This is a genomic window from Oceaniradius stylonematis (assembly GCF_965223445.1).
Taxonomy (GTDB): Bacteria; Pseudomonadota; Alphaproteobacteria; order Rhizobiales; family Rhizobiaceae; genus Roseitalea; species Roseitalea stylonematis.
Genome location: NZ_OZ244994.1, coordinates 3,069,443 through 3,126,497, shown reverse-complemented (window position 1 = coordinate 3,126,497; position 57,055 = coordinate 3,069,443). Strand labels below are relative to the sequence as shown.

Genomic DNA, 57,055 nt, shown 5'->3' with positions numbered 1-57,055 from the left:
GATCGAGCGTTGGCGCGGCCATGGTGATCTTCGACGTCGAGATGAAGTCGACGCCGGTCTCGGCAATGGCCGCCACCGTATCCAGATCGACATTGCCAGAGGCTTCCAGCTTGACCTTGCCACCATTGTGGGAGCGGTTGATCGCCACGGCCTGACGCAGCAGATCGGGCGTCATATTGTCGAGCAGCACGATGTCGGGGGCCGCCGGCAGCGCCGCGCGCAACTGGTCGAGCGTGTCGACCTCGATCTCGACCATGACGGTGTGGCCGACATGGGCGCGCGCATTGCGCACGGCCTCGGCCACCCCGCCCGAGACGGCGATATGGTTGTCCTTGATCAGCACCGCGTCATCGAGACCGAACCGGTGGTTGCTGCCGCCACCGCAGCGCACGGCATACTTGGCCAATGTGCGGTGGCCGGGCACGGTCTTGCGCGTGTCGCACACCCTGGCGTGGGTGTGGGCGATGGCGGCGGCAAACCGCGCGGTGTGCGTTGCAATGCCCGACAGCATCATCAGATAGTTGAGCGCGACACGCTCCGCCGACAGGATCACGCGGGCATTGCCGCTGATGGCGGCGACAATGGTGCCCGGCTCGACCGTGTCGCCATCGGCGACATGCGCGACGAGCCGAAGACCGCTTCCGATGGCCGCAAAAGCCGCTTCGGCCAGCGGCAGCCCGGCAATCGTCCCGTGCTCGCGGCTGGCGATGACGGCCCGCGCGGTCATGTCCGGCGCGATCGTCGCATCGGTCGTGATATCGCCGGCCCGGCCGAGGTCTTCGAGGAGCGCCGCGCGCACGGCGTCCTCGACCATCAGGGCGGGCAGGCTGGGGGGATATGATTGTATGTCGGGCATGGCGGTCTCCGGCGGCGGCGCCACGAAGACCCGGCGTCATGGAAATGTCAACGTGCCATGCCAAACAGGCCGCATCCGCTTGCATTCCCCAACCGCCCAAGAGGTTTCCATGGCCGCCCTTTCCGCCACCGTGTCCCGCCGTCTCGTGCTGCGCGCGGGTGCCGCCATCGCCGCCGCTGCCGCCGCACCGCGCGTCGCATTGGCGCAGAACGAGCCTGACGTGACCGCGATCATCCTGTCGGACCTGCACTCGCCCTATAAACGCCTGCCGCAACTGGTGGCGGCCGTGCGCAACCGCGCCGCCGAAGCGGGCGGCAAGGTGATCATCGTCATCAATGGCGACATGTTCGAACGCGGCAATGTGGTGGCGCTGCGCAGCCGCGTCGCGCCGGACCTGCTGGCGCTCGACAAGCTCAGCCAGATCGCGCCGGTCTTCTTCAACATCGGCAATCACGAGACGGCCGTTCTCGAAGACATGGCCATCTTCACGCGCGAGGCAACGGCGCGCGGCGTGCATGTGATGAGCAACATCATCGACGCGCGCACCGGCGAACTGCTGGCGCCGGCGGCCCTTTCGATCGGCGTGCGCGACAAGCGCGTGGCGCTCGCGGGGCTTGCGACCGACAACATCTTCACCTACCGGACGCCGATCCGCCCGACGCTGACCATCCCGCAACCGGTCGCTTGGGCGGAAAGCCTGATGGGCGGGCTGACGCGCGAAACCGATGCGGCGATCGTTCTCAGCCATGCCGGCGTCGCCGCCGACAAGGCGATGCTCGCCTCCCTTCCCGAGCGCACGCTGCTGATCGGCGGGCACGATCATCTGGATTTCACCCATGCGGAGCCGGGCCTTGCCTATGTGCATCCGGGCTCGTGGGGGAACGGGTTCACCATCGGCTCCATGACCTTCAATGCCCAAGGCGGCGCGGACACGACCTTCGAAGGCGTTGCGGTTGCCGCCGATGACGATCCGGACAGCGACATCGGCAATGCGGTGGTCACCGCCATGAACGAACATCTGACCGACGAGGACCGCGCCATCGTGGGCTCTGTCTCCGAAACGCTCGACCTGCCCAATGCCATCCTGTTCGCGACCGAGGCGGTACGCGAGGCGACCGGCGCGGACATTGCCTTTCTCGGCCACACCACGTTCGGCACGGGGCTCGAGGCAGGCGAGATCAGCCGCTACGATTTCAACGCCTATGTCCGGTTCGACGGCGATCTTCGCACCGTGAACATCGGCGGCGAACGGCTGGCGGCGATCATGGAACGGGCCAACCAGCACACGGCGACCGCGCTCGACCAGCGCACGGGCGATTTCGTCCACGCCGCCGAACTCGATATCGACCCGACCGCCACCTACACCGTCGCCGTCAATGGCTGGACCGCGATCAACCAGACCGCCTATCTGGGCACGGACGATCTGGAATTCGCCGAAGTGCCGGACCTGCGGCTCAAACAGGTCGTCGCCGACGCTCTGGCGGCCAATGGTGGGTGACCTTTTCACCTCATCCTGAGGTGTGAGGCAATCATCGCCCTCGCCCTTCGAGGCTCGCTACGCTCGCACCTCAGGATGAGGGCGATGATTGCCGAGCCTCGAAAGGCATGGCGAAAAGGTCAACTCTTTAGAAAATCCTCCACCGCCGACTCGGCCTGATCGAGCGTCAGCAGCGTGCGGCGGGCCCAGTTCGGGTCCTGGTCCGGGAAATCGGTGCGGAAATGCCCGCCCCGGCTCTCGGTCCGGTTGAGCGCCGATATGGCGATCAGTTTGGCGGTCGTCAGCACGTTGGCGAACCGCGTGTCATCTTCGGTCTCGTCTTCCAGCGCAACGATGGCACGCAGCGCCTGGCGCATGCCGGCCGCATCGCGCAAAACGCCCAGATGGGCGCTCATGATGGCGCGCAGCCTTGTCATGCCCGCATGATCGCCTTCGGTGATCGCATCAGGCGCATCGACGGACCTGTCAGCCCAGTCATCTGGTGCCGGATCGCCGCCGTCGGCCTTCAAGGCATCGGCGACGCGCGCGGCGAACACCACCGCCTCCAGAAGCGAATTGGAGGCAAGCCTGTTGGCGCCATGGGCGCCGGTCGAGCTGCACTCGCCGCACGCCCAAAAGCCGGGCAGCGACGTGCGGCCGTCCTCGTCGGTCCAGATGCCGCCCATGAAATAGTGTGCTGCCGGCGTCACCGGGATCAGGTCGGTCGCCGGATCGATGCCCGCGTCGGCGCAATAACCGTGAACGGTCGGGAACTCGCCGGCAAAGTCGTGGATCGCCGTGCGGCAATCGAGAAACGCGCCGCGGCCCGCCTGCACTTCGGCGAAGATGCCGCGCGCCACCTCGTCGCGCGGCGCCAGCTCGGCGTCCGGGTGCAGCGGCACCATGAAACGTTCGCCCGCGCCGTTGACCAGCGTCGCGCCATGGCCGCGCAGCGCCTCGGTCGCCAGCGGTGCGGGGTCCTTGTCGACATCGATTGCGGTGGGGTGGAACTGCACGAACTCCATGTCGGCCATGCGGGCGCCGGCGCGCGCGGCCATGCCGATGCCGCCGCCGCGCGCCTCTGTCGGGTTGGTCGTCACCGCGTAGAGATGGCCAACGCCGCCGGTCGCCATGATGACATCGGATGCGCGGAGGGTTTCGCGTTCGCCCTGCCCCGCCTCGCCGCGCGCGATCACGCCGGTGACGCGGCCAGCATCGGTGACCAGTTCTTCGGCCACATAGCCTTCGAGAACGCGCACATGGGCCGCCTTGCGGATCGCCTCGACCAGCGCCTGCATGATGGCGCGGCCGGCCATGTCGCCCTTGACGCGCACGATGCGCGAATGGCTGTGCGCCGCTTCGCGGCTGACGGCGAGCTGGCCTTCCAGATCGCGGTCGAACGGCACGCCGAATTCCAGAAGATCGTGCACGCGGTCCGACGCTTCCGCCGCCATGCCGGCGATGATCGCCTCGTCAACGATGCCGTCGCCGGCGGCGATGGTATCGTTGACATGGCTTTCGATCGTGTCGCCCGGCGAGACGGCGGCGGCAATGCCCGCCTGCGCCCAGGCCGACGATGCGCCGCGGCCGATCGGCGCGGCGGCAAGGATGGTGACCGGACGCGGCGCCAGTTTCAGCGCGCAGAACAGCCCGGCCAGACCGCCGCCGATGATGAGGATGGGGGCGGTCATGCGCCGGTTGTCCCGAACTCATCGGCCTTTTGGCTCGCTTCCCCCCACCCTGTATCCCTCCCCTCCAGGGGGAGGGAGAGCGTCGGCACGGCGCTCGGCGGCGGTGTTAGAGCTTGGCTCGGGCTGCGGGGAAAGAGACCGTGAGTTGATGTCGTCCTTCCCCCTGGAGGGGAGGGATACAGGGTGGAGGGAAGGCGTATGCCGCGCCGAATGCTTGCAGAAAAAATCAATTCTTCAGGTTCACCATGCGCTCCACCGCCCGCCTCGCCCGAGCGGCGATGGCGGGATCGACCGTCACCTCCTCCTTCATCTCGCACAGAGCATCGAGGATCTTGGGCAGCGTGATGCGCTTCATGTGCGGGCACAGATTGCACGGCTTGACGAATTCGACCTCGGGAACCTCGGACTGGATGTTGGACGCCATCGAGCATTCGGTGACCAGCAGCACCTTGGGCGGACGCTGGTCGCGCACATAGTTGATCATGCCGGCGGTCGAGCCCGTATAGTCGGCCATCTCGACGACATCGACCGGGCATTCGGGATGGGCGATGATCTCGATCTCCGGATCGGCATCCTTATAGGCCTGCAGTTCCTCGGCGGTGAACCGCTCATGGACCTCGCAATGGCCCTTCCAGGTCAGGATCTTCACATCGGTCTGGGCGGCGACATTCTGGGCGAGATATTCGTCGGGAATACACAGAACCGTGTCGGCGCCGAAACTCTCGACCACCTGCACGGCGTTGGACGAGGTGCAGCAAATGTCCGTCTCGGCCTTCACCTCGGCGGACGTGTTCACATAGGTGACGACCGGAACGCCCGGATAGCGTTCGCGCAGAAGGCGCACATCGGCGCCGGTGATCGATTCCGACAGGGAGCAGCCGGCCTTCATGTCCGGGATCAGCACCGTCTTGTCCGGGTTCAGCAGCTTGGACGTCTCGGCCATGAAATGGACGCCGCACTGGACGATGATCTCGGCATCGACCTGGGTGGCTTCCTTGGCGAGTTGCAGGCTGTCCCCGACAATGTCGGCGACGCAATGGAAGATCTCCGGCGTCTGGTAATTGTGCGCCAGGATCGCCGCGTTGCGCTCTTTCTTCAGCCGGTTGATCGCCGCCACATAGGGCGCATAGACCGGCCATTCGATCTTCGGGATGTGATGGGCGACGCGCTCGTAAAGATGCGCCGTCTCGCGCTCGATTTCGGCGTTCCATTCAAGCGGCGGGCGGGCGATGACGCCGAAACGCTCGGCGGCGCCGTTTCCCGAATGTGCCGGCTTGGGGGTTTCGGCCTCCGCTCGCATGGGAGCCTCCCGATAAGAAAAGACATGCCCTTCATGTGGGCGCCGCGCGGTTCTAGGACAACATGCACCGTCAACGCAATTGGACATCCGGAACGGGCGGTTGACATTCATCGAAATATCATGAATTTTCGATATATGGACAAGCATCGATCGATCGAGGCGCTCGCGGCCCTGGCTCATGAAACCCGGCTCGACGTCTTCCGCCTGCTCGTCAAGCAGGGCGCGGACGGTATGGCCGCTGGCGACATCGGCGACCGTCTGGCCGTCAGGCAGAACACGATGAGCGCCAATCTGGCCGTTCTGAGCCGCGCGGGGCTGGTGCGATCGAAGCGCGACGGCCGCTCGGTCACCTATTTTGCCGACTTTGACGGCATGCGCGGCCTTCTGGGGTTCCTGATGGAGGATTGTTGCGGCGGCAACCCGCAGCTGTGCCAACCGCTGCTCGATGAAATCGCTTGTGCCTGCTGAGGACACGCCATGACCGACAAGACCTTCAATGTCCTGTTCCTGTGCACCGGCAACTCCGCCCGGTCGATCATCGCCGAGGCCATCATGAACCGGGTCGGCCAAGGCCGGTTCAAGGGGTTTTCGGCCGGTTCCCAACCCAAGGGCGAGGTTCACCCCTACACGCTCGATCTCCTCAAGACGCTGAATTACAACACCGATTTCGCGCGCTCGAAGAACTGGGAAGAGTTCGCCGAGCCAGGCGCGCCGCAGATGGATTTCGTCTTCACCGTGTGTGATTCGGCGGCCGCGGAGACCTGCCCGGTCTGGCCCGGCCAGCCGATGAGCGCCCATTGGGGCGTGCCGGACCCGGCGGCTGCCGAAGGTACCGACGCCGAAAGGCATTTTGCCTTCTCCGACACTTATCGGATGCTGGAAGGCCGTATCTCGGTCTTCACCAGCCTGCCGATCGCCGGCCTCGACCGGCTGGCGCTGCAGAAGCGATTGGACGATATCGGCAAGGCCTGACGAAAGCCCATCATGACCAAAGACCATGGCGCCCCCTGGCGCGACGATCCTTCCATGCCGAATCTCGACGACGGCGAACTCGGCGAGATCGATTTCCACGCGATCCACAATATGGCGCCATCGCTGCACAGGCCGCGTGTGCTGATGTTGTACGGATCGCTGCGTGAGCGGTCATTTTCGCGCTTTTTGACCTATGAAGCGGCCCGGATTCTGGACCGGTTGGGCGCCGAGGTGCGCGTGTTTGACCCGTCCGGCCTGCCGCTGGTCGACGATGTTTCCGCCGATCACCCCAAGGTCGAGGAGTTGCGGCAACTGTCGCTGTGGTCGGAGGCGCACGTGTGGTGCTCGCCCGAGCGGCACGGCGCGATGAGCGGCGTTATGAAGACGCAGATCGACTGGCTGCCGCTGTCGCCGATCGGCGGCATCAGGCCGACGCAGGGTCGCACACTGGCCGTCATGCAGGTCTGCGGCGGATCGCAGAGCTTCAACGCGGTCAACCAGATGCGGATCCTGGGCCGCTGGATGCGGATGATCACGATCCCCAACCAGTCCTCGGTCGCAAAAGCCTGGCAGGAATTCGACGACGACGGGCGCATGAAGCCGTCAGCCTTCTACAATCGTGTCGTCGACGTGATGGAGGAGTTGGTGAAGTTCACGCTTCTGACGCGCGACCGCTCCGCCTATCTGACCGATCGCTATTCGGAGCGCGTCGAAAGCGTCGAGCAGGTGCACAAGCGCGTCAGCCTGCCGAAGATCTGACGTCTTGGCGGCGCAGCTTCACTGCCGGTCGCCGCGCACCGAGATGACGACCGCGCCGGCGACGATCAGCGTGGCGCCGATCACGGTTGCAGTGGCCAGACCCTGGCCGAACAGGGCGAAGTCATAGGCCGCCGCGAACACCAGCGTGAGGTAGAACAGCGGGACGGCGAAGCTGGCATCGGTCCGGCGGAGCGCCTGGATGAAGAGCGCCTGGGCGCTGACCATCGCGATGCCCAACATGGCGAGGAGCAGCCATTGCTGCGCAGAGACGCCGGTCCAGACCGCCGCCGCAGCCGTGCCGGCGATCATCGTGCCGATCAGATTGTTGATGATCAGGATGCGCAGCGGCGGTTCGGTGTCGCTGAGCCGCTTGATGAAGACGGCTTCGGCGCCCATCAGCAAGGCCGCGCCAAGCGCCAGAAGGGCCGCCAAGTGAAAGGCGTCCGTGCCGGGCCTGAGCAGCACGATCGCGCCGCACACGGAAATCGCCGCCGCCGTCCAGCGCCAGCGGCCGATCCGCTCGCCAAGAAAGGCGATGGCCAGGCCCATTGTGACGAGCGGGCTGAGAAAGCTGATCGCGGTGGCGTCGGCAAGCGGGATGCGCGCGGCGGCAGCGAACATCAGCGTCACGCCTGCCCAGCCGCAAACCGACCTGCCGACATGGAGCGACCATCGCGCGCCGGCGAAATCCGGCCGGAGCCAGAGCGCGAAAAACGACAGCGTGATCAGCGCGAAGGCGAATCGGCCGGCGCTGATCTGCAGCGGGTGCAACGCTTCGCCGCCGGCCCCCAATCCGAGCGCCTTGGCGATCAGCGTGGTGGCGGCAATCAGGGCACTTGCTGCGACCATGGCACCCAGCGCGACCATCCGGCCGCGGCGCGGGTCGGTGTTTGCGCGAGCGGAAGCGGGCGGCGGCTCCGCCCGGTCTGTACTGGCCGGGTTACCCATGTCAGCGTTCGGCGAACGCCAGACGCAGGCCGAGGGCGGCAAAGGCGGCGGCAAACGAGCGCTTCATCCAGCGCATGACGGCCGGACGGTTCACCACCTGATCGCGTGCCAGCGCCGCGAACGCGCCATAGCCGACAAAGACGATAAAGGTCAGCGCCATGAAGACGAGCGCCAGGCCGAGCATCAGAAGCGTCGGATGGGTCGCCGTCGCCGGCACGAATTGCGGCAGGAAGGCGAGAAAGAACAGCGACAGCTTCGGATTGAGCACGTTCAGCGCGATGCCGCTGGTGACGATCTTGCGCGGCGCCAGGCGCCGGCGCTCTTCGCCCACGTCCAGCGCGCCGCCCGAACGCAGGATCGTCCACGCCATGTAGAACAGGTAGATCACGCCGAGATATTTTATCGCCTGAAACGCCAGCGCGCTGGCGTGCAGGATGGCCGCGAGACCGACGATCGACGCCATGATGTGCGGCACGATGCCGAGCGTGCATCCGATGGCGGCGAAGACGGAGGCGCGGGCGCCCTGCCCCAGCCCGATGGCCAGCGTGTAAAGGACACCGGTTCCGGGCAGCAGGACGACGATGATCGAGGTGATGAGAAATTCGGCGGTCATGGCGGCACACTATGTCGGTTCGGCCGGCATCGCCAGCCTTTCGGTTCAGCAGGACTTCACTGACGCGACAGAAAAATTGGTTTGGATTGCAATCTGGCCGAGCGTACTGTTCGAGCCGTTTCGGGAGATCGATCCATGTCAGCACAAGCCACGACGGACACACGCTCGGACTATCCCTGGCTGATCATCGCGAGCGGCTGTCTGATCGCCGCGCTGACGTTCGGCCCGCGTTCGGCGATGGGTTTCTTCCAGATCCCGATGCTCGCCGACACCGGCTGGACGCGCACCGATTTTGGCCTTGCCATGGCGATCCAGAACCTGATGTGGGGGCTCGGCCAGCCCTTCTTCGGCGCCATCGCCGACCGGTTCGGCACATGGCGCGTGCTCGCCCTCTCCGGCCTGATGTATGCGACCGGCCTGTTCCTGATGGCAACGCCCGATTCGCTCTGGTACCTGCATATGGGCGGCGGCGTACTCGTCGGCATGGGCATCGCGGCGGGCTCGTTCGGCATCGTTCTGGCGGCGTTCGCCCGTAACGTCACCGCCGAGCAGCGCTCTTTCGCCTTCGGCATGGGCACGGCCGCGGGCTCGGCGGGCATGTTCCTGTTTGCGCCGATCAGCCAGACGCTGATCGATGCGTTCGGCTGGCAGGATTCGCTGCTGATCATGTCAGCACTGATGCTGCTCGTTCCGGTGCTCGCCATTCCGCTGCGCGGCAATTCCGCTTCGGGCCGGACAAGCCAAGCCGAGATCGACCAGTCGATCGGCGCGGCGCTGCGCGAGGCGTTCGGCCATTCGAGCTATCTGCTTCTGACCGCCGGCTTCTTCGTCTGCGGCTTTCAGGTCGCTTTCATCACCGCGCATTTTCCCGCCTATATCGCCGACATCGGCATCGATGCGCGCTATGCGGTGATCGGCATCGCCGCCATCGGCTTTTTCAACATCATCGGCTCGCTGGCCTCGGGCATCATCGGCCAGAAGTACTCCAAACCGATCTTCCTGGCGCTGATCTATATCGCCCGGTCGATCGCCGTGACCGCATTCCTGCTGTTGCCGCAAACGGGCACGTCGGTGGTCGTCTTCTCGGTGATCATGGGCCTTTTGTGGCTGTCGACCGTGCCGCCGACCAACGCGCTGGTGGCGATCATGTTCGGCACGAAATATCTCGGCATGCTCGGCGGCATCGTCTTCCTGTCGCACCAGGTCGGCTCGTTCCTGGGCGTCTGGATGGGCGGCTACCTGTTCGAGCGGTTCGGCTCCTACGACCCGGTCTGGTGGCTGGGCGTCGCGCTCGGCCTGTTCGCGGCCATCGTCCACTGGCCGATCAAGGAAAGTGCGGTGGATCGCCCGCTGGCCCAACCCGCCGAGTGATCAGGCCGCTTCGGCCAGTGCCTTGCGTGCGGCACGAATGAACCCCGTGCGGCTTTCCGGCGGCGCGATGCCGCGCGCGGCCCAGATGTCGCGGTCCAGAAAATAGCCGGTCATGCGGAACGCATCGTCCAGATCCCCGGGCGGGCATTGGCGCCCTTCCCGCGCGGTCAGGAACGATGGCAGCGGCAGCATCTTCTCCGCCCATGGCGCGCCGGTCTGCCGGTTTACCGCCTGGCCGCTTTTCGGCGAGACATAGGCCAGATCGTGGGTCGCGCCCGATCCGGCGCAACGGTCGAGCGTCAGCCCGAAGCCGAGTTCCTCGAGCAGCCGCAGTTCGAACCGCACCATCAGCGGGCCGGCGAGCGCAGGTTCGGTCAGATGGTCGGCGAGAACGCAGGTCGCCTCATAGAGCCCGCCATGGGGATCGCGTTCGGGCAGCAGCCGCAAATGGGCGCCCAGAAGCTGGATGCCGGCAATCGCGCAGGCGCTTTCCATCAGGCGTGCCGCATGCAGCGCCAAAGGCTCGATCGCATAGGTGCCCAGATGCTCGTCGAGCCGGGCGCGCCAGACCGCCTCCACCCGGTTTCCCGGCTGCAGCACCGGCTGGCTCTTGCGCGAGCGCCCGCCCCGGACAAGGCCGAGATGGCGGCCGTGGTCGCGCGTCATCAGTTCGACGATCAGGCTGGTCTCGCCATGCCTGCGCGTACCGATGATGATGCCCTCGTCGCGCCATTCCATGGGCCGACAATGCGTCGTTAGTCGTGAAAGTCCAGTCCCATCTCGCGATAGCGTTCGGGATCGTCGCCCCAGCGCTCGCGCACCTTGACGAACAGGAACAAATGCACCGGCTGGCCGATCAGCTCGGCGATTTCCTTTCGCGCGGCCATCGAGATCGCCTTGATGGTCTCGCCGCCCTTTCCCAGCACGATCTTCTTCTGGCTGTCGCGCTCGACATAGACGACTTGCTCGATGCGAACCGAGCCGTCCTTGCGGTCTTCCCATTTCTCGGTCTCGACGGTCGATGCGTAGGGCAGTTCCTGATGCAGCCGCTCATAGAGCTTTTCACGGGTGATCTCGGCGGCGAGCATGCGCATCGGCAGGTCCGAAAGCTGGTCCTCGGGGTAGAGCCAGGGTCCTTCCGGCATCGCTTCGGCCAGTGCGGCGAGCAGGTCGGCGCAGCCCGAACCGTTCAGCGCGGAGATCATGAAGGTCTGGTCGAAGCCGGCACGCTCGTTGAGCGTTTCCGTCAGTTCCAGCAGCTTGGGCGGATCGATCGTGTCGACCTTGTTGAGGATCAGCCATTTGGGCGTCTTCACATCGGGCAACGTTGCAAGAATCGCCTCTTCGTCCTCGCGGATGCCCTTGCGCGCATCGATCAGGACGAGCGCCAGATCGGCATCGTGCGCGCCGGACCAGGCCGCGCGGACCATAGCGCGGTCGAGTCGGCGTTTGGGCGCGAAGATGCCGGGCGTATCGACGAAGACGATCTGGCTTGCGCCCTCGATCGCAACGCCGCGTACCGGCGCGCGCGTCGTCTGCACCTTGCGCGACACGATCGACACCTTGGCGCCGACAAGCCGGTTGACGAGCGTCGATTTGCCGGCATTGGGCGCGCCGATCAGGGCGACGAAACCGGCGCTTGTGTCCTTCGGCATGCCGGTGATCTGATCTTGCTCGCTCATGACGCCTGCCCCCCGTTCTCGGCCGGCCAGATCCCCTCGCGGACGAGCATGGCGGTCGCCGCACTTTGTTCGGCCTGGCGCTTGGAAGGGCCACTCGCGCGTTCCGGCGGCAGGGTGGCGACGCGAACCTCGACACTGAACGACGGCGCGTGGTCGGGGCCAGTCCGTTCGAGAACGCGGTATTGCGGGGTTTCGGCAAACGCCTTGTGGGCCCATTCCTGCAGTTCGGTCTTGGCATCGCGCCTGGCCGCCATGACATGGCGCGCGCGCTGCGCCCAGCAGCGCTGCACGAAAGCACGCGCCGCATCGAGCCCGCCATCGAGGTAGATGGTGGCGATCAGCGATTCGACGACGTCGGCGCGGACGCTTTTGAGCCGCGCCGAACCCACATTGCCCATGTCGGCTCCGGTGCGGATCAGCGGTGTCAGGGCCAGTTCGTCGGCGACCGAGGCGAGCGTATCGGCATTGACCAGCGCGTTCAGACGCACCGACAGTTCGCCCTCGTCGGCGTCGTCGAACTCGCCAAACAGCATTTCGGCGACGCAAAGGCCGAGCACGCGGTCGCCAAGGAATTCGAGCCGCTCATAGTCGCGGCCGGTGCGCCCGCGGGCACTCGAATGGGTCAGCGCCCGGTCAAGACGCTCCAGATCGGCAAAATCATGACCGGTCACCGTCCGCAGATGCGCCAGCGCCTCGGCCGAAACCGGCGCTGCAGACGCGCGCATCGCCCCGCTCATCGCGCCGCCGATGCGAAGAAGCGGTCGAGCCGCAATTCCGCCGGCCAGCGCCAGACTTCCAGCGGCGAGGCGCCGCCGGCGATCGAGAAGAAGATGATGTTGGCCCGGCCGACGAGGTTTTCCGCCGGCACGAAACCGACATTGAAACGGCTGTCGGCGGAGTTGTCTCGGTTGTCGCCCAGCACGAAATAGTGTCCCTCGGGAACGACGAATTCGCGCGTATCGTCGCCGACCGTGCCCTCGGTGACGTCAAGCGTGCGGTAGCTGACGCCGTTTGGCAGCGTCTCGCGATAGACCCGCACCGGCCGCTGCTGTTCGGTGATGTCGACATCGTCGATGGTGCCGATCGCCTCGCGCTCGACGGGCTCGCCATTGAGGAACAGTGCGCCGTCGCGCATCTGCACCGTGTCGCCCGGCAGGCCGATCACCCGCTTGATATAGTCGAGGCGCGGATTGGAGGGCAGCTTGAAGACCGCGACATCGCCACGCTCGGGTTCGCCTTCCCAAATGCGGCCCTCGAACAGATCCGGTCCAAACGGCAGCGAATAGCGCGAATAGCCATAGGCGAACTTGGAGACGAACAGATAATCGCCCTCCAACAGGGTCGGGCGCATCGATCCGGAGGGGATGGAAAAGGGCTGGAACAGGATCGTGCGGATGATCAGGGCGAGGATCAGCGCCTGCACGATCACCGAAACCACCTCGCCGATGCCGCCGGATTTCTTCTCGGTCTTTTCTGCCACGGTCATGGTCCTGCTCTTGATGATCGGTGTGCGCCGGACGGCGACAAACGGATTTTGCGGGTCTTAGCGTTTCGCGCGTGGCGCGGCAATCACGATGGCACTCCGCCCGGCAGCCGCACGGCCTCGATGACGACGAATGCCTGCGCCAGCGGATAATCGTCGGTTATCGTCAGATGTATGGCTGCTTCATGGCCTTGCGGCAGCAGCATTCGGAGCTGCGCATGCGCGCCGTTGGTCAGCTGCATCGTCGGCTTGCCGCTGGGCAGGTTCACCACGCCCATGTCCCGCCAGTAGACGCCGCGCGCAATGCCGGTGCCGAGCGCCTTGGCGCAGGCTTCCTTGGCGGCGAAGCGCTTGGCATAGGAGGCGGCCCGCATTCGCCGGCGCTCCGATCGCTGGCGCTCGATATCGGTGAAGACGCGGGCAATGAAGCGCTCGCCATGGCGCTCGAGCGTCCTTTCGACGCGACGAATGTCGATCAGATCGCTGCCAAGCCCGATGATCATGAATGGACTTGCTCGCCGGCGCGGGCATTGGTGGCCTCGCATTGCGATTGCGCGGCGGCCAGCGCTTCCTGCCGGGCGATCGCCTTTTGCGCCTTGCGTGCGGCACGGCGGGTCTGGAACGCCGTCAGGCCGAAGCGGGTCAAGAGATAGAAAACAAGACCGGCGACGAGGCCGAGCGGAATGCCGCCGACCAGCATCGGCTTGATGAAGGGCTGCCAGAGGGCGGCAAAGCCCTCTGCGGCAAAAGCCGCGCCGAACTCCTTGCCGTCGGCGCCGTTGGCGTCGATGCCGAGCATCCAGCGGCCGAGCCCAAGCGTCGATGCCCAGATCATCGGAAAGGTGAGCGGATTGCCGACGGCCGTGCCGAAGGCGGCGGCGATCATCGAGCCGCGCACCAGAAACGCGATGAGGAAGGACAGGATGAAATGAAAGCCCATCAACGGCGTGAAGGAGGCGAAGGCGCCCGCCGCAACACCGGCGGCAATCGCATGGGGCGTGGCGCGAATGCGCAGCACCCGCTTGGCGAAGTAACGGGTCGAGCGGGCATAGTTGCGCCGCGGCAGCACCGAGACGCGCAGGCGCGTCAATCGATCTTCTTGCTGGCGGCGTTTGAACAGCATTGCTGGTTTCCGTCATTCATGTGCGGCGCCATGCGCCTTGCGACATGATAGGCCCGAACCGGTTACGAAACGGGCAATTTAATCAGATACGCCCGCAAGCCGGTCGCTTCAAGCGTGACGGCAAAAGGAGCCGAAGCGGCGGACGATCAAAGCGACCGGCTGCCCGGCTTGACGGTGGGCAGTGCGGCCAGTTCGGGCGGCAGCGCATCGGCCGGGTAGGCAGGCACCTCATATTCGGCCAGCGCGATCAGCGGCACGCCGATGTCGGCCTTGCCCGCCGACCGGTCGATCAGGCAGGCAGCCGCAACCACCTCGGCGCCGAGCGCCCTCATGCAGTCCACCGTCTCGCGGATGGACAGGCCGGTGGTCACAATGTCCTCGATGATCACCACGCGGGCGCCCTTTTCGACTTCGAAACGGCGCAGGCGGAATTTTCCATCCTCGCGCTCGACCCAGATGGCCGGCGCCCCCAGATGGCGCGCGGTCTCATAGGCCGGGATCAGCCCGCCGATTGCCGGCCCGACGCAATAGTCGACCGGCTCGCCGACGGCGTCACGCACGCGTTCGGCCAGCGCCCTGCACAGCATCTCGGTCTTGTCGGGATGCATGAAGACGCGGGCCTTCTGGAGGAAAACCGGGCTATGAAGGCCCGACGTCAGGATGAAATGGCCTTCCAGCACCGCCCCGGCGGACTTGAAGATGGACAGGACTTCGTCGGTGTTCATGTGCTCTTTTGATTCCCGCTTGCCGCCGCTGGCCCTTCTACCCGTTTACCCGGTCGGCGGTCGAGACCGCTTCGGACTCGCGCAACTGGCCCAGAAGGCGGGTCAGGTGGCGGATGTCCCACACCTCCAGATCGAAGATCATCTCGGTGAAATCCGGTGCCGTGCGCACCATGGCAAGCGTGTGGATGTTGGCGTCGTTCCGGGCAATGACCTGGGCGATCTCGGCCAGCGAGCCGGGCGCGTTGATCGCGGTGACGATGATCTGCGCCGGAAACCGGGTCCGGTTGGCTTCGTCAATGTCCCAGCGGACATCGACCCAGCGGTCCGGCTGGTCGTCATAGGCGGCAAGCGCCGGCGACTGGATGGGATAGATGGTGATGCCCTTGCCGGGTGTGGCGATGCCAACGATACGGTCGCCGGGCACCGCGCCCTCGGGCGAAAAGCGCACCGGAAGATCGCCGGCGGCACCACGGATCGGCAGCGTCCGGTCCGGCTCGCGGGGCTCGGCATCGCTTCTGGCGCCGGCGGCGGGCGCTTCGCCGTCGGGGAACCGGAACATCATCCCGGATGCGTCGGTGAGATTGAACCAGCCCTCGCCAAGAAGTTCGGCGCTCGCCGGCGCCGACAGCTTCTCTTCCTGAAAGTCGGGGAACACGGCCTTGATGACGTGGGCGGATGCCAGTTCGCCGCGGCCGACGGCGGCCAGAACATCCTCGACATCGGTGTGGGCCAGCCGGCCCAGGCCATCGTTGAGAATGTCGCGCGAGAACGGCCGGCCGGCGCGCTCGAACGCCCGTTCGAGAATGCGGTGGCCAAGGCCCGAATATTGCTTGCGCACCGCGGCGCGGGTCGCCCGCCGGATCGCCGCGCGCGCCTTGCCTGTCTTGACCATCGCTTCCCAGGCTGCGGGCGGCGAAGCCGAGCCGGAGCGGATGATCTCCACTTCGTCGCCATTTTGCAGTCGCGTGACCAGCGGCATGATGCGGCCGTTGATCTTGGCGCCGACGCAGCTGTCGCCGACATCGGTGTGTACCGCATAGGCAAAGTCGACGGGAATCGCCCCGCGCGGCAGCGCGATCAGGCGGCCTTTCGGCGTGAAGCAGAAGACCTGGTCCTGGAACAGTTCGAGCTTGGTGTGTTCGAGGAACTGCTCGGGGTGGTCACCCTCCGACAGCGATTCGATCGTACGGCGCAGCCAGGCATAGGCGTTTGTGTCCTTGAAGGCCGCCGCACCGCCGCCCTTCCCGTTGGGCTTGCCCTCGCCGCCCGACGCAGCGCCCTGATCCTTGTAGATCGCATGGGCCGCGACGCCATACTCGGCCACCTCGTGCATGTGCCAGGTGCGGATCTGAAGTTCGACGCGCTGGTTGGACGGGCCGACGATGGTGGTGTGGATCGACCGGTAATCGTTCTGCTTGGGGGTGGAGATGTAGTCCTTGAAGCGGCCGGGCACCATTTTCCATTCGCGGTGCACCACCCCGAGCGCCCGGTAGCACTCATCGACCGAGCCGACGATGATGCGGAAGCCGAAAATGTCCGAGAGCTGCTCGAAGGACAGGCCCTTGCTCTCCATCTTCTTGAAGACGGACCAGGCCTTCTTGCGACGGCTTGCGACATCGGCATGGATACCGTTGTCGGCGAGAAGGCCGCGCAGCGTTGCGGTGATCTCGTCGAGCATGCCCGCATGGCGGTTGGCGATCTGCGCCAGCCGGTCGGAGACGGTGCCATAGGCTTCGGGATTTATGTGCTTGAAGGCCAGTTCCTCAAGCTCGTCGCGCATGTCCTGCATGCCCATGCGGCCGGCCAGCGGCGCATAGATATCCATCGTCTCCTCGGCGATGCGCGCCCGCTTGTCTTCGCGCATGAAGTCGAGCGTGCGCATATTGTGCAGCCGGTCGGCGAGCTTGACCAGAAGGACGCGCACATCTTCGGAGATGGCGAGCAGCAGCTTGCGCAGGTTTTCCGCCTGGGCAGCCTTCTTTGAAACCAGATCGAGCCGCTTGAGCTTTGTCAGCCCCTCGACGAGGCGCGCCGTGTCCTCGCCGAACAGTTCCTCGATCTCGACCTTGGTGGCCGAAGTGTCCTCGATCGTGTCGTGCAGGAGAGCGACGGCGATGGTCGATTCGTCCATGTGCATGTCGGTCAGGATCGCGGCGACTTCCAGCGGATGCGAGAAATAGGGGTCGCCCGAGGCGCGCGTCTGCCCGCCATGCTTCTTCATGGCGTAGACATAGGCCTTGTTCAGAAGGGCCTCGTTGACCTGCGGCTTGTAGCGCTGAACGCGCTCGACAAGCTCATATTGCCGCATCATCGGCCGGCGACCTCACGGAAAAAAGCGCGCAGACGACATCGTCCACGCGCTCAATATAGGCATTCAAACGGCTGCCGCGAAAGGCGGCATCGCCGGTAATCAATCGTCGGACTTTTCCGGCGGGACAAGACCCTCGATGCCGGCCAGAAGCTCTTCTTCGCTCATCGCGCCGCCGCCGAAGGTGATCTGTTCGGGCGCATCCGGCGCATCGGCCGTTTCGGCCACATCGGCAATTTCGGCTTCCGGCTCGTCCACCTCGACATGCTTTTGCAGCGAATGGATCAAGTCTTCTTCGAGATCGCCGGGCGACAGCGTCTGGTCGGCGATTTCGCGCAGCGCGACGACGGGGTTCTTGTCATTGTCGCGGTCGACCGTGATCGGCGCGCCCTGAGAGACCTGCCGCGCGCGGTGAGCGGCAAGAAGGACGAGGTCGAAACGGTTGTCTACTTTGTCGATGCAATCTTCGACGGTCACGCGGGCCATGGGCGTTCCTTCGCGGTATTTGCGGGCATGGAGGAGTTGGCTGGGATATACACCGCGTCCCGATGCAAGGCAAGCACGGCAACGGCCACAACAATGCGGCGAAAACCCGGCCTTCCAAACGGCATGCCGACCCGAATTCGGGATTCCCGGCGTTGAATTGACGTAGCGTCATCACAACATCTTGATTTCGCCCCACGCGCGTGAAAAACCGCGGACATACTGTCAGCGATTTGAGAAGGAACGACCATGTTCGACCAACGCGAGAAGATCGCCCTGTTCATCGATGGCGCCAACCTTTACGCGGCCGCCAAGGCACTTGGCTTTGACATCGACTACCGCAAGATGCTCGAACACTTCCAGAAGCGCGGCTACCTGATGCGCGCCTATTACTACACCGCCCTGATCGAGGATCAGGAATATTCATCGATCCGGCCGCTGATCGACTGGCTCGATTATAATGGCTACAAGGTGATCACTAAGCCGGCCAAGGAGTTCACCGATTCCAGCGGACGCCGCAAGATCAAGGGCAACATGGATATCGAACTGACCATCGATGCGATGGAACTGTCGCGCTCGATCGACCATGCGGTGCTGTTTTCGGGCGATGGCGACTTCCGCGTTCTGGTCGACGCGCTGCAGCGCAATGGCTGCAAGGTGTCGGTGGTCTCGACCATGGCCTCGCCGCAGCCGATGATCGCCGACGATTTGCGCCGCAATGCCGACCATTTCATCGATCTGAAGACGCTCGAAGCGGAGATCGGCCGCGCGCCATCCGAGCGGTCCGCCCCCCGCCAGCCGGCCGGCCAGGACGATGATTACGAGCATGAGGACGATTGACCGGGCCTCTGGTGGTGACGGCGCCGCCGGCGGTCGACCCGCCCCATGACTGCGTGCTGTGTCCGCGCCTTTCCGGCCACATCGCCGCCTGGCGGACAAAGGAGCCCGACTGGCACAACGGCCCGGTGCCCACCTGGCTGCCGCCGCAAGGCGAAAACGCCGTCCGCCTCCTCATCGTCGGGCTTGCGCCGGGCGCGCGCGGCGCCAACCGGACCGGCCGGCCCTTCACCGGGGATGCGTCGGGAGAGGCCCTGTTCGCCGGCCTTGATCGGCACGGTCTGGCGCGCGGGCACAGGCCGGGTTCCGCCGGCGAGGGTGTCGATCTGATCGGCACCGCGATCACCAACGCCGTGCGCTGCGTGCCGCCGGAAAACCGGCCGGTGGCCGCCGAGATCAATGCTTGCCGCGCCTATCTGGAGCCGACGCTTGCGCGTTTCGCCAAGCTGCAAGCCGTTCTGACGCTCGGCAAGATCGCCCATGACGCTTGCATCCGCGCCTTGGGCGGCAGGGTTTCGGCGCACCCGTTCGGCCATGGCGCGCAAACCGCACTCAATGGTCTGACCATCGTCTCGAGCTATCATTGCTCGCGCTACAACATGAACACGGGCCGGCTGACCGAGGCGATGTTCGACGCGGTGATCGCCGACGTTGCGGGCATGGTTCAGGGCCGCTGAGCGGACAGCCAGTCGATCACGTCGGCAGCGTTCCGGTCGGGCGGGAAGACGGGATAGAGGACGTTTTCGATCACCCCTTCCCTTGCGATGATCGCCATGCGCTTGAGCAGCACCATGCCTTCGACCTCGAAGACCGGCAGGTCCAGCGCATCGCGCAAGGCGCCCGCCGCGTCGCTCAAAAGGTCGAACGGCAGGTGCAACCGGTCTTTCGCCTCGCGCTGATAATCGGTGTTCTGGGCCGAGATGCCGAACAGATGATCGACGCCGAGCGCCTGAAGGTCCGAAAAGTGATCGCGGAACGCGCACGATTGCGGCGTGCAGCCGCGCGCGCCCGCAATCCCGTCCCAGCCGTCCGGCAGAGCCACGCCAGGCCGTCCCGTCATGGGATAGAGATAGAGCACGGCCGTGCCGTTGAGCGCTGCAAGATCGACGCGATCGCCGGCCGTCGAGGCAAGGCGGATATCGGGCAGCCGCATTCCGGCCAGATGGCCCGCCGCGCCATCGTCCTCGGGAACCGGCAGTCCATCGGGCAGCACATTGGGATCTTTTACCATCGCCTACCCCTTCTCCCGCAGCAATCTTGCCTTTTCGCGGTTCCAGTCGCGCTTCTTTTCGGTCTCGCGCTTGTCGTGTAGCTTCTTGCCGCGCGCGACGGCCAGTTCCAGCTTGGCGCGGCCGCGATCGTTGAAATAGAGCCTGAGCGGCACGATCGTCATGCCCTCGCGGTCGGTGGCATTGACCATCCTGGCGATCTCGCGCTTGTTCAGCAGCAGCTTTCGCCGGCGGCGCGGATCGTGGTTGAAGCGGTTCGCCTCCAGATATTCGGGAATGTGGCTGTTGATCAGCCACATCTCGCCGTCTTCGAAGCTGGCATAGCTTTCGGCAATGTTCGCCTCGCCATTGCGCAGCGACTTGACCTCGGTGCCGCGCAGCATCAGGCCCGCCTCGACCACGTCCTGGATTTCGTAGTTGAAGCGCGCCTTGCGGTTTTCCGCCACGAGCTTGCGGGCGGTGTTTTCTTTCTTGGTTACGGCCATGATTGCGAGTTGGGCGGAAGCCCGGCTCAGTTCAAGAGGCCGGCATGGCGCATGGCGTCGTCGATCAACGCCGCGCTGGCGGCCTCGACCGGCACCATGGGCGAACGCAGCGCATTGTGCATGCGGCCAAGCTTGGACAGCGCGTATTTGGCGCCGGACACGCCGGCCTCGACGAACAGCGCCTTGTGAAGCGGCATCAAACGGTCCTGATAGTCCAGTGCGGCGGCATAGTCGCCCGCCAGCATTGCCTCCTGGAATTCGGCGCACAGGCGCGGCGCCACATTGGCGGTGACCGAGATGCAGCCGACGCCGCCCTGGGCGTTGAAGCCGAGCGCCGTCGCATCCTCGCCGGAAAGCTGGATGAAGTCGGTGCCGCACGCCATGCGCTGCTCCGAAACCCGGTCGAGCTTTGCCGTGGCATCCTTGACGCCCCAGATGTTGGGGAAATCGGCGGCCAGTTGCGCCATGGTCCGCGGCGTCATGTCGATCACCGAGCGCGGCGGGATGTTGTAGATGATGATCGGGACATCGACCGCCTGTGCGATGGCGGCGAAGTGCTGATAAAGGCCGCGCTGGTTGGGCTTGTTGTAGTAGGGGGTCACGCAGAGGACCGCGTCCGCCCCGGCCTGCTCGGCATGCTGGGCGAAATCGACCGCCTCGACCGTGTTGTTGGACCCCGCGCCTGCGATCACGGCGGCCCGGCCGGCAGCCTGCTCGGTGCAGATCTCGACCACGCGCTTGTGCTCATCATGGCTCAGCGTCGGCGATTCGCCGGTCGTGCCGACCGGGACCAAGCCCTTCGTTCCCTCCTCTATCTGCCAGTCGACCAGCGCGCGAAACGCCGCTTCGTCGAGGGCGCCGGTGGCGTCGAAGGGCGTCACAAGCGCGGTCATCGAGCCGCGCAGGCGGCTGCGTTCGATCATGGGCCGGTCGGTCATGGCCACATCTCCAAACATTCATGGTCGCGGGCACAAACAAAAGCCGCGCGACGGCGTGTCGCGCAGCGGGCCCGCTTCAGGTTGGGCCGCACCATAAGGCCCGGGCGAGCGACGGGCAAGCAGTCCTTGCCATGTTACAGGCGATCAACTTTTACGCCCCGTTAACCATCAGTTTACCGCACGGGGCGAGCCTCGTCGCAATGCTGCCACGACCTCCGGCAACAAGGGCGCGATGGAACTGAACCACAAACTGATGGCCGGTTTGGCGAGCCTGGGCATTGTCACGCTTGCCGGTTTCGGCGCGCTGACGCTGGTCGGCACCCAGCCGACCCGATTGGCCGAACAGGCATCGGTGTCGGGCGGCATCGATCCGATCGTCACCGCCAGCGTTCCCGCCGCCGACAATGCCGAGCACAATGCGCAGATCGCGCGTCTCGGAGAAGCGCTGACCGCGATCAGCGAGGGCCGCATTGCGGATGCCAAATCCCTGCGCGACGCGATGCTGGCCGGTTCCGTCGATCGCGATCTGGTCGACTGGACCCTGGCCGCATCGGGCGACCGTGCCGTTGGCGCCGGCCCGATCGCCAAGGCCATGCGCGGGCTCGACGACTGGCCCGGCCAGGAGCTTCTGGCGCGCAACCATGAGCGGGCGCTGGCGCGCGGGTGGCTGGGCAACATCAAGCTGCGCACCGCATTCGATGCCAGGCCGCCCGAGACGTTCGAGGCCGCCTATGCGCTGGCCAAGGGTCATCTGCGGACCGGCGGCGAGACGAAGGCGCGCGATCTGATCGTCCCCTATTGGCGGACCATGGTGCTGTCTTCGTCGATCGAGCGCGAGGTTGTGGACCTGTTCGACGGTGTGCTGACGCAGGCCGATCACCGCGCGCGCTATGTCGCCATGATGGTGCGTGAGCGCATTCGCGCCGGCGCGCGCGTCGCCGACGCCGCCGGCATGGACAGGCTGCACGAGGCCTGGGCGGCGGTGATCCGCGAGGCGCCGGGCGCCGAGGCGCTGATCGCGGATGTGCCCGACGCGTTGCTGGACACGGAAGCCGGCCTTTACATGCGCATCGAGCATCTGCGCCGCACCAACAGGATGGAGGAAGCCGGAGAGCTCTTGGCCGAGGTTCCGTCCGATCCCGATGCGCTGACCAATCCCGATGCCTGGTGGAACGAGCGGCGCATCGTGTCGCGCTCTCTGCGCGAGGCCGGCGCCGTCGAGCAGGCCTATGAAATCGTCTCGGAGCACCGCGGCGGCAGCCCGGCAACGCAGGTCGATGCCGCCTTCCATGCGGGCTGGTATGCGCTGCGCGGGCTGAACGATCCGGCGCGCGCCAGACCGCATTTCGAGCGGATCGAACGGATCGCGCAAGGCGCGGCATCGCGCGCGCGCGGCGCCTACTGGCTCGGCCGGACTGCCGGCGCGGCGGGCGACGAGGATATGGCCCGCGCCCATTTCGAGCGCGCGGCGCTTTATCCGACCAGCTTCTACGGCCAGCTTGCCGCGCAGGCGCTCGGTCATGAAAGGCTCGCCATCGGTCCGATACCGGCCAGCGAAGAGGCACAGCGCGACCTCTCCGCATCGCGGGTGCTGCTGGCGATCGAGCGCCAGACCGAAACCGGCCAGACGCGCTTCCTGCAAACGCTCTATACGGGTCTGGCCGAGCGGTTCGACACGCCGGCGCATTATGCGGCGCTCGCCCGCCATGCCGCCGAGCAGGGCCATCACGCGATCGGTCTGAGGATCGCCAAGCGCGGCCAGTGGAACGGGCACGATCTGGGCCTGGCCACCCATCCCGCCGACGCCATTCCCTCCGACGGTTTTCTGTCCGCTTCCGACCGGGCGCTGGTCTATGCGGTCGCCCGCCAGGAGAGCGAGTTCAACACGAACGCGGTTTCGCGCGCCAATGCGCGCGGCCTTCTGCAGTTGCTGCCCTCGACCGCGCGCGACGTGGCCGGGCGCATGGACCTCGCCTACAACGCCGCGCGGCTGACCGCCGATCCGGCCTTCAACGCGCTTTTAGGCACGCAGTATCTGGACGAGCAGCGCGACCGGTTCAGCGGTTCGCATGTTCTGACCTTCATCGCCTACAATGCAGGCTCGGGCCGCGCGCGCGAATGGATCGGCCGCTTCGGCGATCCGCGCGGGCTGCCGCTGGCAGAAACGATCGACTGGATCGAACAGATCCCCTTCCCGGAAACACGCCTCTACGTGCAGAAGGTCATGGCCAACATGACGGTCTACAAGGCGCGCTTCGACCTGCCGCTGACGATCGCGCATGATCTGACGACGACCGCGGGCTGACCAAGGGCACCCGGAGTTCAGGCGACGGGTTTCGCGGCCGCACAAAACCGGCTACAGACGCGCGAGCAGTTCCGTTGTCCAGACGATCGTTCCGGTGCCTTTCACTCCGCCTCCATTCGACCCCGGCGAGAGCCTTTACTTCTCCGCACGCGACGGATTGCCCATCCATGTGCGCGCCGTCGGGCCGAAGGACAACGGCCTTGCGCCGGTCGTCTGTCTGCCCGGCCTCAGCCGCAACAGCCGCGACTTCCTCGGCCTTGCGCATCATTTCGCCAACCATGCCAAAAACCCGCGCCGAGTCTACGCGTTCGACTTCCGCGGACGCGGCTTGTCGGGCCATGACAAGGACTGGCGCAACTACAATGTGCTGACCGAAGCCGACGACGTGGTTTCCGGCCTGACGGCACTGAACATCGAGCATGCGATCTTCGTCGGCACTTCACGCGGCGGGATCGTGACCATGCTGCTGACCGCCATGCGCCCGGGCGCCATCCGCGCCGCCATTCTTAACGATATCGGGCCGGTGATCGAGGGGGCCGGGCTGACGCAGATCCGGCTCTATCTGAAGAAGATGCCGCGCCCGCGCGATTGGACGGACGCGGTCGCCATCCAGAAGACGGTGATGGACAAATCGTTCACCGCCCTTGAGGACGCAGACTGGGCCTTCGAAGCCTTCGGCCGTTACCGGGAGATCGACGGCCAGATCCGACCCGATCACGATCCGGCGCTCGTGCGCACATTGACCGACATCGATCTGGGAGAACGTCTGCCGACCATGTGGCCGCAGTTTGCAGGGCTCAAACGGGTGCCGGTTCTGGTGCTGCGCGGCGAAAACTCATCGCTTCTGGCCGAAGAGACGGTGCGGACCATGCGGTCCATTCACCCGTCATTGACGGCGGCGGCGGTCAGGGGCCAGGGCCACGCGCCGATGCTGCATACACCCGGGGCGCTGGCGCCTGTCGAGGCCTTCGTCGGCAAGTTGAAATTCTGAGCAGACACCCGATCGCCTGCGTTCTGTGCGCCGGATGACGGCCGATTGCGCCCTGCGGCCGGGTCGATCCCCAAAACGAAAAACCCGGCAGTTGCCTGCCGGGTTTTCCTTCAACTGACGAATGTCAGGTGATCAGAACGAGCGCTGGAAGCGCAGCGTGCCGCCGAAGACGTCGTTGCCGGCGTTGTTGTTGTAGTAAACAACTTCCGGACGGACGATGAAGCCGTCGGTGATCTCGTAGTTGATGTTGGCAGCAACTGCCCACTCATCACCGATGCCGTTGCCTTCGGCCCACTGAACCTGGGTGTTGAAGGTTGCCTGGTCGGTGAAGTCGAACGAAGCACCACCGATGATCGACAGCGTTTCAGCCGTGACCGGGCCGTTGGCCCAAGTGGTGTAAGCCGAGGAGTTTTCACCGTACATGACCATCAAGAAGGCCGAGAACGGATCGAACGACACGTCACCACGGATCTTACCGGACCAACCGCCCTGACGCAGAAGGCCGAGCTGCGGGCTGACAACGTTGTTGCGCGTGTCGTAACCCAGAACACCGCGGATCTGGAAAGCACCGCTGTCGTAACCAGCACCGGCAACGATGTGCGGCACGTAGTCGTCAATGCCCCAACCGATGTGAGCGTCGTACACGCCACCGAACGTGTTGTCGGTGAAGTAGTTGCTGCTGCCCTGTTCGAGCGAGACACCAGCCGAGAACGCGCCACTGTTGAAGGTGTAGCTGATCAGGTTCGTGTCGAACGGACCATAACCGCCAGCGGTCGTATCGTTGATGACCGCGCCGCCGTAGCCGGTGAAGGTGGTGAAGAACGATTCGTCCTTACCGATGCGCAGGCCGGCCAGATCGATGTAGGCGAAGTTGATCGAGAACTCGCCTGCGTTCCGGTAGCCGTTCGGGCCAAGCGTCCAGTCCGGGTTGTTGCCGTTGACGACACGCTGGTTCTGAGCACCGTTGGTGTCATACTGCCAGCGGGTTTCGACGTAGGTCCGCAGCGGGCCGTACTCGGTGTCGGCCCAGGTCGAGACGCGGAACGAAGCGCGAGCGCGCGTGTTCCATGTGCCCTCACCGTCAGCAGCAGTCACCTGGTTCAGCTCACCAAAGCCCAGGTCGTAGCGGACATAGCCGTGGATGCGCAGGCAGGTTTCGGTGCCCGGGATGTAGAAGAAGCCGGTGCCGGCTGCATCGCAGACGCGGACATATTCGACAACTTCGGGCTCGGGGATGATGATGTCGGCTGCCTGTGCAGTCGACACGGCCATCATCGCCGCGGCCGAGCCAAGAAGAAGGCTCTTGATTTTCATAATTGACCTCCAGTCAACCACGAAAACCGCGCCGGTCCGGGAAGCCCGTCTTCACGCGTGGTTAACCAAGGGCCGTCGACCCGAGCGGCCTGCCTTGTTTCCGGCCATGTTTTCTGGTGCTTGGCGATGTTCCGCGCTAGGTACGCGGGGTGAGCGGCGCGGGGGGATACGCCGCCTGTGGCGATGCGGGCTCGATGCGGCGCCGCATGAAGAGCAAAGGGGCCGCGCACGAGGTGTTGCGTAACGGGTCGGGTCGACTGTCTGCGAAAGGAACTGCGCACCGCGCCGGCGCGCTGTCGGTTGCGCTCGCCCTGACGTTGACCGTCCACGTCCCCCAGGCCCGTGCCCTTGAACTGTTCGGCCTTTGTCTGTTCGGCGACTGCCGCAACGCGGTCGAGGCGCCCGACCTGATCGATCCCAAACCCTATGACGTGACGCTCACGGTCGAGGGTGCGGACGCCGACGTGGAAGCCGCCGTCAAGGCCGGCTCGGCGCTGTGGGGCGGCCGAAACGCGCCGGCCGCCGGTTCCGCCGGGCTTTTGTCGCGCGCACGCGCCGACTATCGGCGCATCCAGGCCGCGCTCTACGACGAGGCCCGCTATGGCGGCACGATCTCCATCCGCGCCGACGGACGGGAAGTGGCCGACCTGCCGGCGGGCCACGATTTCGCCGACGGAGCAGTGTTCACCGTCTCGGTCCGCCCAGGTCCGGTCTACACGTTCGCTGCGCTTGCCATCGACAATCTGCCGCCGCGCTCCGACGATCCGCGCGATCGCGTCGATGCGCCGTCGACAGCCGGATTCGCCACTGGCAGCCCGGCGCGCGCCGGTGCGGTGCGCCAGGCCGGACAATTGGCGGTCGAGGGCTGGCGCCAGCAGGGCCATGCCACAGCGCGCATCGCCGAGCGCGAGGCCGTCGCCAACCACCCGAACCGGACGCTACGGGTCCGTCTTGTTGTCGATCCGGGGCCGCGCGCCAGCTATGGCGCGGTCACCGTCGAGGGAACCGACCGGATGATCCCCTCCTTCGTTGCGCGGCAGACCGGCCTTCTGCCCGGCGACGAGTACGATCCCGACGACGTGGAGCGGGCCCGCGAGCGTCTGCGGCGGCTCGGTGTCTTCAACGCGGCCACCGTCAACCCTGCCGAAAAGGTGGAGGAGGACGGCACGCTGCCCGTCGCGGTGACCGTCGAGGAACGCAAGCTGCGCCGCATCGGCGCCGGCGCGACCTATTCGACGCTCGACGGGTTCGGCGCCGAAGCCTTCTGGCTACACCGCAATCTGTGGGGCCGCGCCGAGCGTTTGCGCATCGAGGGCGGCGTCTCCGGCGTCGACGGCAGTTTCAATGCCGGCAATTACGACTATCGGCTCGGCGCGACGCTCGGCCTGCCCGGCCGCTTCACGCCCGATACCGACATCACGCTCAGCGCGCTCGCCGATCGCGAGGTGCTGGACAGCTATACCCGAACCGGCGCCGAAACGTCGGTCGGCGTCGTTCACTACCAGTCCAACCGGCTGACCTGGTCGGGCAGCCTGTTCGTCGATTATGCCGAGTTCGAGGATGCGATGGGCAAACGCCGCCTCGGCCTCGTCGGCGGCAGCGCCGGGCTTGAATATGATGCGCGCAACGATCCGCTCGATTCGACCGCCGGCTTTTTCGCCTCGGCATCGGCGACGCCTTTCTACGAATGGGAGTTCGGCAATCCGGCGGTTCAGTTCGATGGCGAGGTCCGCGCCTATCAGGCGCTGGGTGACGGTGGCCGCACGGTGCTGGCCGGCCGCGTCACGGCCGGATCGATCATCGGTCCCGCGCCGGCCTTCCTGCCGCCCGACAGGCTCTACTTCGCCGGCGGCGGCACATCGGTGCGCGGCTTCGCCTATCGCTCGATCGGCGGCGCGGACAGCACGACCACAGGCGGCAAGTCGCTGATCGAGGCATCGGCGGAAATCCGGCAGGGGGTTACCGACACGATCTCGGTGGTCGGTTTCATCGACGCGGCGATGGTCGGCACCGACTCGCTGCCCGCCTTCGACCGGACGCCGCTCGCCGGCGCCGGTCTCGGCCTGCGCTACAAGACCGGGCTCGGCCCGCTCAGGCTCGATGCCGCAACGCCGCTCAATCCGCGTCCGGGCGATGGCCGGTTCGCCATCTATGCCGGCATCGGGCAGGCATTCTGACATGACGTATCTGTCCCGCATCGCCATTCTTCTCGTCGCGCTGCTCGGCGTGACGCTGACGGGCGCCCTGGCGCAGGACAATGAGGAAGCCGAACGCTCCGGCTTCATCCGCTTCGTCGAAGAGCAGATATCGGCGCCGAACATGCAGATCAGGCTGATCGGCATCGAGGGGTCGCTGTCGTCCGATGTCCGGCTCGAGCGGATCACCATCTCTGACGATGACGGCGTCTGGCTGACCATCGAGGAACCGCGGCTCGTCTGGCAGCGATCGGCGCTGTTGCGCGGGCGGCTGGTGATCGACGAATTGTCGGCGACATCGCTCGATTTCGTCCGGCCGCCGCTGCCCGACGACAGCCTGCCCGAACCCGAAGCCGGCGGCTTCTCGGTGCCCGAATTGCCGGTGGCCGTCCAGATCGCGGAACTCAGCCTGCCGCGCGCATCGTTTGGCGAGACCGTGTTCGGCCTGCAATCGGTGCTCTCGCTCGCCGGCAGCCTTTCGCTCGATGGCGGCAATCTGGCCGCCGATCTCGACATCGACCGGCTCGACGGACCGGGCGGCAGCCTTGATCTCGACGCAACGCTCGAAGGCGAAAACCTCGATCTGCAGGTCTTGCTGAGCGAGCCAGATGACGGTGTCGTCGCCAATCTGCTGAACCTTCAGGGGCGCCCGCCCGTGGCGCTGACGCTTGCAGGCGGCGGTCCGCTCGATGCACTCGGCATCGATCTTGGCTTCGATGTGGATGGCGCGCGCATCCTCGAAGGCCGGCTCGAGACGCGCCGCGGCTTTCTGGCGGGTGCGACCGAACTCACCTTTTCGCTGGGCGGGCCGCTGGCTGACATCTTGCCGGCGCGCGAGCGCGAATTCTTCGGCGACCGCACGGATTTGGCCGGCCGGCTTTTGCTCGATGATGACGACGGCACCCGCATCGAAGAAGTCACGATCGAAAGCGGCGCACTGAACGGTCGCGTCACCGGGCGCCTGCTGCCCGATGCTTTCCCCGCAGAGTTAGGTGCCGATTTCCGCCTTGCCCGCCCCGGCGGCGGCCCCGTGTCGCTGCCCGGCGCGGGCGATGTCACGGTCGGCAGCGCCCGCATCACGCTTGATTATGGCGGCGCCGACTGGACCGCCAGAGCGGACATGGAAGCGCTGGCGACCCCCGGTCTGTCGATCGGATCGGTCGGCATTGGGGGCTCGGGCACGCTTGCCGATTTGCCCGATCCGAACGCCCGCTCGGTCTCGTTTGCGCTGACGGGCGCTGCGCGCGCGCTCGAAGCTGCGGACGCAGCACTGTCCGAGGCGCTTGGCGACACGGTCAATGTCGATGTTCGCGGTGAATGGCAGGCCGGTGAACCGCTCACCCTGTCCGGCCTGACGCTTGCCGGCGACACGGCGCGTGTCGAGGGCACCGGTATCGTCGAAGGCTGGGCGTTCGACGGCACATCGGTGCTGGATGCGCCCGATCTATCGCCCTTTTCGGCGCTTGCCGGGCGCGATCTGGCCGGCGCGGCCTCACTGGCGCTCAATGGAACGGTCGCGCTGATCGGCGGCGGTTTCGACATGATCGTCGATGGCGGTGCGACCGGCCTGCAGGCGGGCGACGACATGGCCGGCCGGCTTCTGGCCGGCGATCTGGCGCTTGGCGGCGGCGTTGCCCGGACGGCCGATGGCCTCTTTTTTTCCGCGTTCGAAGCGGCCAACGACCAGCTGTCGCTGGCAATCAGCGGAACGCTTGCGAGCGAGACGGCCGATCTGCGCGGCGCCCTGTCGCTTGCCGATCTTGGGCTGGTCGATGCGCGCTCGTCCGGCAGCGCCGGCATCCAGATCGCGGTCGATCGCGCCGCGGCGCCGGCATCGGATGCGCCGCCCGAGGACGATGCCGAACGGCCCTATGCCGTCACCGCATCGCTTCTGGTGCCGGCCGGCCGCCTGGCGGGCCAGCCGGTGTCGGGCATGCGGGTCGGTTTCGCCGGCGAGGCGATCGGGGATCGCGTCGCCGGACGGTTGGACGGAAGTGGCGAACTGGCGGGCCAGCCGGTCGAGGTCCAGGCGCAGGTCACGCGTGACGGCGCGATTTATTCCGTACGCGATCTGCTGCTTGAGGCGGGCGCGGGGCGGCTGGCCGGAACCCTCTCTTATGGCGATGGTCTGGCCAATGGCAGCCTGACGGTCGATGCAAGCGACGTATCGGGCCTTGCCGCGCTTGCGCTCATCGAAGCTTCCGGCGGGCTGGACGCCGACATCGGTCTGGCCGCCCGCGAAGGCGAACAGGATGTCACGGCCAGCGCGGCGGTGCGGTCGCTTACGATTGCCGGCGTGTCGGTCATGAGCGGCAAATTCGATGCGGCGCTCTCCGATCTCTTCGGCACCGTCTCGGGCCGGGCCGAAGCGGAGCTGCGATCGGTCGACATTGGCGGCACCGTCATCCGGTCCGCCACGGCCACAGTTCGACCCTTGAACGGTGCCGAGACGCTCGCCTTCGAGGCCAACGTCGCGCTGGCGGACGGGACGGCCCTGGATACGGAAGGCAATGCCGCTTTGGGCGATGTGACACGGATCGGCCTTGCGACGCTGTCCCTCGATACGCGCTATGGCGACGCGCGGCTTGCCGCACCGGCCCGCATCGTCATCGACGGCGGCACGACGCGGATAGAGAGCCTTTCGCTGGACATCGAAGGCGGGCGCGTGACCGCGAGCGGGACGGTCGGCGAAGCGCTGGACCTCGATCTCGTCTTCAACGGTCTGCCGGCCGGTCTGGCCAACACGGTCCAGCCCGGGCTGGGCGCGGCGGGCGCCTTGAGCGGGCGCGTTGAGGTAACGGGCACGCCTGGCGATCCGCGGGCTTCGTTTGCGATCGGTGGCGAGGGCCTGACGGCGACCGTGATACGCCAGGCGGGCGTCACGCCGTTCTCGGTGACGACATCGGGGAGTTTCGGCGGGCAAAGGATTGCCGTTTCAGGCTTTTCGGCGCGCAACGGTCAGGGCGCGGCGATCGACGCTTCCGGGACCGTGCCGCTGGCGGGCGGCGCCCTTGACGTCACCGCGTCGGGAGCGGCGCCGCTGGAACTGGTCAATGCCGTGCTGGCCGGGCGCGGCACGCGCCTTTCCGGCACCGCGCGGTTCGATGCCCGCATCGGCGGTGCGCTGGCACGGCCGGCCGTGTCCGGGCTGGTCTCGATTTCCGGCGGCCGGATCACCGATCCGGGTGCCAACATCGATCTGACCGGCGTCAACCTGCTGGCGGGGCTCGAAGGCGACCGCCTCGTCATCCGCAACGCATCGGCAAGCCTTGCCGGCGGCGGTGGGTTGACGCTGTCGGGCACGGTCGGCCTCGGCGCCGGTTTGCCGGCCGATCTGACGCTGGCGCTCGCCGGTGCGCGCTATTCCGACGGCCAACTCTTTTCCGCCGATCTTGGCGCGGACCTCTCCATCACCGGACCGTTGAGCGGCGGGGCGACGATCGCCGGCACGGTCGATATCGCCCGCGCCGAGATCACCGTGCCGGAGACCTTTGCGGGCGACGCCGACCTGATCGATGTGCGCCATATCGACCCCGATGCCGGCACGCGCGCGACGCTGGAGCGGATCGCTTCGGTGATGCCCCGCACCGATGGCGGCGATCCGTCGGCGCCCTACAGGCTCGATGTGCGCATCAATGCGCCCAGCCAGATGTTCGTGCGCGGCCGCGGCCTTGACGCGGAACTGGGCGGGCAGGTCCGCGTGACCGGCCCGCTCGATGCGCTCGCGCCCGTCGGCGCCTTCAACCTGATCCGCGGACGGCTGTCCCTGCTGGCGCGGCGGCTCGACTTCACCAATGGCGCGGTGACGCTGACCGGCAATCTCGATCCGTTCATCAACATGACCGCGCAGACCTCCAATGGCGATCTGACGGCGTTCGTCACCATCATCGGCCCGGCATCGGACCTCGACGTGCGGCTTTCGTCCTCGCCTTCCCTGCCCGAAGACGAGATTCTGGCCCGCATCCTGTTCGGCGAGGACATTGGCAGCCTGTCGCCGGCGCAACTGGCGCAACTGGCCGCCGCCGCCGCTTCGCTCGCCGGCGGCGGGTCCGATCTGGCCGGCGGGCTGCGCGGCGCGCTCGGCGTCGACGATCTCGACGTCGTCCAGGACGAAGGGGGCGGCGTGGCCGTGCGCGCCGGCCGTTATCTTTCCGACAATGTCTATCTGGAGGTGGAGGCCGGCGCCGACGGGGCCGAGACATCCATCAATCTGGACATCACCGATTCCGTGACCGCCCGCGGCAGCGCCACGACGGGCGGCGATTCGTCGATCGGCCTGTTCTTCGAACGCGACTACTGAAAGCGCGGCGTGTCGCGACCAGATCGCGTCGCAACGCTTGGTGTGCAAGGCTTTTGCGGCTTTTTCCGGTCTTCGCGGCGGCCCGCTGCCCGCTTCCGAATTGTTAACGGCTGTTAAAGTCGATGAACAGTTCCTGACCAAAATCGTGTCATTTGTGCAACATCGCATTCCTATCAGCGGCAACGGGGCCGGCATGACCCCAATTGCGTGTTGCGCGGCCAGATGGGTTGGGTCATGAACGGATCAGGAAACGGGCGGGTCTGCCTGTTTCTGCGTTAGGGGATGGGACAGGCAGTCCTGTAGAACACCCCAGACCCGTTTCGAACTTTGACTGGAGGTCAATTATGAAAATCAAGAGCCTTCTTCTTGGCTCGGCCGCGGCGATGATGGCCGTGTCGACTGCACAGGCAGCCGACATCATCATCCCCGAGCCCGAAGTTGTCGAATATGTCCGCGTCTGCGATGCAGCCGGCACCGGCTTCTTCTACATCCCGGGCACCGAAACCTGCCTGCGCATCCACGGCTATGTCCGTTACGACATCGGCTTTGGCGATGCGCCGCAAACGGGCGTCACTGACGCCACCGGCAACGAGACTTGGCGCAAACGCGCCCGCGCATCGTTCCGCGTTTCGACCTGGGCCGATACCGAACTGGGTCCGCTCCGCACCTATGTGGAAACACGTTGGCAGCGGGACACCAACACAGTTACCGTCGTGGCCCCCGGTGCAGCAGCCACTCCGGTGTTCACCGGCTATGAAAATGCAGGCGAATTCGAAATCAACTTCGCCTACATCGATCTGGCCGGCCTGCGCATCGGTAAGGACGAGTCGTTCTTCTCAACATTTACCGGCTACGGCGCGCCAACCAACTACACATTCGCTTACGGCCCGTTCGACACCAACCTGATCAGCTATACCTTCACTGGCGGCGCGTTCTCGGCAGGTATCTCGCTCGAACAGGGCAACAACAGCGTTACAACGCAGTGGACGCAAGTGGCACTTGATGCGAACGGCGATGGAACACCCGATGCCGTTCAGTTTGCCACCGGGATCGGTGGATGGGGGATCGACGACTATGTACCGCACATCGTTGCCGGTGCCGGTTACGATGGCGGCGCCTTCAATATTCGTGGCGTTATCGGCTACGACACCCGCAACGGTGCAGGACAGGGCGGCTGGGCCGGCAAGATCCGTGGCGACGTGGACTTCGACCCGTTCTCTGCATTCGTCATGCTGATGTATGGCGAAAACTCTTCGGCCTATACCGAATGGCGCCGTGGCGCCGCCGCGGCTGAGACGTTCTCCGTTCTAGGTGGTGCCTCCTACGCGGCGACCGACAACCTGTCCGTCAACGCCGCGGTACAATGGCAGGAAGGCAACGGTGCCGGCGACCTTTGGACCGTTGTCGGCAACGTCGACTACGACATCGTTCCCGGTTTCCAGTTCCGGCCGGAAGTTGTCTACCAAAACGGTCCCGGAGCAGACACAATTGGCGGCTTCGTGCGCTTCGAGCGCTCGTTCTAAGCGTCCCTCCGACGCTTCACAAGCAACTACAAGAAACCCGGCAGGCAACTGCCGGGTTTTTCTTTTCAGAACTTTTATTCCGTCTTTTCTTTCTGATCCGGAATTGACAATAAGACCAACTGCTCATTCCCTCGTTGCAGAGGGGGATTGGCGATCAATATGCATGTATCGGTTTTCGCGTTCTACGAGTCTTTTCACAATGTCTTGTGGGAAGATGGAAATCACAAGAGAAACGTTTTCAGATTTCTTTTGGAAATTGACGATGTCATCCAGAGAAATTCTATCGAAAAACTGGACGACGGACTTGTCGATCAATTGATTTCGTATTACCGTAAAAAGGGAAATTCCAACGCGACCATCAACAGAAAACTGGCCGCGCTTTACAAAATACTTCGGAAAGCGGAGCGTGCAGGTCTGATTACTCGACTTCCATCCTATGTTCGACTGCCGGAGAAAAACGCGCGTGTCCGCTTTTTGACGCGCGAAGAAGAGCGGTTTTTGCTACCTAGACTTGAAGAACGCGACAAATCCTACAAAAACCTGTGCATTTTCCTGATCGATACTGGCGCGCGCGTCGGCGAAGCGCTCGGCCTGAAACATGGCGATGTCCACAATGGCCGTGCCACCTTCTGGATCACCAAATCCGGCCGGAGTCGCACCGTTCCGCTGACCGATCGTGCCGTCTGTGCGCTGGCCGATCAGGGGCGCCAGCCCGGCGGCCCGTTTCACGGCGTCGCCTACCAGAAGTTCCTCTATCACTGGAACGCCGTGAAGCGGGACATGGGGCTGAAGGACGATCCGCAATTCGTGCCCCACATGCTGCGCCACACCTGCGCGTCGCGGCTGGTCCAGGCGGGCATCGACCTGCGCCGGGTGCAGACATTTCTCGGCCACCAGACGATCCAGATGACGCTGCGCTATGCGCATCTGGCCACCGACGATCTGGACCAGTGCGTGATCGCGCTCGACCGGGTCAACGCCAAGAACGAACGGCCCGATTCGCACAAGCATAACGGGAAAACGATGCCCGGCGCGGCTGCCGCCGGCCGTCGCAGAAGCGCCGGCAAGAGGCATCCGGCGCCCGCCGACTGAGGCGGGTCATCGGTCGCGCGGCGCCCAGCCGAGCGTCATCGACAGTGTTATCGCGTCGCCGGGCGCCAGCACGATCATGCCCGGGTGACCGGGCACGTTGACGGCATCGACGGCGTGGCTGACCGGCTCGAAACAGAAAAAGCCCGCGTCCACGCTCGGCGCAAAAACCATCGCATGGTCAATACTTTGCGGAGCCTTGACGGTGACATCGATCCCCAGATCCGGTTGCGCGACCCATGCCCGCCCGTCCCAGCCGGCAAAGCAGTTGTCGATCGGAGCGTCGGGCAGCGCGGACGGTTTGGAAAAATCCCATTGCGGCCTGTCGGCGATTGGCATGCGTTTCGTCGGCAGGTTGGCCGCGTCCGACAGCCAGACATGGCTGGCCCTGAAGCACAGTGTCGTACGATCAAGGCGCGGCAACCATGGGTGGAAACCGCCGCCGAACGGCAGACGCGCTCCGGTGTTGGTCGCGGTCAGCGTGCCGTGCAGGGTTCCGTCTTCGAGGCGCCATTCGATCCGGGCAGAGTAGCGCCACGGGCCGATGGCTCCCTCGTCGAGCGCCAGTTCGATGCGGTCGGCCTGGTGCGCCACGACGGACCAGGCCCTCTGAAGCCCATCGCCGTGCAGGGGGCAGGGATCGTCGTCCGGCAGGTTGGGCGGCACAGGATGAAACGAGCCGTCGAACCCGAACCCCCCGCCGGAGATACGGTTGGCGAACGGCAACATCAGGTTGCAGGCCAGATCGAAGGGGTGATTGCCGCCGGCAGCCGTCGGCCGGAGCACCGGTTTTGGGCCGTCGGCGGTCAGGGCGTCGAACCGGGCAAGGCCGGCGCCCATGTCCGGCCGCACGGCAATCCTTGAACGCGCATCCTCGACGATCAGCATGGCCGGGTCGCCGATACTCAGGCCACCGAACTCCATGGATGCTGATGCGGCGCGGCTTCGGGATGGTTGCGGACGAAATGGTGGAGCACATGCAGCAGCATCCGCACATGGTCGCGGTCGCCGCGTGCCTGCGCCACGCGGATATCGTCGATGATCATCCGCCCGATCGTCTCATAGCCGTGCGCCTCGTGCGCCAGATAGTCGCCATAGGCGGCGGCGACGCCTTCGGGCACGTGCTCATGCTCGGCAATGGCGAGGATTTCCTCCTCGCTGAGATCGCACATGCCGACAATGTCATCGAGCGATATCATGCCGGCAGGAAACCATGACATTGCCCGGCGCGCAACCTTCGGCGAAGCGGACGTTCCGGCCGGTTCATGTCAGGATGATGTCGGCGCCGACGCTCTGTTCGAGCACAAGGCCGGCATTCGGCAGATCGTTGCGCTCGGCCCGGCCGATCGCTGCATTGCGGTCGTGGCCGAGCGCAAGCCACCGTTCGACCAGGCGCTCGGAAAGGGTCGGCATGGCGGGGGCGACGAAGACGGTCAGGTCGTAGTGCGCCTGCGCGCCGCGCCAGGGCTCGTCGCACAGGAGCAGGTAGTTACCCTCGATGACGACGACCTCCACGGATCGGGCGATGATGGCGGCGCCGGCGATTGCAAGATCGGCTTTGCGGTCGAAGACCGGGTGCACCACGTCGCCTTGGGCACCGCGGATCAGCGCGACCATCCGGCAAAAGCCGTCCGCGTCGAAGGTTTCGGGCGCGCCCTTGCGCGCCAGCAGGCCCTTTTGTTCGAGAATGCGGTTGTCGAGATGATAGCCGTCCATGGGCAGCAGCGCGGCGCTGCCCCCTCCCCCTTCGTTCAGCGCGCCGACCAGTTCCGTGGCCAGCGTCGACTTGCCGGATCCGGGCGGGCCGGCAATCGCCACCATCAGCCTGCGGCCTGGGACACGGCGGGCGCGCACGGCGGCAAGAACGCGGGCCAGATTGTCCAGCCGCGTGTCGGCCATCAGGCCGCCAGCGCCGACGCAGGCGGTTCCTTGGCGCCTGTCATGAAGGCGACCGCATCGGACATGGAATGGTCTGTCGGGTCGATCACGCACAGGCGGCGCCCGAGCCGGTGAACATGGATACGGTCGGCCACCTCGAAGACATGCGGCATGTTGTGGGAGATCAGGATGATCGGAATGCCGCGCGCTTTGACGTCCTGGATCAGTTCAAGCACCTTGCGGCTTTCCTTGACGCCAAGCGCGGCCGTCGGCTCGTCGAGGATGATGACCTTGGAGCCGAACGCGGCGGCACGGGCGACCGCAACGCCCTGACGCTGGCCGCCCGACAGGGTTTCGACCGCCTGGTTGATGTTCTGGATGGTCATCAGGCCCAGTTCGTTCAGCTTTTCGCGGGCGAAGGCTTCCATCGCCCGATGGTCGAGCTGGCGGAACCATTTGCCCATGATGCCCGGTTTTCGCAGTTCGCGGCCCATGAACATGTTGTCGGTGATCGACAGGGCAGGCGACATGGCCAGCGTCTGGTAGACGGTCTCAATGCCGGCATCGCGCGCATCGAGCGGCGAGTGGAAGCGCACCGGCTTGCCTTCGAGCCAGACCGTGCCCTCATCTGGCGCGACGGCGCCCGAGACGGCCTTGATCAGCGTCGACTTGCCGGCGCCATTGTCGCCGATCACAGCGAGGATCTCGCCCGGATAGAGTTCGAAGTCGCAATCGTCGAGCGCGGTCACGCGGCCATACCGCTTGGTCAGACCCTTGGCCTTGAGGATGGGGTCGACACGCTGTTCCATCACACCGACACCTTTCTGATCCACTGGTCGACCGTCACGGCGGCGATGATCAGAAGGCCGATCAGGAGATAGGTCCATTGCGCGTCGGCGCCCATCAGGCGCAAACCCAGCGTGAAGACACCGACGATCAGCGCGCCGAACAGCATTCCCAGGATCGATCCCCGCCCTCCGAACAGCGAGATGCCGCCAATGACCACGGCGGTGATGGATTCAATGTTGGTCAGCTGGCCCGATGTCGGCGAAACCGAGCCGATGCGGCCGATCAGCGCCCAGCCGGCGAACGCGCAGATCAATCCGGCCAGCGCGTAGACCGAGATAAGCACGCGATCGACCTCGACGCCCGACAATTCGGCCGCCTCCTTGTCGTCGCCGACCGCATAGACGTGTCGCCCCCAGGCCGTCTGGCGCAGCACATAGGCGAGCAGAAGCGTCAGCAGCACCATGAAGATCACGCCATAGGTGAAGATCGCGCCGCCGATCTCGATCTTGTTTCCGAAGAATTGCAGCAGCGGCGCGTTCGCCTCGATCTCCTGGGAGCGGATCGTCTCGTTGGCCGAATAAAGGAAGTTTGTGGCCAGCACGATCTGCCACATGCCGAGCGTGACGATGAAGGGCGGCAGCTTCATCTTGGCCACGAGAAAGCCGTTGATGAAGCCGCACAGCGTGCCGCACAACAGCCCGCAGGCAACGGCGACCTCAGGCGGCAGGCCGTAGCGGAACGTGAACTGGCCCATCACGACCGAGGACAGGACCATGATCGCGCCGACCGACAAATCGATGCCTGCGGTCATGATGACGAGCGCCTGCGCGCAGCCGACAATGCCGACAATCTGCACCTGCTGCAGGATCAGCGTCAGCGCGAAAGGCGAGAAAAATTTCGAGCCCAGCAGCACGCCGAAGACGGCGACCGACAGCACCAGGACGATCAGCGGAACCAAGGCCGGGTTCTGGTGCAGCAGATGCTGGAAGCGCTGCAACGGCGTCTGCTCGCGGCCGGCAAAGGAGGCGATCTCCGTCGGGCTGGTCGAGGCGGCGGCTTCGTAATCCTGGGGGTTCATGACGGCGCTCGCTGGGCAGGATCGAAACGGACGGGCCGGTGCCCGTCCGTCATGTTAGCGGTTTTGACGGCCGATGTCGCCGGGGCTCAACCCCAGCAGAGGTTCATGCCCTCTTCGACCGAGATGGACTCGACGCCATCGACCGGCGCGCCGGTGACGAGCGCGACGCCCGTGTCGAAGAAGTCCTTGCCCTCGGTCGGCTCGGGCTTGACGCCTTCATCGGCCCATTTCTTGATCGCCTCGATGCCGAGCGATGCCATCAGCAGCGGATATTGCTGCGAGGTGGCGCCGATCACGCCGTCGGCGATGTTCTGGACGCCCGGGCAGCCGCCATCGACGGACACGATCAGCACATCGTTCTCGCGGCCGATCGCGCGCAGCGCTTCATAGGCGCCCGCGGCAGCCGGCTCGTTGATCGTGTAGACGACATTGATCATCGGATCCTTGGCGAGCAGGTTTTCCATGGCGCGGCGGCCACCCTCCTCGTTGCCGGCGGTCACATCGTTGCCGACGATGCGCGGATCGTCCTCGTCGCCCCATCTGCTGGGGTCCTTCACGTCGATGCCGAAGCCGGTCAGGAACCCCTGGTCGCGCAAAACGCCGACGGTCGGCTGGCTGACGGCCAGATCGAGCATGCCGATCTTGGCGTCGGCGGCCGCATCGCCGAGCGTTGCCGCGGCCCATTGGCCGATCAGTTCGCCGGCGAGGAAGTTGTCGGTGGCGAACGTCGCGTCGGCGGCTTCGATCGGATCGAGCGGCGTGTCGAGCGCGATCACAAGTAGGCCCGCGTCACGCGCCTGCTGTACCGAAGAGACGATGGACGATGTGTCCGAAGCGGTGATCAGGATGCCCTTGGCCCCGTCGGCAATGCAGGTCTCGATGGCCTGGACCTGGGTCTCATGATCGCCATCGATCTTGCCAGCGAACGATTTGAGATCGATGCCGAGTTCCTCGGCCTTGGCCGTGGCGCCCTCGCGCATCTTGACGAAGAACGGGTTGGTGTCGGTCTTGGTGATGAGGCAGGCGCCGATCGCGTGATCGTCGGCGCTGGCCGGCACGGTGAAAGCGGCAGTGGCGGCGAGCGCGCCGGCGCATGCGGCAAGAAGCGTCTTTTTCATGTTTCCTCCCATGGCGGCCATGCCGCCGAACATTTTCCTCCCGCCCGGCAAATGGACGAGCGCGGCCAATGGACACCAAGCGAACCAGCCTGTCAATAATTAAATCAACTTGATTTATTAATTCCCATTTGGTCTATTCCCACCTGCCAGGCGCGCTGGGAGGGCGCATTGACCGTCGCTCGATCCACCAATCCAGAACCAGCAACCAGTCCGGCACCGCAGATCAGCGGCGCCAACCAGAGTGGTGTCCGGGCGCATAACGAACGGGTGATCCTGTCGCTTCTGCGCCGTCATGGCGCGCTGTCGAAGGCCGAGATCGCGCGGCTGACCGGCCTGTCCGCGCAAACCATCTCGGTCATCATCCGCCAGCTTGAAAAGGACAGTTTGGTGATGCGCGCGCAGCGCGTACGCGGCAAGGTGGGCCAGCCCTCAACGCCGATGACACTGAACCCCGATGGCGCATTTTCGGTCGGCCTCAGGATCGGCCGGCGCAGCGCCGATCTGTCGCTGATGGATTTCACCGGCATCGTCCGCAAGCAGATCCGCACCACGCATGCCTTTCCGACGCCCGATTCCATCATGGCCTTTCTCGCCGACAGCCTGCCGGCCCTGGTCGAGACCCTCGATCCGGCGATCCGCGACCGGATCATCGGCATCGGCGTGGCGTCTCCGTTCGAGCTTTGGCATTGGCTGGACCGCGTCGGCGCACCATCGACGCAGATGCAGCAATGGCGCGGTTTCGACCTTGTCGCGGCCGCGCGGGCGCAGACCGACCTCGACGTCATGCTGGTCAACGATGCGTCCAGCGCGTGCCTGGCCGAACTGACGGTCGGCGACGGGCGCGAGATTCGTGACTTCGCCTATTTCTTCGTCGGCTTCTTCATTGGCGGCGGCATTGTGCTCAATCATGCGCTGCAGACCGGCGCCACGGGCAATGCGGCGGCATTCGGCCCCCTGCCCTCGCGCGATCCGCGCCGTGGCAATGGCGGCCAGCTGATCGACACGGCCTCCTTGTTCACGCTGGAAAGGTCGCTGATCGAGGCCGGCATCGATCCAGCCGATCTGTGGCGCCAGACCGAGGACTGGAGCGGCTTTGAACCGCAGCTGACCCAATGGCTGGCCGGGACGGCGCAAAGCATGGCCGACGCGATCGTCACCGTCTGCGCCGTTTTCGATTTCCCCGTCATTGTCGTCGATGGCGCTTTTCCGGCCAGGGTCCGGGCCGACCTGACCGCACGGATCAACGCTGCCATCGAAAGCTGCAACACCAACGGCATCCTCGTGCCGGAAATCGTCAGCGGCAGCGTCGGCAGCAATGCACGGGCCATCGGCGCTTCCATGCTGCCGATCTCCGACCGGTTTCTGGTCCAGCGGACCAGCGCCGCCGCCTGACCGGCTCCGCACCGCTTCCCAAAAAAGGTCACGCTGCGGAAGGTTCGAAGCGGTGTGTGCATTTTTTGTGCGGCGCAAAAGAACTGAACATCTTTTAGGCATCCTGACATTTTCTGACGCTGGGAACGCGTGCCCGGCATATGGCGCCTTCCATGCGACTCGCACCGGGAATCAAGGTCCGGCCGGCCTCTTTCGCCACTTGGCACGGCTGTTGCTTCGCTCCTTGCGTCAGAATTCATCGTACGGAGCGTCAAAGATGATCACAGCCGCCAACAACACCCGCCTTCTGCTCGCCTCATGCCTTCTTGCAACCACCGCGCTGATCGGCGCCGCCCAGGCGCAGGAAGAGCCGATCAAGGTCGGCGTCCTGCACTCGCTATCCGGAACGATGGCGATTTCCGAGACGACATTGAAAGACACGATCGAGATGCTCGTCGACGACCAGAACGAAAAGGGCGGCCTGCTCGGCCGGCCACTGGAAGCGGTGGTGGTCGATCCGGCTTCCGACTGGCCGCTGTTTGCCGAAAAGGCGCGCGAACTGCTCACCGTCGAGGAAGTCGACGTGATCTTCGGATCGTGGACCTCGGTCAGCCGCAAGGCGGCCCTGCCGGTTCTCGAAGAGCTCAACGGGCTGATGTTCTACCCGGTCCAGTATGAGGGCGAGGAAAGCTCGAAGAACGTCTTCTACACCGGCGCTGCTCCCAACCAGCAGGCGATCCCGGCGACCGACTATTTCCTCGAGGAGCTTGGCGTCGAGAAGTTCGCGCTTCTGGGCACCGATTATGTCTATCCGCGCACGACCAACCGCATCCTCGAACAGTATTTGAAGGACAATGGCATCGCCGAGGAGGATATCTTCGTCAACTACACGCCGTTCGGCCATTCGGACTGGTCGTCGATCGTCGCCGATGTCGTCGCGCTCGGCGCCGACGGCAAGAAGGTCGGCGTGATCTCGACCATCAATGGCGATGCCAATGTGGGCTTTTACAAGGAACTCGCCGCGGCCGGCATCTCCGCCGACGACATTCCGGTCGTCGCCTTCTCGGTGGGCGAAGAAGAGCTGTCGGGCCTCGATACGTCCGATCTGGTCGGCCATCTGGCCGCGTGGAACTATTTCCAGTCCGCCGACACCGAGGCCAATGAGGCGTTCGTGGCCGCCTGGAAGGCACGGATGGGCGAGGACCGGGTGACCAACGACCCGATGGAGGCGCACTATATCGGCTTCAACATGTGGGTGAACGCGGTTACCGAAGCCGGCACCACCGACGTTGACGCCGTTCGCGAAGCCATGTGGGGCCAGGAGTTCCCGAACCTGACCGGCGGCACGGCGACCATGCTGCCCAACCACCACCTGACCAAGCCCGTCCTGATCGGCGAGATCACCGAGGACGGCCAGTTCGACATCATCAGCCAGACCGAGGAAGTGCCGGGCGATGCCTGGACCGACTTCCTGCCGGAAAGCGCGGTGCTCGTCTCCAACTGGCAGGAGCTGGGTTGCGGCATGTTCAACACCGAAACCGAGACCTGCGTGCAGATCGAATCCAACTACTGATCTGACGTTCCAAAAGCGTTCGGAAGGGCCGCCGGCCCTTCCGGTACATGCATCGGGGTATCGGGCTGATCATGATCAGACTTCTAGTGGTCCTTGCGATTGCGTGCCTTGGCGCGATCGGCCCGGCCCATGCGCAGACAGGCCCGATCCAGGCCGTCCTTCAGGACAATCGCGCCGACATCGAGCGGGCCTCGCGGCGCACCGTGCAACCGGTGCTCGATGCGATCATCGCCACCGGCAGCGAGCGGGCTCCTCTTTTCCTCGAGCGCTGGCGCGACCGGGTCGTTTTTCAGCGGGACGCGGACGGGCTGTTCTTCCTTGTCGAGGATGAAGACGCCGACCCGATGAAACTCATCGACATCGATACGGGCGAATTCTTCGGCGACGTCCCCGAGGACGGTATGAGCCAGCTTCGCCCCAACTCCGGCGTGCGCGGCGTGATTGCGACGGCGCTGGTCCAGTTCCAGCTTTCCGATCCCGATCCCGAACGGCGCGCCGCCGGCCTGACCGCCATCGAGCGCGATCCGGAGGCGTCGCACCTGACGGCCCTGCGCGCGTCGATCAACGGCGAGGCCGACCCGGCGCTGCTGGCGCGCAAGACGCGGCTCGAGCGGCTTCTGACCGCCACGTTCGACGATGACGAGGCGGCCCGCGTCGACGCCATCGAAAGCTTTGCGGGCGACATCGCCGTCGATGTGCGGGCGACGCTCAATCCGCTCTTGTCGACGCGCATGCGTGCCGCCGAGACGCTGCCCGAAAACACCAACATCGCCCGCGTGCTGGAACCGGGCGTAAACATCGCCATCGACGAAGCCTACGCCATGCTGGTCAGCGCCGATCTGGCACCGGCCCTTGTCGATGCGGAGACGCGCGACGCGGCGCTGATCGCCAACATCGACAATGGCACGGTTGCCGGCATCGCCGTTGCGACGCTCGACACCAATGCCGCACGCGATGCCGCCTATGCGGCGCTGGCCCGGTCGGGCACCGTGCCGCCGGCGGTGACCGTCGAAGAGCGGGCTGCGGCGGTAAACGAGCACGTCTTCTTCGAGACCTACAATGAACCGTCGCAGGCCGTCACCGATGCGGCGGCGCAGACGCTCAATGCCATCGAAAGCCGTGTCGGCGCCTACCGCGTCGTCGATCTGGGTCTCGACGGTCTCTCGCTGGCCTCGATCTACTTCCTCGCCGCCATCGGCCTTGCCATCACCTTCGGGGTGATGGGCGTCATCAACATGGCGCATGGCGAATTCATCATGATCGGCGCCTATACGGGCTTCGTCGTTCAGCAGTTCGTGCCCAACTACACCGCGTCGATCGTCATCGCGCTGCCGCTGGCGTTCGCAATCGCCTTCCTTGCCGGCGTCGCGCTCGAACGGCTGGTGATCCGCCATCTGATGCATCGGCCGCTTGAAACGCTTCTGGCGACGTTCGGCATCTCGATTGCGCTGCAGCAGCTTGCCAAGAACATTTTCGGCACGCAGGCCCGGCCGCTGACAGCGCCGGGCTGGCTCGACGGCGCATGGTCGCTCAACGATGTGGTTTCGATCAGCTACATAAGGATCGCGATCTTTGCCCTCGCCGTCATCTTCTTCGTCCTGTTGTGGTTCATCCTCAACCGCACGCGGCTCGGGCTCGAAGTGCGCGCCGTCACGCAGAATTCGCGCATGGCCGCCTCGATGGGCATCAGTCCCGACCGGGTGAACATGCTGACCTTCGGCCTCGGCTCGGGCATTGCCGGCATTGCCGGTGTCGCCATCGGCCTTTACGCGCAGGTCACCTCGGAACTTGGCGCCTCCTACATCGTCCAGAGCTTCATGACCGTGGTTGTCGGCGGGGTCGGCAACATCTGGGGCACGCTGGCCGGCGCCGGCATGATCGGCTCGCTGCAGAAGATCATCGAATGGTTCAACCCGGCCAACACGCTGGCCGCGCAGACCTACATGATCATCTTCATCATCATCTTCATCCAGTTCCGTCCCAAGGGCATCTTCGCCCTCAAGGGCCGCGCGGCGGGAGACTGAGATGATCGAGCGCACCTTCCTTCTGCGCCATCCCTCCGTGATGGTCTTCATCGCGCTTCTGGCCCTGTTCACGGTCGGCGCGACAATCCTGTCGGAAGGCTTCGGCGTGGGCCTGATCTCGACCAGCTTCGTCAAGACGCTCGGCAAGACGCTGTGCCTGTGCCTGATCGCCATCGCCATGGATCTGGTCTGGGGTTACTGCGGCATTCTTTCGCTCGGCCATTTCGCCTTCTTCGGCCTTGGCGGCTACATGATCGGCATGTGGCTCATGTATGAGCGCACCAAGTCCATCGTCGTCGAGCAGCTCGGCGCCGCGCAACTGCCACCGACGCCCGAAGAGGTGCGCGAGGCGATCGGATCGCAGATCTTCGGCGTGGTCGGCGGATCGGAAATCCCGGCGATATGGATGTTTGCCGACAGCCTGATCATCCAGATCGCGCTCGTCGTTCTTGTGCCCGGCCTTCTGGCGCTGGTGTTCGGCTGGCTGGCCTTCCGCAGCCGCGTCACCGGTGTCTATCTCTCCATCCTGACGCAGGCGATGACGCTCGCGCTGTCGCTCTATCTGTTCCAGAACGATTCCGGCCTGCGCGGCAACAATGGCCTGTCGGGCCTGCAGAACATTCCGGGCGCGGAAAACCTCTCGCAGGATGTCATCTCCGTCTGGTTCCTGTGGGCGTCCGCCTTCGCGCTCGGCGCCGGCTATCTGTTCGCCGCCTGGATGGTGTCGGGCAAGTTCGGCAATGTCGTGCGCGGCATCCGCGACGACGAGGCGCGGGTGCGGTTCCTCGGATACAACGTCGAAGCCTACAAGCTGGTCGTCTTCACCGTCACGGCGGTGATCGCGGGCATTGCCGGCGCGCTTTACTATCCGCAGGCGGGCATCATCAATCCGGCGGAGATCGCACCGATCGCCTCGATTTATCTGGCCGTCTGGGTGGCGATCGGCGGGCGCGGTCGGCTCTATGGCGCGGTGATCGGCGCCGCGCTCGTTTCGCTCGTTTCCACCTGGTTCACATCCGGGCAGGTGCCGGACATTCCGCTGGGCTTTTACACAATCGAATGGGTCGACTGGTGGCTGGTGCTGCTCGGCTTCGGCTTCGTTCTGGTGACTTTGTTCGCACCGCAAGGCCTTGGCGGTCTGGTCGATGCGCTGGTGCGCGACCGGCAGGCCATCGCGGCGCCGCCGCCCACCCCGGCCAAATCGGCGGAAAAAGCAAGCGAGGCGGCATGAGCAGTCTTCTCGAAGTTGCCGGCGTCTCGGTCACGTTCGACGGTTTCAGGGCGATCAACGATCTGTCGTTCGAGATCGGGCCGGCCGAGTTGCGCGCCATCATCGGACCGAACGGCGCCGGCAAGACCACCTTCATGGACATCGTCACCGGCAAGACCCGGCCGGACGAGGGCCGCGTCGATTATGGCGAACCGCCCAGGAGCCTGTTGCGCATGAGCGAGAGCGAAATCGCCCGCGCCGGCATCGGTCGAAAGTTCCAGCGGCCCACCGTCTTCGAGCAGCAAAGCGTCCGCGACAATCTGATGATGGCGCTGAAAAACGACCGCAGCCCGTTCGGCGTTATGGCATGGCGCGCGGCGCGAACCGATATCGACAAGGTGGCGGACCTTGCCGAGGAAGTCGGCCTTGCCGATCATCTGGACCGGCCGGCCGGCGAGCTGGCGCACGGCCAGAAACAGTGGCTGGAGATCGGCATGCTGCTGGCGCAGGACCCCAGACTGCTGCTGGTCGACGAGCCCGCCGCCGGCATGACGCTGGGCGAACGCGAGCACACGACCGAACTTCTCAAACGCGCCGCCGAAACCCGTGCCGTGGTCGTCGTCGAGCACGACATGGAGTTCGTGCGGCGGCTCGGCTGCAAGGTGACGGTGCTGCACGAGGGTTCGGTTCTGGCCGAAGGCTCGCTCGACCATGTGACCGCCAACCAAGACGTGATCGACGTCTATCTGGGACGCTGAACCGATGCTTTCCGTTTCCGACCTGACCCTGCATTACGGCCAGTCGCAAATCCTCAATGGCGTCTCGCTCACCGCCGAAACCGGCCGCGTCACCTGCGTGATGGGCACCAATGGCGTCGGCAAGACCAGCCTTCTGAAAGCAATCGCCGGCGTTCACCCGCGCTCGGGCGGCGCGCTGTCGCTGGACGGCGAGACGATCGGCAAGGTGCCGGCGCATGTGCTCGCCGCCAAAGGCGTCGGCTATGTGCCGCAGGGGCGCGACATCTTCCCGCTTCTGACCGTGCGCGAGAATCTCGAGACCGGCTTTGCGACCCTGCCGCGCGGCGAACGGGCGGTGCCCGACGAGATTTACGAACTGTTCCCCGTGCTCAAGGAGATGGACGGACGGCGCGGCGGCGACCTGTCCGGCGGCCAGCAGCAGCAATTGAGCATCGGGCGGGCGCTGGTGACGCGGCCCAAGCTGCTGCTGCTGGACGAGCCGACCGAGGGCATCCAGCCCAACATCATCACGCAGATCGGCAAGGTGATCGACTATCTTCGCCAGCAGGGGCAGATGGCGATCGTGCTGGTCGAGCAGTATTTCGACTTCGCCTACGGGCTGGCGGACGAATTCGTCGTCATGGAACGCGGCGCGGTTTCGCTTGCCGGCAGCCGTGACGCGGTCTCGCGCGACGCGCTGGTCAACGCCGTTTCGGTGTGACGGCCGATACGGAAGGCGACGGCCCGGCTCCGCGTCAAGCCGCGGAGTTCACCAGAGCCAGAACCGATGCCTTCAGGACCGCCAGCCCTTGCTCGAGAACCTGCCTGCTCCCGGCATTCTTCTTGGCGTTGATGGCTGTCGAATAGATGAACCCGGCAATCGCATCGATCCCGCCGGGCGCGGATATTCGCGCAGCATGTCGCCGAACGCCTCGGCGGCGCAACGTCCGGCGTCAGGGAGCGCGGCCTGAAGAGCGGCAGCCGCCATATCGGCCACGGACCGTTGGTGATCAAAGGATCAGCTCTGGCTCATCCAGTCCCGATCCGCCTCCCTGATCCGGCCGCCATGCTTGTCGAGCAACGCGATCGCCTCGTCCCGGCCGGCGCCGCGCGCCATCAAAATGGAACGCTTGACGTCGTAATCGCTGGCTTCGAGCGCGTCCCGCGCCGTCTGTTCGCTGCAGCCGACAATATCGCGCACGATGCCCAGCGCCCGGCTTCGCAGCTTGCGGTTGGTGACGCGCATGTCGATCATCCGCCCGCGATAGACCTTTCCCAGCCGCACCATCAGAGCGGTCGAGAAGATGTTGAGCGCAATCTTCTGGCTAGTGCCGGCCGCCAGCCGGGTCGATCCTGCAAGCGCTTCCGAACCGGTGTCCAGAAACACCGGCACATCGGCCTCAACAAGAACCGGCGTCCGCGCATTGTTGGCGATGCCGATGGTCAGGGCACCGCTCTGGTTGGCCGCCTTCAAGGCCGTGATCACGAACGGTGTCGTGCCGCTGGCGGCCAGACCGATGACGACGTCGTTCTCGTCAAGAGCGAGGTCGTCCACGGCGCGCGCCGCCGCCGCTTCATCGTCTTCGGCGCCCTCCTGCGCCTCGACGATGCTCGCCGAACCACCGGCAACCAGGATATGAAGCCGCCCATCGGGCCAGTTGAATGTCGGGTTAAGTTCGACACCATCGAGCAGCGCAACGCGCCCGGACGTGCCCGCCCCGCAATAGACAAGACGCGCCTTCGGTTTTTCGAGCCGCGCAGCAGCAGACGAAACGGCGTCCATGATCTGCGTCTGCGCCGCTTTGACGGCATCGACCGCCTTGGCCTGGCTGCCCACCAGCGCGTCGAAGAGCGCGCCGTCACCCAAACTGTCCAGAAACGGCGAATCGACATCGTGCGCTTCGGTGTTCGGGCGATGTTCGCTGTTCGGTGACGGGGTCAAGGCCGGAAATCCTTATAATACCAAAACATGACCAATTAGCAGAAGGCCGGCTCCGATTTGTATTGCAAGACCGGCGAAATTCAACCCTCATTCAGCTCGTTTGCGATGCGTTGGCGGGAGCCGGACGGTCGATCCGGATTGAAGTGGACAATAATTGGATTTATCCGGTAATGGAGAGGTATGATCAAATGACGGGGTTGATTTGGACAAGCTGATCATCGCGGGCGGTCGCCCCTTTTCGGGCTCGATGCAGGTTGCCGGAGCCAAGAATGCCGCGCTTCCCATTCTGGCGGCATCGATGCTCGGCGGCCGCCAGGTGCGCCTGTCCAACCTGCCCGATGTCGGCGATGTCCGCTCCATGCTCAAACTGCTTGGCTTGTGCGGCGTCGAGACCGGCGATCCCGTCCATGGACGCATCGAATTCTCCACGGAGGCCCTGCGTGCCGCCGATGCCCCTTACGACATCATGCGCAAGATGCGCGCCTCGTTTCTGGTGCTGGCGCCGCTTCTCGTCCGGTTTGGCCGCGCCCGCATTTCGCGGCCGGGCGGCTGCGCCATCGGGACACGCCCGGTCGATCTGCACCTTGGCGCGTTGGAGGCGCTCGGCGCCCGTATCGATTTCGGCGGCGGCATCTATGACGTGCAGGCGCCCGAGGGATTGCGAGGGGCACGCATCGCGCTGCCTATGGCGTCGGTGGGTGCAACCCACACCGCGCTGATGGCGGCGGCCGGCGCGCGGGGCGAGACCGAGATCGTCAATGCGGCGCGCGAGCCCGAGATCGTCGATCTGGCGGCATTCCTCAACGGCCTGGGCGCGCGGGTCGAAGGCGCCGGAACATACAAGATCACGGTTCAGGGCACCGACAGCTGGAGCGACGTCAGCCACGCCATCGTGCCCGACCGGATCGAGGCGGCCAGCTATCTGATCGCCGCCGCCATGACCGGCGGTGAACTGGAGATCATCGGCGCGCGACTGGAACATCTGGGCGCTGCCTGCCAGATCCTCGAACAGGCCGGCATCGTCATCTACCCGTCCGACCGGGGGCTGATCGCCCGGCGCGGCGGCGCGCTGACGAGCGTTGACGTGGCAACCGAACCGTTTCCGGGTTTTCCGACCGATCTGCAGGCGCAGTTCATGGCCCTGATGTGCCTTGCCGACGGTGTTTCGGTGATCCGCGAGCGCGTCTTTGAATCGCGGTTCATGCATGTGCCGGAATTGCAGCGCATGGGCGCCGACATCCGCCATGACGGATCGACCGCCATCGTGACGGGCGTCGGCGAACTGCACGGCGCCCAGGTGATGGCCACTGATCTGCGCGCCTCCATGTCGCTGGTGCTGGCCGGTCTGGTCGCCAAGGGCGAAACGATCGTGCACCGGGTCTACCATCTCGATCGCGGTTTCGAAGACATTGAAGGCAAGCTGCGCCGGTGCGGCGCGGCCATCGAAAGGGTCGCCGAATGACGACGGCCAAAGTCGATGACGAAGCGCTGTTCATGGCGGTCGATGGCGGCGGCACGGGCTGCCGCGCGCGGCTGGAAACCGCAGACGGCAAGGTGATAGGCGGCGGGCTGGCCGGTCCGGCGGCAACGCGGTTCGGTGTCGAAGCGTCCTGGGCGGCGATTTCGACCGCCTTTTCAAACGCGCTGGACGAAGCAGGCATCGGCCGATCGGACGCGGGACACATTCATGCCGGCATCGGCGTCGCCGGCCTGTCGCGGCAAGGCGCGCGCGAGGCGCTGGAAGCGATGGAGCATCCGTTTGCGTCGGCGCATTTTGCGACAGACGGTGAGATCGCCTGCCTTGGCGCGCATGGCGGGCGCGACGGCGCAATCGTCATCGTCGGCACGGGAAGCTGCGGGCTGGCGCGCCTGTCGGGGCAGTTGATCAAGATCGGCGGCTATGGGTTTCCGATATCGGACGAGGGCAGCGGCGCCTATCTGGGGCTGCGCGTCGTCCGCGCCGCGATGATGGCCCATGACGGCCGGATGGCCATGACCGCGCTGCTCGGCGAGATCATGGGCCGTTTCGGCGACGATCCGGGCAATGCGGTCCAATGGATGGATCAGGCGACTGCAACCGACTACGCAGCCTTTGCGCCGATCGTCGTCCGCCATGCCGACGATGGCGATCCGGCGGCCCGGCGCATCATGCAGGACGCGGCCGCGGCGATCGAGACCATCGGTCGGACGCTTTTCGAACGGGGGGCCGAACGGCTGACGCTGATCGGCGGGCTGGCGAGCGTGATCGAGAGCTGGCTTGCGCCGGATCTGCGCCGCCGATTGAGCCCCCAGCTGGGCGACAGCCTGGACGGGGCCGCGATCCTTGCCGGACGGCCGGCAATCGGCCGGTGACGATGCAGAAAGGACCGGACAATACGCAAAACGGCCATGAAGCGGCCGCGGCGCATACCGGGGAACAGGGGTAGGCTTTGAGCGATTATCCAGTCACGATCGACAAGATATTCCAGGACTACGGTCCGATCGACCAGAACAATCCGACGCCGCGCTACATCCAGCTGGCCAACCGGATTCGCGACCTGATCGAGAGCGGAAGCTGGAAGGCCGGCGACGCGCTGCCCTCGGAACGGACAATCGTCGGCGCGACCGGCCTGTCGCGGGTGACGGTGCGCAAAGGCCTCGAACTGCTCGTCAATGAGGGGCTTTTGTGTCAGCGCCACGGTTCGGGCACCTATGTCAGCAGCGAGGAAGACCGCATCGAGCAGTCGCTCGGGACCCTGACCGGGTTCAGCGAGGACATGCACTCGCTCGGCCATGTGCCGAGCGCCCGCTGGATCGAAAAGACCATCGACAATCCGTCGACCGAAGAGACGATGGTGCTGGGCCTTTCGCCGGGCGAGAAGGTTGCGCGCCTGCATCGTCTGCGGCTGGCGGACGGCGAACCGCTGGCGATCGAAATGGCCGTTGTGCCCGCCAGCATTCTGCCCGATATCGACGACATGCAGGATTCGCTCTATCAGACGCTGGCCGCACAGGGCGCGCTGCCCGAAAAGGCGCTGCAGCGCATGCATGCCTGCCGCCTGCCCGCATTCGAGGCGGAACTCCTCAAGTGCGAGGAAGGCGAGCCAGCGCTCCACATCGAGCGCCTGTCGCGTCTGCAAAGCGGCCGGGTGATCGAGTTCACCCGCTCCTACTATCGGGGTGACCGCTACGATTTCATCGCAGAGCTGACGCTTCCCGGCGCACGGCCAAAGACCATGCAGGGCAAACGCTGATGACAAGCCTGATGCAGCAGGAAACGCGGGCCATTCCCGCCCTCGTCGCTCAACAGATGCACGACCATCTGGCCACCTACGAAGGCTGTGCCGACCGGATCGCGGCGTTCGATCCGGCCCTCGTCGTCACCATGGCGCGCGGCTCGTCGGACAATGCCGCGCTTTATTTCAAATATCTGTTCGAGCTGAAGACCGGCATACCGGTCGCCTCGGTCGGGCCCTCGATCGCCTCGGTCTACGAACGCGAATTGCGTCTTGATCGCGCCGCGTGCCTTTCGATCTCGCAATCCGGCAAAAGCCCCGACCTGGTGGCGTTCCAGAAGATGGCCGGCGATCAGCGGGCCCTGAACCTGGCGCTGGTCAACACGCTTGACAGCCCTTTGGCAGAAGGTGCCGACTGCCTGATGCCGGTTGCCTCGGGACCGGAGAAGTCCGTCGCGGCGACCAAATCCTTCGTCATGTCGCAGACCGCCATCGCCGCGCTGACGGCGCATGTCAGCCGGGACGACGGTCTGCTTGCCGCACTGGCGGATCTGCCGGGCGCACTGGACCGGGCCATCGGTTGCGACTGGCGCGATCTGGTCACACGGTTGAAGCCCGTTCACTCGCTTTACGTCATCGGGCGCGGGCCGGGACTTGCCATCGCCCAGGAAGCCGCGCTCAAGCTGAAGGAGACGTGCGAAAAACACGCGGAGAGCTACAGTTCCGCCGAGGTGCTGCACGGTCCCATCCAGTTGGCGGCCAGCGGCCTGGCAGCGCTCGTCTTCCTCAGCCGCGACGAGGCGCGGCAGGGCCTGATCGACGCGGTCCGACGCATGGCCGAAATGGGCATTGCCGTTTTCGTCGCCGATCCCGCCGGCGACCGGCCGCTGGACCTGCCGGGCGTTTCCTACCTGCCATGCGCCGCGGCTCCGCACCCGATGCTCGACTGCATCAGCCAGATCACGACCTTCTATGTTTTCGCGGAGCGGTTCGCCTTCGATCTCGGTCTCGATCCGGATTCGCCCAAACTGCTCAAAAAGGTCACCGAGACGATATGAGCGGGCCGACCGTTTTCAGGGCAAGCGCGATTTTCGACGGATCGGTCGTCCATCGCGACCGCCAGCTGGTCGTCGAGGACGGCAGGGTCAAGGGTCTGGCCCCGCTGGCCGATACGCCGGCGCGCAGCCGGATCGTCGACACGGAGGCTGAATGGCTGTCGCCGGGATTTGTCGATTGGCAGGTCAATGGCGGCGGCGGCGTCCTGTTCAACGACAATCCCAGTCCCGAAGGTCTTGCACGGATCGCCGACGCCCACCGGCGTTTCGGGACGACCGCCCTGCTGCCGACCGTGATCACCGATGAGCCGGCGGTCACAAAGGCCGCGGCCGCAGCCGCCGCCGAGGCGACGCAACAGGGCGCACCGGGCATTGTCGGCATTCACTTCGAGGGCCCGCATATCTCGGTTGCGCGGAAAGGCGTCCACGATCCGCGCTTCATCCGGCCCATGGAGCGGGACGATTTGGCTTTGCTCCGTCGCCGGGATCTGGGCCGGATCGTTGCGACGGTCGCCCCGGAAAACGCCACGGTCGACGATGTCGCCGCGCTTGCACAGGCAGGAACGATCGTCAGCCTTGGCCATACGGCGACGGATCACGACACGGCCCGGCGCTATTTCTCGGCGGGGGCGCGCGCAGTCACGCATCTTTTCAACGCCATGGAGCCGCTGCACCACCGTCAGCCGGGCCTGATCGGGGCCGCGCTCGAAAACCCGGATATCTATTGCGGGCTGATCGCCGACGGCCACCATGTTCACCCGTCGGTCCTGTCGATGGTTTTCGCGGCGGGCCCGAAGACCCGGCTGACGCTGGTCACCGATGCGATGTCCTCGGTCGGCGACCCCTCCGACACGTTCGAGTTGAACGGCCGTATCGTCCACCGCAAGGGCGGGCGCCTGACCATCGAAGACGGCACGCTCGCCGGCTCCGATCTGGACATGATATCCGCCATCCGCTTTTCCGTGCGCGAGTGCGGCGTCGCCATGGTCGACGCCCTGCGCATGGCCACGTCGGTGCCGGCAAGCATGCTCGGGCTCGAGACGATCGGCTCGCTGCGGCCCGGCGCGCGCGCGGACATCGTTGCCCTGCACGACAGCCTCGATATCGCCCAGGTCCATATGGCCGGCGAACCCGACCCATAGGGCCGGCAAACGGGGTCGGCGCCTTGACGGCGCGTCAGTTCGGCGTCGTCACCGCCGGGTCGTCGGCGAAATGGCAGGCGCATGTGCGCGCCGGGAAATCGTCGCCCTCCAGAACGCGCAGGTCGGGACTCGTGCGATCGCAGTCGGGCTGTTTCCAGTAACAGCGGGGATGAAACAGGCAACCTTCGGGCCGGTGCGCGATGTTGGGCACATCGCCGGTCAGGACGATCCGTTCGGGCACGGCCGATTGCGCCAGTTCGCGTCCGGGAATGCGCGGCACAGCCGACAGCAGCGCCCGCGTGTAAGGATGGCGCGGCGCTTCGAAGATGGACTGCGAGGGCCCGTACTCGACCAGCTTGCCGAAATACATCACGCCGATCCGGTCGCTGACATGGCGGACGACCGACAGGTCGTGGCTGATGAAGATGATGGAAAGCCCGAGTTCGGCACGCAGCTTGGCCAGCAGATTGATGATTTGCGACTGGATCGAGACATCGAGCGCCGAGACGGCCTCGTCGGCGACGATGATCTTGGGGCTGATCGCCAGCGCGCGGGCGATGGCTATGCGTTGCCGCTGGCCTCCGGAAAACTGGTGCGGCAGACGCTCCATCGCGCTTTTGGGAAGGCCGACCAGATCGAGCAATTCGGCAATGCGCTCCCGACGGTTGGCGATCCCATGCACGATCAGCGGCTCGCCGACGATGGTGCCGACTGTGTGGCGCGGATTGAGCGAGCCGAACGGATCCTGGAAGACCATCTGGATGTCGCGCCGCGCCTGTTTGAGATCGCGCTTGCCGATCGTTGCGATGTCGCGGCCGCCATAGATGATCTCGCCGCTGGTCGGATCGTCCAGACGCATGATGGTGCGGCCGAGCGTGCTCTTGCCGCAGCCCGATTCGCCGACGATGCCCAGAATTTCACCTGCATCGAGGTCGAAGGAAATGCCGTCGAGCGCCAGCACCCTGCCGCCGGAGCCGGTTGGATAGTGCTTGACCAGATCGCGCACGGACAGGAGCGGGCTCATGATGCCGGGTTCCAGCAATAGCCGGCGTGGGCGCCGCGGCGCACCTCGGGCGGCGTTTCTGTCGCGCAAACGTCGATCGCAAAATTGCAGCGTCCGGCAAACGCGCAGCCTTTCGGCCGTTCCCCCGGCGGCGGCACCGCGCCCGGTATCGCCGGCAGGCGCGATCCCGGCGGATTGGCTGCGGGAATGGTCCCGATGAGCGCCTCCGTGTAGCGGTGGATCGGATTGCCGAACAGGTCGTCGACCGGCCCCTCCTCTGCAATCCTGCCGGCATACATGACCACCGCCCGGTCGCAGGTTTCCGCGATCACACCGAGGTCGTGCGTGACCATCACGCAGGCCATGCCGAAACGTTTGCGCATCTCGGCGATCAGGTCGAGAATCTGCGCCTGGATGGTCACGTCGAGTGCGGTCGTCGGCTCGTCGGCGATCAGGAGGGCCGGCTCGCAAGCCAGCGCAATCGCGATCATCACGCGCTGTCTCTGGCCGCCGGACAGTTGGAAGGGATAGCGCTGCAACTGCGCGTCTTCGCTGGGCAGGCCCACAAGGCCCAACAGCCGCTTGACCTCCGCCTTGCGCTCTCGGCCGGCCATCTTGCGATGGATTTCCAGCGCTTCGCCGATCTGCGCTCCGATGGTCATGATCGGATTGAGCGAGGTCATCGGCTCCTGGAAGATCATTGCCATGCGGTTCCCGCGAATGCGGTTCAGTTCCGTCTCGTCAAGATCGGCCATGTTGGTCTGCTCGAAGAGGATGCGGCCGCGCGACACCTTGACGGCATGTTTCGGCAGCAGGCCGAGGACCGACAGGGCGGTGATCGTCTTTCCGCATCCCGATTCGCCCAGGAGACCGACCATTTCGCCCCTGTTGACGGTCAGACTGATGCCTTCCACCAGCACCGCCGAGCGGGTCGACAGATGGAGGTCTTCTATCGCCAGAAGCGGCTGGTCCTGGCCGTCGGCGTTTGAACTATGCTGCACGAGAACGTAGGCTCCGGAACGGGTGGGACAGAGCGGCCTCAGCCGCTATCTGATTCCAACTCGTACGTTATTGGTTACATTGACAATGCTGACGAGGTAAGAAATGGTATTGAGGTGGACTATGTCACCAGCTTGGCCAGGGAATGTCAACAAAGGCGCAGCCACCGATACAGCCTTGGGAGCGAAACCGTCTTGGGAGAACGTCATATCATGAAAAGCCTTCGCACCTTCACATTGACATGCGGCGTGGCCGTGGCGGCCGTCGTTTCCGGTCCGGCATTGTCGGCGCCGCTGCAAGTGGCCGTCGAGCAATCGCCGTCCGGTCTCGATCCGCACATCGTCACAGCGTTTTCCTCATTCCAGATCATCGATGGCACCATCTATGAAGGGCTGACGGCGCTGGACAACGATCTGAACATCGTTCCGGGCCTGGCTTCGGAATGGCAGATTTCCGACGACAAGACGACCTATACCTTCACCCTGCGCGAGGGGGTGACCTTCCATGGCGGCGATGCGATGACGTCGGCGGATGTGGTCGCCAGCCTCAATCGCGTGCTTGCCGAAAACACCGGTTCACCGCTCGCCAGCCGTCTTGCCGCGGTCGACAGCATCGAGACACCCGATGACAGCACCGTGGTTCTCAACCTTTCGGCACCTTCTGCACCGCTCCTGTCCTCGCTGACCTCGATCGCCATCGTGCCGGCCAAGTATGAAGACGACACGGACTCGCTGCAAAGGGCGCCCGACGGCACCGGCCCGTTCAAGTTCGTCTCCTGGCAACCCGATGTCGCCATCACGCTGGAGGCCAATGCGGACTATTGGGACGAGGAACGGCCGGCGCTGGAGGGCGTGGTCTTCAACATCGTGCCGGAAGCGGCGACGCGCCAGGTCGGCCTGAATTCGGGCCAGTACCAGATGCTGC

General features: G+C 65.3%; 52 protein-coding genes (2 of these 52 cut by a window edge). 25 read left to right on the top strand and 27 right to left on the bottom strand.

The annotated features are described in order from the left end of the window. A protein-coding gene (gene nadC, locus ACOQOU_RS15385) for a carboxylating nicotinate-nucleotide diphosphorylase (protein ID WP_375567136.1) crosses the window boundary here: on the bottom strand, positions 1-856 show its 5' portion. It extends 32 nt beyond the left edge of the window; only the first 856 of its 888 coding nucleotides appear in the window; the start codon lies at positions 854-856; its stop codon lies off the left edge, out of view. A gap of 109 nt (positions 857-965) precedes the next feature. Between nadC and ACOQOU_RS15380 the strand changes: the two genes are divergently transcribed. Next, entirely contained in the window at positions 966-2,354 is a 1,389-nt protein-coding gene (locus ACOQOU_RS15380; RefSeq protein WP_306024619.1) for a metallophosphoesterase, read from the top strand. A gap of 119 nt (positions 2,355-2,473) precedes the next feature. Here ACOQOU_RS15380 and ACOQOU_RS15375 read toward each other — a convergent pair whose 3' ends face one another. Together ACOQOU_RS15375 and nadA are read right to left on the bottom strand one after the other, a co-directional pair. Then, positions 2,474-4,024 carry an L-aspartate oxidase gene (locus ACOQOU_RS15375; protein ID WP_306024618.1) on the bottom strand — a complete coding sequence of 517 codons (1,551 nt, stop codon included), beginning with the start codon at positions 4,022-4,024 and terminating at the stop codon, positions 2,474-2,476. Between the two features lie 226 nt (positions 4,025-4,250). After that, on the bottom strand, positions 4,251-5,324 hold the full coding sequence (gene nadA / locus ACOQOU_RS15370; RefSeq protein WP_306024617.1) for a quinolinate synthase NadA: 1,074 nt from the start codon (positions 5,322-5,324) through the stop codon (positions 4,251-4,253). A gap of 135 nt (positions 5,325-5,459) precedes the next feature. Between nadA and ACOQOU_RS15365 the strand changes: the two genes are divergently transcribed. From ACOQOU_RS15365 to arsH, 3 genes are read left to right on the top strand one after another with little or no spacing between them, the layout of a single operon-like run. Next, complete coding sequence (locus tag ACOQOU_RS15365; protein ID WP_306024616.1) at positions 5,460-5,792, top strand: ArsR/SmtB family transcription factor; 333 nt, start codon at positions 5,460-5,462, stop codon at positions 5,790-5,792. 9 nt (positions 5,793-5,801) lie between these two features. Then, positions 5,802-6,296, top strand: a complete 495-nt coding sequence (locus tag ACOQOU_RS15360; protein ID WP_306024615.1) for an arsenate reductase ArsC — start codon at positions 5,802-5,804, stop codon at positions 6,294-6,296. Positions 6,297-6,350: 54 nt separating this feature from the next. Continuing rightward, entirely contained in the window at positions 6,351-7,055 is a 705-nt protein-coding gene (gene arsH / locus ACOQOU_RS15355) for an arsenical resistance protein ArsH (protein ID WP_306024868.1), read from the top strand. An 18-nt stretch (positions 7,056-7,073) separates the two neighbouring features. On the opposite strand, the gene ACOQOU_RS15350 is transcribed toward arsH, so the two are convergent. Together ACOQOU_RS15350 and ACOQOU_RS15345 are read right to left on the bottom strand one after the other, a co-directional pair. Next, complete coding sequence (locus ACOQOU_RS15350; RefSeq protein ID WP_375567130.1) at positions 7,074-8,003, bottom strand: DMT family transporter; 930 nt, start codon at positions 8,001-8,003, stop codon at positions 7,074-7,076. Position 8,004: 1 nt separating this feature from the next. After that, positions 8,005-8,616: a LysE family translocator gene (locus tag ACOQOU_RS15345; RefSeq protein WP_306024614.1), complete on the bottom strand. Its 612-nt coding sequence runs from the start codon at positions 8,614-8,616 to the stop codon at positions 8,005-8,007. Between the two features lie 135 nt (positions 8,617-8,751). On the opposite strand from ACOQOU_RS15345, the gene ACOQOU_RS15340 reads away from it, so the two are divergent. After that, entirely contained in the window at positions 8,752-9,987 is a 1,236-nt protein-coding gene (locus tag ACOQOU_RS15340; RefSeq protein ID WP_306024613.1) for an MFS transporter, read from the top strand. Here ACOQOU_RS15340 and recO read toward each other — a convergent pair whose 3' ends face one another. The 9 genes from recO to rpoZ all read right to left on the bottom strand — a co-directional run bounded on the left by recO (position 9,988) and on the right by rpoZ (position 17,794). Then, a complete protein-coding gene (recO, locus tag ACOQOU_RS15335) occupies positions 9,988-10,725 on the bottom strand; it encodes a DNA repair protein RecO (protein ID WP_306024612.1) in 738 nt (245 codons plus the stop codon). 17 nt (positions 10,726-10,742) lie between these two features. Then, complete coding sequence (gene era, locus ACOQOU_RS15330) at positions 10,743-11,669, bottom strand: GTPase Era (RefSeq protein ID WP_109765831.1); 927 nt, start codon at positions 11,667-11,669, stop codon at positions 10,743-10,745. Then, positions 11,666-12,394, bottom strand: a complete 729-nt coding sequence (gene rnc, locus ACOQOU_RS15325) for a ribonuclease III (RefSeq protein WP_109766128.1) — start codon at positions 12,392-12,394, stop codon at positions 11,666-11,668. The genes era and rnc overlap by 4 nt, the downstream gene beginning before the upstream one ends. An 8-nt stretch (positions 12,395-12,402) precedes the next feature. Beyond that, positions 12,403-13,155 carry a signal peptidase I gene (gene lepB / locus ACOQOU_RS15320; RefSeq protein ID WP_109765830.1) on the bottom strand — a complete coding sequence of 251 codons (753 nt, stop codon included), beginning with the start codon at positions 13,153-13,155 and terminating at the stop codon, positions 12,403-12,405. Between the two features lie 83 nt (positions 13,156-13,238). Beyond that, positions 13,239-13,655 carry a holo-ACP synthase gene (gene acpS / locus ACOQOU_RS15315; protein WP_306024611.1) on the bottom strand — a complete coding sequence of 139 codons (417 nt, stop codon included), beginning with the start codon at positions 13,653-13,655 and terminating at the stop codon, positions 13,239-13,241. Then, positions 13,652-14,275: a DUF2062 domain-containing protein gene (locus ACOQOU_RS15310; protein ID WP_306024610.1), complete on the bottom strand. Its 624-nt coding sequence runs from the start codon at positions 14,273-14,275 to the stop codon at positions 13,652-13,654. Before ACOQOU_RS15310 ends, acpS begins: the two co-directional genes overlap by 4 nt. A 146-nt stretch (positions 14,276-14,421) precedes the next feature. Continuing rightward, entirely contained in the window at positions 14,422-15,000 is a 579-nt protein-coding gene (gene pyrE, locus ACOQOU_RS15305) for an orotate phosphoribosyltransferase (protein ID WP_306024609.1), read from the bottom strand. Positions 15,001-15,037: 37 nt separating this feature from the next. Further along, positions 15,038-17,311: a RelA/SpoT family protein gene (locus tag ACOQOU_RS15300; RefSeq protein ID WP_306024608.1), complete on the bottom strand. Its 2,274-nt coding sequence runs from the start codon at positions 17,309-17,311 to the stop codon at positions 15,038-15,040. A gap of 99 nt (positions 17,312-17,410) precedes the next feature. Beyond that, positions 17,411-17,794: a DNA-directed RNA polymerase subunit omega gene (rpoZ, locus tag ACOQOU_RS15295; protein WP_109765825.1), complete on the bottom strand. Its 384-nt coding sequence runs from the start codon at positions 17,792-17,794 to the stop codon at positions 17,411-17,413. 246 nt (positions 17,795-18,040) lie between these two features. On the opposite strand from rpoZ, the gene ACOQOU_RS15290 reads away from it, so the two are divergent. Further along, entirely contained in the window at positions 18,041-18,631 is a 591-nt protein-coding gene (locus ACOQOU_RS15290) for an NYN domain-containing protein (RefSeq protein WP_109765824.1), read from the top strand. Continuing rightward, positions 18,628-19,305, top strand: a complete 678-nt coding sequence (locus tag ACOQOU_RS15285) for a uracil-DNA glycosylase (protein ID WP_306024607.1) — start codon at positions 18,628-18,630, stop codon at positions 19,303-19,305. Before ACOQOU_RS15290 ends, ACOQOU_RS15285 begins: the two co-directional genes overlap by 4 nt. Here ACOQOU_RS15285 and ACOQOU_RS15280 read toward each other — a convergent pair. Genes ACOQOU_RS15280 through dapA form a run of 3 tightly spaced genes read right to left on the bottom strand, consistent with a single transcriptional unit; the run spans position 19,293 to position 21,280 of the window. Continuing rightward, on the bottom strand, positions 19,293-19,859 hold the full coding sequence (locus ACOQOU_RS15280; protein ID WP_306024606.1) for a peroxiredoxin: 567 nt from the start codon (positions 19,857-19,859) through the stop codon (positions 19,293-19,295). The genes ACOQOU_RS15285 and ACOQOU_RS15280 overlap by 13 nt on opposite strands. A gap of 3 nt (positions 19,860-19,862) precedes the next feature. Next, positions 19,863-20,342, bottom strand: a complete 480-nt coding sequence (smpB, locus tag ACOQOU_RS15275; RefSeq protein WP_109765822.1) for an SsrA-binding protein SmpB — start codon at positions 20,340-20,342, stop codon at positions 19,863-19,865. A 26-nt stretch (positions 20,343-20,368) separates the two neighbouring features. Next, a complete protein-coding gene (dapA, locus tag ACOQOU_RS15270; protein WP_306024605.1) occupies positions 20,369-21,280 on the bottom strand; it encodes a 4-hydroxy-tetrahydrodipicolinate synthase in 912 nt (303 codons plus the stop codon). Positions 21,281-21,512: 232 nt separating this feature from the next. On the opposite strand from dapA, the gene ACOQOU_RS15265 reads away from it, so the two are divergent. After that, the gene (locus ACOQOU_RS15265; RefSeq protein ID WP_306024604.1) at positions 21,513-23,585 is read left to right on the top strand and encodes a lytic transglycosylase domain-containing protein; all 2,073 of its coding nucleotides are present in this window, start codon (positions 21,513-21,515) and stop codon (positions 23,583-23,585) included. 94 nt (positions 23,586-23,679) lie between these two features. Continuing rightward, positions 23,680-24,576, top strand: coding sequence for an alpha/beta fold hydrolase (locus ACOQOU_RS15260; RefSeq protein WP_306024603.1), 897 nt, complete (start codon positions 23,680-23,682; stop codon positions 24,574-24,576). A 132-nt stretch (positions 24,577-24,708) separates the two neighbouring features. On the opposite strand, the gene ACOQOU_RS15255 is transcribed toward ACOQOU_RS15260, so the two are convergent. Further along, positions 24,709-25,890, bottom strand: a complete 1,182-nt coding sequence (locus ACOQOU_RS15255) for a porin (RefSeq protein WP_306024602.1) — start codon at positions 25,888-25,890, stop codon at positions 24,709-24,711. Positions 25,891-26,096: 206 nt separating this feature from the next. Between ACOQOU_RS15255 and ACOQOU_RS15250 the strand changes: the two genes are divergently transcribed. From ACOQOU_RS15250 to ACOQOU_RS15235, 4 genes are all read left to right on the top strand, one after another. Then, on the top strand, positions 26,097-28,067 hold the full coding sequence (locus ACOQOU_RS15250) for an autotransporter assembly complex protein TamA (protein ID WP_306024601.1): 1,971 nt from the start codon (positions 26,097-26,099) through the stop codon (positions 28,065-28,067). A 1-nt stretch (position 28,068) separates the two neighbouring features. Further along, a complete protein-coding gene (locus ACOQOU_RS15245; RefSeq protein WP_306024600.1) occupies positions 28,069-32,385 on the top strand; it encodes a translocation/assembly module TamB domain-containing protein in 4,317 nt (1,438 codons plus the stop codon). A 344-nt stretch (positions 32,386-32,729) separates the two neighbouring features. Then, positions 32,730-33,908, top strand: coding sequence for a porin (locus tag ACOQOU_RS15240; RefSeq protein WP_306024599.1), 1,179 nt, complete (start codon positions 32,730-32,732; stop codon positions 33,906-33,908). A 147-nt stretch (positions 33,909-34,055) separates the two neighbouring features. Further along, positions 34,056-35,000, top strand: a complete 945-nt coding sequence (locus tag ACOQOU_RS15235; protein WP_306024598.1) for a tyrosine-type recombinase/integrase — start codon at positions 34,056-34,058, stop codon at positions 34,998-35,000. Between the two features lie 6 nt (positions 35,001-35,006). Here ACOQOU_RS15235 and ACOQOU_RS15230 read toward each other — a convergent pair whose 3' ends face one another. From ACOQOU_RS15230 to ACOQOU_RS15205, 6 genes are all read right to left on the bottom strand, one after another. After that, a complete protein-coding gene (locus tag ACOQOU_RS15230) occupies positions 35,007-35,921 on the bottom strand; it encodes an aldose 1-epimerase (RefSeq protein WP_306024597.1) in 915 nt (304 codons plus the stop codon). Next, positions 35,903-36,217, bottom strand: a complete 315-nt coding sequence (locus tag ACOQOU_RS15225; protein ID WP_306024596.1) for a hypothetical protein — start codon at positions 36,215-36,217, stop codon at positions 35,903-35,905. Before ACOQOU_RS15225 ends, ACOQOU_RS15230 begins: the two co-directional genes overlap by 19 nt. A 43-nt stretch (positions 36,218-36,260) precedes the next feature. Next, positions 36,261-36,896: a nucleoside/nucleotide kinase family protein gene (locus tag ACOQOU_RS15220; protein ID WP_306024595.1), complete on the bottom strand. Its 636-nt coding sequence runs from the start codon at positions 36,894-36,896 to the stop codon at positions 36,261-36,263. Beyond that, complete coding sequence (locus ACOQOU_RS15215) at positions 36,896-37,684, bottom strand: ATP-binding cassette domain-containing protein (RefSeq protein ID WP_109767237.1); 789 nt, start codon at positions 37,682-37,684, stop codon at positions 36,896-36,898. The genes ACOQOU_RS15220 and ACOQOU_RS15215 overlap by 1 nt, the downstream gene beginning before the upstream one ends. Continuing rightward, a complete protein-coding gene (locus ACOQOU_RS15210) occupies positions 37,684-38,742 on the bottom strand; it encodes an ABC transporter permease (protein ID WP_109767238.1) in 1,059 nt (352 codons plus the stop codon). The genes ACOQOU_RS15215 and ACOQOU_RS15210 overlap by 1 nt, the downstream gene beginning before the upstream one ends. A gap of 86 nt (positions 38,743-38,828) precedes the next feature. After that, positions 38,829-39,860 carry a sugar ABC transporter substrate-binding protein gene (locus ACOQOU_RS15205; RefSeq protein ID WP_306024594.1) on the bottom strand — a complete coding sequence of 344 codons (1,032 nt, stop codon included), beginning with the start codon at positions 39,858-39,860 and terminating at the stop codon, positions 38,829-38,831. A 168-nt stretch (positions 39,861-40,028) separates the two neighbouring features. On the opposite strand from ACOQOU_RS15205, the gene ACOQOU_RS15200 reads away from it, so the two are divergent. The 6 genes from ACOQOU_RS15200 (at position 40,029) to urtE (ending at position 47,496) form a co-directional block, all read left to right on the top strand. Beyond that, positions 40,029-41,252: an ROK family transcriptional regulator gene (locus ACOQOU_RS15200; RefSeq protein WP_306024593.1), complete on the top strand. Its 1,224-nt coding sequence runs from the start codon at positions 40,029-40,031 to the stop codon at positions 41,250-41,252. Between the two features lie 256 nt (positions 41,253-41,508). After that, positions 41,509-42,804, top strand: coding sequence for an urea ABC transporter substrate-binding protein (gene urtA / locus ACOQOU_RS15195; protein ID WP_306024592.1), 1,296 nt, complete (start codon positions 41,509-41,511; stop codon positions 42,802-42,804). Positions 42,805-42,875: 71 nt separating this feature from the next. Beyond that, positions 42,876-44,828 carry an urea ABC transporter permease subunit UrtB gene (gene urtB / locus ACOQOU_RS15190; protein WP_109767371.1) on the top strand — a complete coding sequence of 651 codons (1,953 nt, stop codon included), beginning with the start codon at positions 42,876-42,878 and terminating at the stop codon, positions 44,826-44,828. 1 nt (position 44,829) lies between these two features. Next, on the top strand, positions 44,830-46,059 hold the full coding sequence (gene urtC / locus ACOQOU_RS15185; protein WP_306024591.1) for an urea ABC transporter permease subunit UrtC: 1,230 nt from the start codon (positions 44,830-44,832) through the stop codon (positions 46,057-46,059). Then, positions 46,056-46,796, top strand: a complete 741-nt coding sequence (gene urtD / locus ACOQOU_RS15180; RefSeq protein WP_306024590.1) for an urea ABC transporter ATP-binding protein UrtD — start codon at positions 46,056-46,058, stop codon at positions 46,794-46,796. The genes urtC and urtD overlap by 4 nt, the downstream gene beginning before the upstream one ends. 4 nt (positions 46,797-46,800) lie before the next feature. Further along, positions 46,801-47,496, top strand: a complete 696-nt coding sequence (urtE, locus tag ACOQOU_RS15175) for an urea ABC transporter ATP-binding subunit UrtE (protein WP_306024589.1) — start codon at positions 46,801-46,803, stop codon at positions 47,494-47,496. Between the two features lie 297 nt (positions 47,497-47,793). Here urtE and ACOQOU_RS15170 read toward each other — a convergent pair whose 3' ends face one another. Beyond that, the gene (locus ACOQOU_RS15170; protein ID WP_306024588.1) at positions 47,794-48,717 is read right to left on the bottom strand and encodes an N-acetylmuramic acid 6-phosphate etherase; all 924 of its coding nucleotides are present in this window, start codon (positions 48,715-48,717) and stop codon (positions 47,794-47,796) included. A gap of 202 nt (positions 48,718-48,919) precedes the next feature. Here ACOQOU_RS15170 and murA point away from each other — a divergent pair, with 202 nt between their 5' ends. The 5 genes from murA to nagA all read left to right on the top strand — a co-directional run bounded on the left by murA (position 48,920) and on the right by nagA (position 54,129). After that, positions 48,920-50,179, top strand: coding sequence for a UDP-N-acetylglucosamine 1-carboxyvinyltransferase (gene murA, locus ACOQOU_RS15165; RefSeq protein ID WP_306024587.1), 1,260 nt, complete (start codon positions 48,920-48,922; stop codon positions 50,177-50,179). Then, the gene (locus tag ACOQOU_RS15160; protein WP_109767246.1) at positions 50,176-51,069 is read left to right on the top strand and encodes a BadF/BadG/BcrA/BcrD ATPase family protein; all 894 of its coding nucleotides are present in this window, start codon (positions 50,176-50,178) and stop codon (positions 51,067-51,069) included. Before murA ends, ACOQOU_RS15160 begins: the two co-directional genes overlap by 4 nt. A 77-nt stretch (positions 51,070-51,146) precedes the next feature. After that, positions 51,147-51,950, top strand: a complete 804-nt coding sequence (locus ACOQOU_RS15155; protein WP_306024586.1) for a GntR family transcriptional regulator — start codon at positions 51,147-51,149, stop codon at positions 51,948-51,950. Further along, complete coding sequence (locus tag ACOQOU_RS15150; RefSeq protein ID WP_306024585.1) at positions 51,950-52,990, top strand: SIS domain-containing protein; 1,041 nt, start codon at positions 51,950-51,952, stop codon at positions 52,988-52,990. The genes ACOQOU_RS15155 and ACOQOU_RS15150 overlap by 1 nt, the downstream gene beginning before the upstream one ends. Then, complete coding sequence (nagA, locus tag ACOQOU_RS15145; RefSeq protein WP_306024584.1) at positions 52,987-54,129, top strand: N-acetylglucosamine-6-phosphate deacetylase; 1,143 nt, start codon at positions 52,987-52,989, stop codon at positions 54,127-54,129. The genes ACOQOU_RS15150 and nagA overlap by 4 nt, the downstream gene beginning before the upstream one ends. Before the next feature lie 34 nt (positions 54,130-54,163). Here nagA and ACOQOU_RS15140 read toward each other — a convergent pair whose 3' ends face one another. Continuing rightward, the gene (locus ACOQOU_RS15140) at positions 54,164-55,156 is read right to left on the bottom strand and encodes an ABC transporter ATP-binding protein (RefSeq protein ID WP_375567752.1); all 993 of its coding nucleotides are present in this window, start codon (positions 55,154-55,156) and stop codon (positions 54,164-54,166) included. After that, on the bottom strand, positions 55,150-56,133 hold the full coding sequence (locus ACOQOU_RS15135) for an ABC transporter ATP-binding protein (protein WP_306024582.1): 984 nt from the start codon (positions 56,131-56,133) through the stop codon (positions 55,150-55,152). Before ACOQOU_RS15135 ends, ACOQOU_RS15140 begins: the two co-directional genes overlap by 7 nt. Before the next feature lie 210 nt (positions 56,134-56,343). Here ACOQOU_RS15135 and ACOQOU_RS15130 point away from each other — a divergent pair, with 210 nt between their 5' ends. Beyond that, positions 56,344-57,055 carry the beginning of an ABC transporter substrate-binding protein gene (locus tag ACOQOU_RS15130; RefSeq protein ID WP_109767250.1) on the top strand. The gene runs 797 nt beyond the window's last position, so the window shows 712 of its 1,509 coding nt (coding positions 1-712); it begins with the start codon at positions 56,344-56,346; its stop codon lies off the right edge, out of view.

What these genes read in the sequence shown, in the direction of transcription:
- ACOQOU_RS15290 (WP_109765824.1), top strand. Translation starts at nt 18,041, where the DNA reads ATGTTCGACCAACGCGAGAAGATCGCCCTGTTCATCGATGGCGCCAAC.
- acpS (WP_306024611.1), bottom strand. Translation starts at nt 13,655, where the DNA reads ATGATCATCGGGCTTGGCAGCGATCTGATCGACATTCGTCGCGTCGAA.
- ACOQOU_RS15160 (WP_109767246.1), top strand. Translation starts at nt 50,176, where the DNA reads ATGACGACGGCCAAAGTCGATGACGAAGCGCTGTTCATGGCGGTCGAT.
- urtA (WP_306024592.1), top strand. Translation starts at nt 41,509, where the DNA reads ATGATCACAGCCGCCAACAACACCCGCCTTCTGCTCGCCTCATGCCTT.
- ACOQOU_RS15350 (WP_375567130.1), bottom strand. Translation starts at nt 8,003, where the DNA reads ATGGGTAACCCGGCCAGTACAGACCGGGCGGAGCCGCCGCCCGCTTCC.
- ACOQOU_RS15255 (WP_306024602.1), bottom strand. Translation starts at nt 25,890, where the DNA reads ATGAAAATCAAGAGCCTTCTTCTTGGCTCGGCCGCGGCGATGATGGCC.
- ACOQOU_RS15375 (WP_306024618.1), bottom strand. Translation starts at nt 4,024, where the DNA reads ATGACCGCCCCCATCCTCATCATCGGCGGCGGTCTGGCCGGGCTGTTC.
- smpB (WP_109765822.1), bottom strand. Translation starts at nt 20,342, where the DNA reads ATGGCCGTAACCAAGAAAGAAAACACCGCCCGCAAGCTCGTGGCGGAA.
- urtD (WP_306024590.1), top strand. Translation starts at nt 46,056, where the DNA reads ATGAGCAGTCTTCTCGAAGTTGCCGGCGTCTCGGTCACGTTCGACGGT.
- ACOQOU_RS15205 (WP_306024594.1), bottom strand. Translation starts at nt 39,860, where the DNA reads ATGAAAAAGACGCTTCTTGCCGCATGCGCCGGCGCGCTCGCCGCCACT.
- rnc (WP_109766128.1), bottom strand. Translation starts at nt 12,394, where the DNA reads ATGCGCGCGTCTGCAGCGCCGGTTTCGGCCGAGGCGCTGGCGCATCTG.
- ACOQOU_RS15150 (WP_306024585.1), top strand. Translation starts at nt 51,950, where the DNA reads ATGACAAGCCTGATGCAGCAGGAAACGCGGGCCATTCCCGCCCTCGTC.
- urtC (WP_306024591.1), top strand. Translation starts at nt 44,830, where the DNA reads ATGATCGAGCGCACCTTCCTTCTGCGCCATCCCTCCGTGATGGTCTTC.
- ACOQOU_RS15250 (WP_306024601.1), top strand. Translation starts at nt 26,097, where the DNA reads ATGAAGAGCAAAGGGGCCGCGCACGAGGTGTTGCGTAACGGGTCGGGT.
- ACOQOU_RS15230 (WP_306024597.1), bottom strand. Translation starts at nt 35,921, where the DNA reads ATGGAGTTCGGTGGCCTGAGTATCGGCGACCCGGCCATGCTGATCGTC.
- urtE (WP_306024589.1), top strand. Translation starts at nt 46,801, where the DNA reads ATGCTTTCCGTTTCCGACCTGACCCTGCATTACGGCCAGTCGCAAATC.
- ACOQOU_RS15300 (WP_306024608.1), bottom strand. Translation starts at nt 17,311, where the DNA reads ATGATGCGGCAATATGAGCTTGTCGAGCGCGTTCAGCGCTACAAGCCG.
- ACOQOU_RS15215 (WP_109767237.1), bottom strand. Translation starts at nt 37,684, where the DNA reads ATGGAACAGCGTGTCGACCCCATCCTCAAGGCCAAGGGTCTGACCAAG.
- dapA (WP_306024605.1), bottom strand. Translation starts at nt 21,280, where the DNA reads ATGACCGACCGGCCCATGATCGAACGCAGCCGCCTGCGCGGCTCGATG.
- era (WP_109765831.1), bottom strand. Translation starts at nt 11,669, where the DNA reads ATGAGCGAGCAAGATCAGATCACCGGCATGCCGAAGGACACAAGCGCC.
- urtB (WP_109767371.1), top strand. Translation starts at nt 42,876, where the DNA reads ATGATCAGACTTCTAGTGGTCCTTGCGATTGCGTGCCTTGGCGCGATC.
- ACOQOU_RS15220 (WP_306024595.1), bottom strand. Translation starts at nt 36,896, where the DNA reads ATGGCCGACACGCGGCTGGACAATCTGGCCCGCGTTCTTGCCGCCGTG.
- ACOQOU_RS15345 (WP_306024614.1), bottom strand. Translation starts at nt 8,616, where the DNA reads ATGACCGCCGAATTTCTCATCACCTCGATCATCGTCGTCCTGCTGCCC.
- lepB (WP_109765830.1), bottom strand. Translation starts at nt 13,155, where the DNA reads ATGACCGTGGCAGAAAAGACCGAGAAGAAATCCGGCGGCATCGGCGAG.
- ACOQOU_RS15225 (WP_306024596.1), bottom strand. Translation starts at nt 36,217, where the DNA reads ATGTCATGGTTTCCTGCCGGCATGATATCGCTCGATGACATTGTCGGC.
- ACOQOU_RS15360 (WP_306024615.1), top strand. Translation starts at nt 5,802, where the DNA reads ATGACCGACAAGACCTTCAATGTCCTGTTCCTGTGCACCGGCAACTCC.
- rpoZ (WP_109765825.1), bottom strand. Translation starts at nt 17,794, where the DNA reads ATGGCCCGCGTGACCGTCGAAGATTGCATCGACAAAGTAGACAACCGT.
- ACOQOU_RS15265 (WP_306024604.1), top strand. Translation starts at nt 21,513, where the DNA reads ATGGAACTGAACCACAAACTGATGGCCGGTTTGGCGAGCCTGGGCATT.
- ACOQOU_RS15340 (WP_306024613.1), top strand. Translation starts at nt 8,752, where the DNA reads ATGTCAGCACAAGCCACGACGGACACACGCTCGGACTATCCCTGGCTG.
- arsH (WP_306024868.1), top strand. Translation starts at nt 6,351, where the DNA reads ATGCCGAATCTCGACGACGGCGAACTCGGCGAGATCGATTTCCACGCG.
- recO (WP_306024612.1), bottom strand. Translation starts at nt 10,725, where the DNA reads ATGGAATGGCGCGACGAGGGCATCATCATCGGTACGCGCAGGCATGGC.
- pyrE (WP_306024609.1), bottom strand. Translation starts at nt 15,000, where the DNA reads ATGAACACCGACGAAGTCCTGTCCATCTTCAAGTCCGCCGGGGCGGTG.
- ACOQOU_RS15210 (WP_109767238.1), bottom strand. Translation starts at nt 38,742, where the DNA reads ATGAACCCCCAGGATTACGAAGCCGCCGCCTCGACCAGCCCGACGGAG.
- ACOQOU_RS15310 (WP_306024610.1), bottom strand. Translation starts at nt 14,275, where the DNA reads ATGCTGTTCAAACGCCGCCAGCAAGAAGATCGATTGACGCGCCTGCGC.
- ACOQOU_RS15240 (WP_306024599.1), top strand. Translation starts at nt 32,730, where the DNA reads ATGAAAATCAAGAGCCTTCTTCTTGGCTCGGCCGCGGCGATGATGGCC.
- nadA (WP_306024617.1), bottom strand. Translation starts at nt 5,324, where the DNA reads ATGCGAGCGGAGGCCGAAACCCCCAAGCCGGCACATTCGGGAAACGGC.
- ACOQOU_RS15280 (WP_306024606.1), bottom strand. Translation starts at nt 19,859, where the DNA reads ATGGTAAAAGATCCCAATGTGCTGCCCGATGGACTGCCGGTTCCCGAG.
- ACOQOU_RS15245 (WP_306024600.1), top strand. Translation starts at nt 28,069, where the DNA reads ATGACGTATCTGTCCCGCATCGCCATTCTTCTCGTCGCGCTGCTCGGC.
- ACOQOU_RS15380 (WP_306024619.1), top strand. Translation starts at nt 966, where the DNA reads ATGGCCGCCCTTTCCGCCACCGTGTCCCGCCGTCTCGTGCTGCGCGCG.
- nagA (WP_306024584.1), top strand. Translation starts at nt 52,987, where the DNA reads ATGAGCGGGCCGACCGTTTTCAGGGCAAGCGCGATTTTCGACGGATCG.
- ACOQOU_RS15365 (WP_306024616.1), top strand. Translation starts at nt 5,460, where the DNA reads ATGGACAAGCATCGATCGATCGAGGCGCTCGCGGCCCTGGCTCATGAA.